General features: G+C 42.5%; 49 protein-coding genes (1 of these 49 running past the window's edge). 26 read left to right on the forward strand and 23 right to left on the reverse strand.

Annotated elements, in window-relative coordinates; all coding sequences use genetic code 11:
• The 3 genes from HXN26_RS01950 to rbr all read right to left on the reverse strand — a co-directional run.
• Nucleotides 1-349 (reverse strand): imm11 family protein (locus HXN26_RS01950; RefSeq protein WP_337954472.1); only part of this gene is annotated, 349 nt, incomplete at its 3' end.
• A gap of 78 nt (nucleotides 350-427) precedes the next feature.
• The gene (locus HXN26_RS01955; RefSeq protein WP_273158368.1) at nucleotides 428-769 is read right to left on the reverse strand and encodes a hypothetical protein; all 342 of its coding nucleotides are present in this window, start codon (nucleotides 767-769) and stop codon (nucleotides 428-430) included.
• Between the two features lie 343 nt (nucleotides 770-1,112).
• Entirely contained in the window at nucleotides 1,113-1,766 is a 654-nt protein-coding gene (gene rbr, locus HXN26_RS01960) for a rubrerythrin (RefSeq protein WP_273158369.1), read from the reverse strand.
• Nucleotides 1,767-2,247: 481 nt separating this feature from the next.
• Here rbr and HXN26_RS01965 point away from each other — a divergent pair, with 481 nt between their 5' ends.
• On the forward strand, nucleotides 2,248-2,712 hold the full coding sequence (locus HXN26_RS01965; RefSeq protein WP_273158370.1) for a MaoC family dehydratase: 465 nt from the start codon (nucleotides 2,248-2,250) through the stop codon (nucleotides 2,710-2,712).
• Nucleotides 2,713-3,071: 359 nt separating this feature from the next.
• On the opposite strand, the gene HXN26_RS01970 is transcribed toward HXN26_RS01965, so the two are convergent.
• The 10 genes from HXN26_RS01970 to HXN26_RS02015 all read right to left on the reverse strand — a co-directional run bounded on the left by HXN26_RS01970 (nucleotide 3,072) and on the right by HXN26_RS02015 (nucleotide 18,111).
• Nucleotides 3,072-3,506: a hypothetical protein gene (locus HXN26_RS01970; RefSeq protein WP_273158371.1), complete on the reverse strand. Its 435-nt coding sequence runs from the start codon at nucleotides 3,504-3,506 to the stop codon at nucleotides 3,072-3,074.
• Nucleotides 3,507-3,586: 80 nt separating this feature from the next.
• Nucleotides 3,587-3,871: a hypothetical protein gene (locus HXN26_RS01975; protein WP_273158372.1), complete on the reverse strand. Its 285-nt coding sequence runs from the start codon at nucleotides 3,869-3,871 to the stop codon at nucleotides 3,587-3,589.
• A 119-nt stretch (nucleotides 3,872-3,990) separates the two neighbouring features.
• On the reverse strand, nucleotides 3,991-4,302 hold the full coding sequence (locus HXN26_RS01980; protein WP_273158373.1) for a hypothetical protein: 312 nt from the start codon (nucleotides 4,300-4,302) through the stop codon (nucleotides 3,991-3,993).
• A 245-nt stretch (nucleotides 4,303-4,547) separates the two neighbouring features.
• Nucleotides 4,548-5,339: a pyruvate formate-lyase-activating protein gene (gene pflA, locus HXN26_RS01985; RefSeq protein WP_273158374.1), complete on the reverse strand. Its 792-nt coding sequence runs from the start codon at nucleotides 5,337-5,339 to the stop codon at nucleotides 4,548-4,550.
• 235 nt (nucleotides 5,340-5,574) lie between these two features.
• Nucleotides 5,575-7,821: a formate C-acetyltransferase gene (pflB, locus tag HXN26_RS01990; protein ID WP_273158375.1), complete on the reverse strand. Its 2,247-nt coding sequence runs from the start codon at nucleotides 7,819-7,821 to the stop codon at nucleotides 5,575-5,577.
• A gap of 589 nt (nucleotides 7,822-8,410) precedes the next feature.
• Nucleotides 8,411-9,346 (reverse strand): HipA domain-containing protein, encoded by a 936-nt coding sequence (locus HXN26_RS01995; protein ID WP_273158376.1) that lies wholly within the window; start codon nucleotides 9,344-9,346, stop codon nucleotides 8,411-8,413.
• The gene (locus HXN26_RS02000; RefSeq protein ID WP_273158377.1) at nucleotides 9,339-9,680 is read right to left on the reverse strand and encodes a HipA N-terminal domain-containing protein; all 342 of its coding nucleotides are present in this window, start codon (nucleotides 9,678-9,680) and stop codon (nucleotides 9,339-9,341) included. The genes HXN26_RS01995 and HXN26_RS02000 overlap by 8 nt, the downstream gene beginning before the upstream one ends.
• The gene (locus tag HXN26_RS02005) at nucleotides 9,677-9,880 is read right to left on the reverse strand and encodes a helix-turn-helix transcriptional regulator (RefSeq protein WP_025000684.1); all 204 of its coding nucleotides are present in this window, start codon (nucleotides 9,878-9,880) and stop codon (nucleotides 9,677-9,679) included. The genes HXN26_RS02000 and HXN26_RS02005 overlap by 4 nt, the downstream gene beginning before the upstream one ends.
• A 694-nt stretch (nucleotides 9,881-10,574) precedes the next feature.
• Nucleotides 10,575-13,013 carry a translocation and assembly module lipoprotein TamL gene (tamL, locus tag HXN26_RS02010; protein ID WP_273158378.1) on the reverse strand — a complete coding sequence of 813 codons (2,439 nt, stop codon included), beginning with the start codon at nucleotides 13,011-13,013 and terminating at the stop codon, nucleotides 10,575-10,577.
• A complete protein-coding gene (locus HXN26_RS02015; protein ID WP_273158379.1) occupies nucleotides 12,997-18,111 on the reverse strand; it encodes a translocation/assembly module TamB domain-containing protein in 5,115 nt (1,704 codons plus the stop codon). The genes tamL and HXN26_RS02015 overlap by 17 nt, the downstream gene beginning before the upstream one ends.
• A 569-nt stretch (nucleotides 18,112-18,680) precedes the next feature.
• Here HXN26_RS02015 and HXN26_RS02020 point away from each other — a divergent pair.
• The 6 genes from HXN26_RS02020 to HXN26_RS02045 all read left to right on the forward strand — a co-directional run bounded on the left by HXN26_RS02020 (nucleotide 18,681) and on the right by HXN26_RS02045 (nucleotide 24,405).
• Nucleotides 18,681-19,190: an RNA polymerase sigma factor gene (locus HXN26_RS02020; protein ID WP_273158380.1), complete on the forward strand. Its 510-nt coding sequence runs from the start codon at nucleotides 18,681-18,683 to the stop codon at nucleotides 19,188-19,190.
• On the forward strand, nucleotides 19,181-19,648 hold the full coding sequence (locus HXN26_RS02025) for a hypothetical protein (protein WP_273158381.1): 468 nt from the start codon (nucleotides 19,181-19,183) through the stop codon (nucleotides 19,646-19,648). The genes HXN26_RS02020 and HXN26_RS02025 overlap by 10 nt, the downstream gene beginning before the upstream one ends.
• Nucleotides 19,638-20,075, forward strand: a complete 438-nt coding sequence (locus HXN26_RS02030; RefSeq protein ID WP_273158382.1) for a DUF6108 family protein — start codon at nucleotides 19,638-19,640, stop codon at nucleotides 20,073-20,075. The genes HXN26_RS02025 and HXN26_RS02030 overlap by 11 nt, the downstream gene beginning before the upstream one ends.
• 47 nt (nucleotides 20,076-20,122) lie before the next feature.
• Complete coding sequence (locus HXN26_RS02035) at nucleotides 20,123-20,959, forward strand: hypothetical protein (RefSeq protein WP_273158383.1); 837 nt, start codon at nucleotides 20,123-20,125, stop codon at nucleotides 20,957-20,959.
• A 183-nt stretch (nucleotides 20,960-21,142) separates the two neighbouring features.
• On the forward strand, nucleotides 21,143-22,252 hold the full coding sequence (locus HXN26_RS02040; protein WP_273158384.1) for a Fic family protein: 1,110 nt from the start codon (nucleotides 21,143-21,145) through the stop codon (nucleotides 22,250-22,252).
• Between the two features lie 719 nt (nucleotides 22,253-22,971).
• On the forward strand, nucleotides 22,972-24,405 hold the full coding sequence (locus HXN26_RS02045) for a carbohydrate-binding domain-containing protein (protein ID WP_273158385.1): 1,434 nt from the start codon (nucleotides 22,972-22,974) through the stop codon (nucleotides 24,403-24,405).
• Nucleotides 24,406-24,607: 202 nt separating this feature from the next.
• Here HXN26_RS02045 and HXN26_RS02050 read toward each other — a convergent pair whose 3' ends face one another.
• The 7 genes from HXN26_RS02050 to HXN26_RS02080 all read right to left on the reverse strand — a co-directional run bounded on the left by HXN26_RS02050 (nucleotide 24,608) and on the right by HXN26_RS02080 (nucleotide 34,694).
• Nucleotides 24,608-24,943, reverse strand: a complete 336-nt coding sequence (locus tag HXN26_RS02050; protein WP_025000690.1) for a DUF2149 domain-containing protein — start codon at nucleotides 24,941-24,943, stop codon at nucleotides 24,608-24,610.
• A gap of 3 nt (nucleotides 24,944-24,946) precedes the next feature.
• On the reverse strand, nucleotides 24,947-25,543 hold the full coding sequence (locus HXN26_RS02055) for a MotA/TolQ/ExbB proton channel family protein (RefSeq protein WP_273158386.1): 597 nt from the start codon (nucleotides 25,541-25,543) through the stop codon (nucleotides 24,947-24,949).
• A 248-nt stretch (nucleotides 25,544-25,791) separates the two neighbouring features.
• Entirely contained in the window at nucleotides 25,792-26,490 is a 699-nt protein-coding gene (locus HXN26_RS02060; protein ID WP_025000692.1) for a hypothetical protein, read from the reverse strand.
• A gap of 7 nt (nucleotides 26,491-26,497) precedes the next feature.
• The gene (locus HXN26_RS02065) at nucleotides 26,498-31,042 is read right to left on the reverse strand and encodes a cobaltochelatase subunit CobN (protein WP_273158387.1); all 4,545 of its coding nucleotides are present in this window, start codon (nucleotides 31,040-31,042) and stop codon (nucleotides 26,498-26,500) included.
• A 206-nt stretch (nucleotides 31,043-31,248) separates the two neighbouring features.
• Nucleotides 31,249-33,471, reverse strand: coding sequence for a TonB-dependent receptor (locus tag HXN26_RS02070; protein ID WP_273158388.1), 2,223 nt, complete (start codon nucleotides 33,469-33,471; stop codon nucleotides 31,249-31,251).
• Nucleotides 33,472-33,682: 211 nt separating this feature from the next.
• Nucleotides 33,683-34,357 carry an HmuY family protein gene (locus HXN26_RS02075; RefSeq protein WP_273158389.1) on the reverse strand — a complete coding sequence of 225 codons (675 nt, stop codon included), beginning with the start codon at nucleotides 34,355-34,357 and terminating at the stop codon, nucleotides 33,683-33,685.
• 205 nt (nucleotides 34,358-34,562) lie between these two features.
• Entirely contained in the window at nucleotides 34,563-34,694 is a 132-nt protein-coding gene (locus tag HXN26_RS02080) for a hypothetical protein (RefSeq protein ID WP_273158390.1), read from the reverse strand.
• Nucleotides 34,695-34,807: 113 nt separating this feature from the next.
• Here HXN26_RS02080 and HXN26_RS02085 point away from each other — a divergent pair, with 113 nt between their 5' ends.
• From HXN26_RS02085 to HXN26_RS02095, 3 genes are all read left to right on the forward strand, one after another.
• Nucleotides 34,808-35,431: a hypothetical protein gene (locus tag HXN26_RS02085; RefSeq protein WP_273158391.1), complete on the forward strand. Its 624-nt coding sequence runs from the start codon at nucleotides 34,808-34,810 to the stop codon at nucleotides 35,429-35,431.
• A gap of 197 nt (nucleotides 35,432-35,628) precedes the next feature.
• Complete coding sequence (locus HXN26_RS02090) at nucleotides 35,629-36,282, forward strand: hypothetical protein (protein ID WP_273158392.1); 654 nt, start codon at nucleotides 35,629-35,631, stop codon at nucleotides 36,280-36,282.
• A gap of 108 nt (nucleotides 36,283-36,390) precedes the next feature.
• On the forward strand, nucleotides 36,391-37,068 hold the full coding sequence (locus HXN26_RS02095; RefSeq protein ID WP_273158393.1) for a hypothetical protein: 678 nt from the start codon (nucleotides 36,391-36,393) through the stop codon (nucleotides 37,066-37,068).
• 117 nt (nucleotides 37,069-37,185) lie between these two features.
• On the opposite strand, the gene HXN26_RS02100 is transcribed toward HXN26_RS02095, so the two are convergent.
• Nucleotides 37,186-37,701, reverse strand: a complete 516-nt coding sequence (locus tag HXN26_RS02100; RefSeq protein WP_273158394.1) for a HutD family protein — start codon at nucleotides 37,699-37,701, stop codon at nucleotides 37,186-37,188.
• A 208-nt stretch (nucleotides 37,702-37,909) separates the two neighbouring features.
• Here HXN26_RS02100 and HXN26_RS02105 point away from each other — a divergent pair, with 208 nt between their 5' ends.
• Both HXN26_RS02105 and HXN26_RS02110 read left to right on the forward strand, forming a co-directional pair.
• Nucleotides 37,910-38,269, forward strand: a complete 360-nt coding sequence (locus HXN26_RS02105; protein ID WP_273158395.1) for a hypothetical protein — start codon at nucleotides 37,910-37,912, stop codon at nucleotides 38,267-38,269.
• 451 nt (nucleotides 38,270-38,720) lie between these two features.
• On the forward strand, nucleotides 38,721-39,545 hold the full coding sequence (locus tag HXN26_RS02110) for a type 2 periplasmic-binding domain-containing protein (RefSeq protein ID WP_273158396.1): 825 nt from the start codon (nucleotides 38,721-38,723) through the stop codon (nucleotides 39,543-39,545).
• A gap of 539 nt (nucleotides 39,546-40,084) precedes the next feature.
• Here HXN26_RS02110 and HXN26_RS02115 read toward each other — a convergent pair.
• On the reverse strand, nucleotides 40,085-40,210 hold the full coding sequence (locus HXN26_RS02115) for a hypothetical protein (RefSeq protein ID WP_273158397.1): 126 nt from the start codon (nucleotides 40,208-40,210) through the stop codon (nucleotides 40,085-40,087).
• Nucleotides 40,211-40,634: 424 nt separating this feature from the next.
• On the opposite strand from HXN26_RS02115, the gene HXN26_RS02120 reads away from it, so the two are divergent.
• The 14 genes from HXN26_RS02120 (at nucleotide 40,635) to HXN26_RS02185 (ending at nucleotide 56,725) form a co-directional block, all read left to right on the forward strand.
• Complete coding sequence (locus HXN26_RS02120; protein WP_273158398.1) at nucleotides 40,635-41,381, forward strand: hypothetical protein; 747 nt, start codon at nucleotides 40,635-40,637, stop codon at nucleotides 41,379-41,381.
• 407 nt (nucleotides 41,382-41,788) lie between these two features.
• A complete protein-coding gene (locus tag HXN26_RS02125; RefSeq protein WP_273158399.1) occupies nucleotides 41,789-42,139 on the forward strand; it encodes an NADH-quinone oxidoreductase subunit A in 351 nt (116 codons plus the stop codon).
• Nucleotides 42,130-43,005, forward strand: a complete 876-nt coding sequence (locus HXN26_RS02130; protein ID WP_273158400.1) for an NADH-quinone oxidoreductase subunit B — start codon at nucleotides 42,130-42,132, stop codon at nucleotides 43,003-43,005. Before HXN26_RS02125 ends, HXN26_RS02130 begins: the two co-directional genes overlap by 10 nt.
• Before the next feature lie 15 nt (nucleotides 43,006-43,020).
• Entirely contained in the window at nucleotides 43,021-44,595 is a 1,575-nt protein-coding gene (locus HXN26_RS02135) for an NADH-quinone oxidoreductase subunit D-related protein (protein ID WP_025000702.1), read from the forward strand.
• A 52-nt stretch (nucleotides 44,596-44,647) separates the two neighbouring features.
• Nucleotides 44,648-45,742 (forward strand): NADH-quinone oxidoreductase subunit NuoH, encoded by a 1,095-nt coding sequence (gene nuoH, locus HXN26_RS02140; protein WP_273158401.1) that lies wholly within the window; start codon nucleotides 44,648-44,650, stop codon nucleotides 45,740-45,742.
• Nucleotides 45,743-45,779: 37 nt separating this feature from the next.
• The gene (locus HXN26_RS02145) at nucleotides 45,780-46,313 is read left to right on the forward strand and encodes a NuoI/complex I 23 kDa subunit family protein (RefSeq protein ID WP_025000704.1); all 534 of its coding nucleotides are present in this window, start codon (nucleotides 45,780-45,782) and stop codon (nucleotides 46,311-46,313) included.
• Nucleotides 46,314-46,329: 16 nt separating this feature from the next.
• Nucleotides 46,330-46,869 carry an NADH-quinone oxidoreductase subunit J family protein gene (locus HXN26_RS02150; RefSeq protein ID WP_025000705.1) on the forward strand — a complete coding sequence of 180 codons (540 nt, stop codon included), beginning with the start codon at nucleotides 46,330-46,332 and terminating at the stop codon, nucleotides 46,867-46,869.
• Nucleotides 46,866-47,174, forward strand: coding sequence for an NADH-quinone oxidoreductase subunit NuoK (nuoK, locus tag HXN26_RS02155; RefSeq protein ID WP_025000706.1), 309 nt, complete (start codon nucleotides 46,866-46,868; stop codon nucleotides 47,172-47,174). Before HXN26_RS02150 ends, nuoK begins: the two co-directional genes overlap by 4 nt.
• Before the next feature lie 9 nt (nucleotides 47,175-47,183).
• A complete protein-coding gene (locus HXN26_RS02160) occupies nucleotides 47,184-49,208 on the forward strand; it encodes an NADH-quinone oxidoreductase subunit 5 family protein (protein WP_273158402.1) in 2,025 nt (674 codons plus the stop codon).
• 4 nt (nucleotides 49,209-49,212) lie between these two features.
• Nucleotides 49,213-50,724 carry a complex I subunit 4 family protein gene (locus tag HXN26_RS02165; RefSeq protein ID WP_273158403.1) on the forward strand — a complete coding sequence of 504 codons (1,512 nt, stop codon included), beginning with the start codon at nucleotides 49,213-49,215 and terminating at the stop codon, nucleotides 50,722-50,724.
• 15 nt (nucleotides 50,725-50,739) lie between these two features.
• Nucleotides 50,740-52,179 (forward strand): NADH-quinone oxidoreductase subunit N, encoded by a 1,440-nt coding sequence (locus HXN26_RS02170; protein WP_273158404.1) that lies wholly within the window; start codon nucleotides 50,740-50,742, stop codon nucleotides 52,177-52,179.
• Between the two features lie 182 nt (nucleotides 52,180-52,361).
• Nucleotides 52,362-52,949: a hypothetical protein gene (locus tag HXN26_RS02175; protein WP_273158405.1), complete on the forward strand. Its 588-nt coding sequence runs from the start codon at nucleotides 52,362-52,364 to the stop codon at nucleotides 52,947-52,949.
• Nucleotides 52,950-53,720: 771 nt separating this feature from the next.
• The gene (locus tag HXN26_RS02180; protein ID WP_273158406.1) at nucleotides 53,721-53,879 is read left to right on the forward strand and encodes a hypothetical protein; all 159 of its coding nucleotides are present in this window, start codon (nucleotides 53,721-53,723) and stop codon (nucleotides 53,877-53,879) included.
• A gap of 62 nt (nucleotides 53,880-53,941) precedes the next feature.
• A complete protein-coding gene (locus HXN26_RS02185; RefSeq protein ID WP_273158407.1) occupies nucleotides 53,942-56,725 on the forward strand; it encodes a fimbrillin family protein in 2,784 nt (927 codons plus the stop codon).
• A 521-nt stretch (nucleotides 56,726-57,246) separates the two neighbouring features.
• On the opposite strand, the gene HXN26_RS02190 is transcribed toward HXN26_RS02185, so the two are convergent.
• Nucleotides 57,247-57,671, reverse strand: the 3' portion of a protein-coding gene (locus HXN26_RS02190; protein ID WP_273158408.1) for a peptidase. It continues 403 nt past the right edge of the window; only the last 425 of its 828 coding nucleotides appear in the window; its start codon lies off the right edge, out of view; it ends in the stop codon at nucleotides 57,247-57,249.

Raw genomic sequence — 57,671 nt, forward strand, 5'->3', positions numbered from 1 at the left:
TTTCCAAATCAACACATTTCATGCGGTGTGGCAAATTCATAGCGTAAAATCCTTCAACCTTTTCTTTGCCACAGAATAAGTCCACATCAAAAAACTGTATGTCTTCCGTTAATGTTTCTAACACTTCTTTTAATCGTTGGCTTACTAATTCGGGACCTGCTGATTCTAATAAAACTGCCGACTTTATTTTTTTTAGGTTCGAACTTTTAGGGATATCGTAAAACAAAGGTAGTTCTTCGTTGGGTAGCAACTCTCCTTTGAAAAATTCTTTGTAATCTAAAGAAATATCATTTTCGTAAACCACCCACCCAATCGTATTCGTTGTTGGTGTTAAGATATAGCCATTCATAATTTTTATATTATCTACTTTTTCAGAAAATAGTCCTCTTTCAAAGAACTTTGAATTAAAGGCATCATTAGCATTTATCTACAAAATAGATTTCAGCCAATCGTACACCTTTCTTGCAAATTTTGAGGTTTCAATGTCTTTTGGAAGTACCAAAGTTATTCGATTGGAATCTGACGAATTGTTACTATTGAATATAAGTAAAAAAGGACCTTCGCCAGAATCTCTATAGGTATAAAATCCCTTTTCATCTATAAGTTCAAACATCATTTTATTTTTAGCTACGTATATATCCGTTGTCTCGTCTTCATTGTCAACAACAATATAAGGTTTATCCCATAATGAAAAAGATTTCTTTATCTCTTGGATAAACTCCTCTTGCTTTTTCTGTGTATATAAAACGTAGTCAATACCTGTAATCATAACTCATTTTTTATATGGGTATTCTTTCAGATGAAAGAAATATCTGGTTCAGATATATATCCAAAAGTTGTTCTACATATTCTCTAATTTTTCTTTAGGTTTTATATTATACGCCAATTCTGCTGGCATAATTTAAACTACAAATATATTACTTATTTTTCAAACAAATGTTTTTATCTTGTTCTTTTTGTATTGTGATATTTCAAATGTATATTTTTGGCGCAACAAAAAAAGCGAAACGCTATGCGCGGCGTTTCGCTTATTTAATTTTTTGGCTACAATTTTACATTTCAACAATTATTTGTCTATGCAGTTGTTTTGTAGCTTTTTTCGTATCAGACAATTAGTAGTTCTCTGCCTTTACTTGGAAGAAACTCTGTGGATGAGCACAAACTGGGCATACTTCAGGAGCTTGTTTGCCTACAACGATATGGCCACACTGACGGCATTGCCAAATAGCTGAACCATCTTTAGAGAAAACTACCTTATCTTCGATGTTCTTTAACAACTTGCGATAGCGCTCTTCGTGCTTCTTTTCGATAGCGCCAACTGTACGGAACTTAACAGCCAACTCTGGGAAACCTTCTTCCATCGCATCTTTTGCCATTGCATCGTACATATCTGTCCATTCGTAGTTTTCGCCATCAGCAGCATCTTTCAAGTTTTCTTCTGTACTTGGAATACCTGCATTGTGCAATAACTTGAACCATATCTTAGCGTGCATGCGTTCGTTAATAGCAGTTTCTTCAAAAAGAGCAGCAATTTGCTCGTAACCATCCTTACGTGCCTGACCAGCATAATAGTCATACTTCATGCGTGCTTGACTTTCTCCTGCAAATGCTGTTTGCAAGTTTTTCTCGGTTTTGGTACCTTTGAGAGCTGCTCCATTGAATTCTTTAAACTTATCAGCCTTAACATGGCAAACTGGGCACTCAGCTGGTGCTTCTGTTCCTTCGTGCATGTATCCACATACAGTGCAAATAAATGTCTTCTTCATAATGTTCTTGTTTTTATATTAAATGTTTCTTTGTTCGCTGGGCAACGTGGTTGATCCTAAATATCTTTGTTGCGCTTTCTAATGTTTCCATTTCTCGGAAAGATTGAAAAAAAGACGCGTTTTGTTGATTTTTTGCCCTTATCCAATTTTTATTTTCTATATTGGAATATATCCAATAGTTTCTTGTTCGTATTGCAAAATTACAAAATATATATTGTAACAGGTAACAATTTACCATTCTTTTTCGTCAAACTGCTATGTTTAGACAGTGGCTAAATAAGATATAAACAGGAACTTATACTCTGCGGTAATTTATTAAACAGAATAAAAGATGTATTATGATGGAGGGATTAGGAAGTATAGAATTGCACACTTAACACATTATTTGTGCAATTTTAAGAGGAAAGAGTGGTGCAAAGGCGACGACGTTAGGAAGTTTTTTAGTAACTTTGTCGGCAAGAAACTAAGATAAGAAAAAACAATGGAGAAACTAATAGTAAACAACTACGAAGAGTTGGCAAGTTATTTGGGCAAGAAACTCGGTGAAAGCGAATGGTTGGAAGTTAATCAAGAGCGCATTAACCTTTTTGCCGATGCTACTTTGGACCATCAGTGGATTCACGTTGATGCAGAAAGAGCAGCTAAAGAAAGTGCTTATAAAACCACTATTGCACACGGATATCTTACTCTTTCTCTGCTGCCACACATGTGGAATGAGATTATTGAGGTGAATAATCTAAAGATGATGGTGAACTATGGCATGGATAAAATGCGCTTCGGACAACCTGTTCTTGTTGGTTCACGCATTCGTTTGGTAGCTGCGTTGGAAAGTATTGAAAACCTAAGAGGCATCTGCAAGGCTGGCATTAAGTTCCAAATTGAAATTGAAGGTCAGCGCAAACCTGCTTTGGAAGGTATTGCTACTTTCTTGTATTACTTTGTATAACTTGGGAACTTCGTTCCGAAGAAAGTATCTTCTCATACATAATAAAGTTCAAACTTACTGAAAAAAGTGGGCATTTGACTGAACGAATATATTTTCTTTTCGGTGGAAAGATAGTCTGCAAAGACGATAAACAAAAAACTTCGATGAACCAAATAATTGGTTTATCGAAGTTTTTTCGTTAGTTTAGAATTGTGATTTTTACAGATTTAGCAAATCCTGACCAGTAAAAACATCGACCTTTACGCCAATCTTGCCTTCCAAATCTGTGGTATTGATGCCTGGAAAACATTTGGGTTTTCTTGGTCAAGACTTCAAAATGGTCATCAATTTGTAACGAATAAGTCTCTTCATCTGAAACACTAAAGAATTTCACCAAATTCTATTTCATTTTCAAATGATATATAAATAATCTTCTTAAAATCTTTAGATAGAAAATAATGATGTTGAGGTATTTCATCAATTATAAAGGGGATAACCTTTACTAAATCTTTTAAATAGAACTCATATCCTACCTCCGTCAAGCTATCTCCAATATAAATTATCTCATCTTCTTTAGAAAATATCTTCTCTTCGATTAACTTCTGAATAAAATTAACGACATCAAAAGACACATTCCCTTGGTCGGATTTTACTAATTTATTATTGTGTAAGCTACTAAAATCAATTCGTGATCTAATAAAAGGGAAGTGCTTACTCAGGTTTTCCATGTAGTAAGAAAGGTTTGAAATAACCGTATAATTGATGTTCTGCTCTTCTACATTTTTTATTAAGAGATTATCATAAAAGTTATTCATGAATCAAAGAATTTATTATTTACACATATACCTGGTATCAAACGTGTCCGTAGAAGGCGGCGAAATCAGTATCCTATAGCTCAGCCTTGTTTTGACCACACTCTAAAATCAGGACGACAATACCCTTCTATTAGGTCCATTATCTCATTTAAGAATTCGCTACAATCTTGATTGTCTTCTGATATTTTGCTGAAAAATGATACAACCTCCTTCTTGCTCATTCCTGTTTCTTTATAAGAAGACAATATTTTCTTATATTTCAAATAAAAATCTAATGGTAGATTTTCGACATTTTCATATTTAGCTTGCCAATCTTTAATGTCTGATATAATTAAAAGAGCATCTTTTTCATCAATCTTGAACATACGGGAATGAATTAACTTTGTGAATCATTAATGCTTTTTGGTTATCTCTACCAGTGTCTTTTGCCTTGCAGAATCTAAAACTTATCTCTGAATGATGACAATACAAGAATAGTGAAAGACTACTCCTTAAACTTTAATAGCAATTCCTCTTTTGAGCAATCATAGGGCGGTTTCCATATCTTTACATCTTGCTCTATGATTTCATCATACGCTTCATTAGACAATTGCTTTTCCATTTCTATCTGAAGAATGTATCTTATCCGAGCTAATTGGTCTAAAGTCTTATTCTCTCTAAAACCTAATAACAGAGCTAAAGCCGTCTCTTCTTTCTCATAGAAGCCAGATGCAATCTTATCAATATAACCTATTGTGGAATTAAGAATATTAAATATCTCTTTATATTCTTGCTGACTTAATACTAAGTTACTCATTGCTTATAACGTTATACAAACTTCGTTGTTTCAGGATCTAATTCAAAGTTATCTTTAACTTTATTATTGCTGTTCCGTAAACTTCAAATCGATGCGATTGATTTATGTACGTTGTCCATCAATAGACAACACGAATTGCATTTTTGAGAAGTAAGTCCAGCCTTTCAGACTATCAGTTTTCGGCAATTTGAACACAATATTTGCGATATCAAAACTTTTACCGAACAGCAATAAATCCGTTAATATTACGCCTTCCCCTCTAATATTTGCTGTGCAAGTTGCACTTGTTCGGGAGTAGGTTCGGGTATTCCCTTCAATGGATAAGGCATGTTAAGGTTTTCCCATTTGTAGATTCCAAGCGTATGATAAGGTAGTACTTCTATCTTCTCAACGTTGTTTAATGAAGCAATAAACTCGCGTAAACGCAGCAAATACGCTTCTTTATCTGTAATGGTAGGCACAAGGACGTGTCTTATCCAGATGGGTTTTCCAATTTCAGATAGATAGCGAACGCAGTCAAGAATATTTTCGTTGGGCCAACCTGTAAGTTTTTTATGTTCGTCAGAATCTATGTGCTTAATATCGAAAAGGAGTAAGTCGGTGTACTTCATCAGTTCTTCGAACTTCTCAAAGAACACTCCCGTACGATGGAAAGGTTGTGCCGACGTATCGAGACAGGTATTGATGCCCTGCTCTTTTGCTTTGCGGAAGAACTCAATGAGGAAGTCTATTTGCAATAAAGCTTCTCCCCCACTCACGGTAATACCACCTTTTGCACCCCAATAACTTTTAAAACGGATTGCCTTTGCCAGTAGTTCGTCGGCAGTTACCAATTCTTCGGAATGGGTATCCCACGTGTCTGGGTTATGACAATACTGGCAACGCATAGCGCAACCTTTAAGGAAAACGATGAAACGAATACCTGGTCCGTCTACCGAACCGAACGATTCGATAGAATGTACCCTTGCGAGTTTCTTGCCATCGGCACGTTCTGTATTCTCTGTATTGTATTCAATTGTGGGTATTTGTTCTTCCATAATGTTCTTTTTACGTTCTTCTAAAACTGCGTTATCCTCGCAATGTCAATGCCAACATAAGTTATACATTGCTCATTTGACTTACAGAAACGCTCTTTCAATTACACGTTTCGTACTTCGTATCAATTATTCCTCACGAAGTCGAGACAACTTTTATGTAAAAAAATAATTGGGCCAAACCTGTCAGCCCAATTATTTTTTCGGTCATATATATTATATATATAATGTGTATCGCTTACATCTTGCCGTGTGCCTGACGTGCAATAACGTCTTCTTGCTGCTCGCGAGTAAGGTCAATGAACTTAACTGCGTAACCGCTGACACGGATAGTGAAGTTTGCATATTCCTCTTTTTCTGGGTGTTCCATAGCATCGAGGAGCTTTTCAACACCGAATACGTTTACGTTCAAGTGGTGTGCGCCACGGCTGAAGTAACCGTCCATTACACCAACGAGCGTATTTGTACGTTCTTCTTCGTCCTTGCCCAATGTGCTTGGAGCAATAGTTTGTGTATTTGAAATACCGTCGAGTGCGTATTCGTAAGGAAGTTTTGCAACTGAGTTCAACGAAGCCAACAATCCGTTCTGCTCTGCACCGTAAGATGGATTAGCACCTGGAGCCAATGGAGCACCTGAAGGACGACCATCTGGCATAGCTGGTGTATACTTACCATATACTACGTTTGAAGTAATGGTCAAGATACTTGTTGTTGGTTCAGAGTTACGATATGTGTGGTGCTTTCTAATCATTGTCATGAAGGTCTTGAGCAACCAAACAGCTATTTCGTCTGCTCTTTCATCGTCGTTACCGTAGCGTGGGAATTCACCTTCAGTCTCGAAATCAAGTGGGAAGCCTGTTTCGTCGCGAACAATCTTAACCTTTGCGTACTTAATAGCACAGATAGAGTCTACCACGTGGCTGAATCCTGCAATACCAGTAGCAAATGTACGACGTACATCGGTATCGATAAGAGCAAGTTCTGCTGCCTCATAGAAATACTTATCGTGCATGTAGTGGATAAGGTTCAAGGTGTTTACGTAGATGCCTGCAAGCCATTCCATCATATCCATAAACTTAGGCATGAACTCTTCATAGGTAACTATGTCGCCTTCGATAGGACGAAGTGCAGGGCCACATTGCTCACGAGTCTTGTGGTCAATACCACCGCTGATAGCGTAAGTCAAGCACTTTGCAAGGTTAGCACGAGCACCGAAGAACTGCATTTCCTTACCTGTTTGAGTAGCAGATACGCAGCAGCAGATTGAATAATCGTCCCCCCAAACTGGACGCATAACCTCGTCGTTCTCGTATTGGATAGAGCTTGTCTTAACAGAAATCTTTGCAGCGTACTTCTTAAAGCCCTCTGGAAGAGCTGGAGAATAAAGTACTGTAAGGTTAGGCTCTGGAGATGGGCCCATGTTTTCCAATGTATGGAGGAAACGGAAGTCGTTCTTTGTTACCATGTGGCGGCCGTCCATGCCAAGACCAGCTACTTCAAGAGTTGCCCAAACAGGGTCTCCAGAGAAGAGTTGGTTGTATGATGGGATACGAGCGAACTTCACCATGCGGAACTTCATAACGATATGGTCGATCAATTCCTGTGCTTCAGCTTCGGTCAATGTACCTTCTTCGAAGTCACGATTGATATAAATATCGAGGAAAGTAGATATACGTCCAACTGACATAGCAGCTCCGTTCTGTGTCTTAATAGCTGAAAGGTAGCCAAAGTAGAGCCACTGTACAGCCTCACGAGCGTTCTTTGCTGGGTTAGAAATGTCGTAACCATAAATCTTCGCCATTTCTTTCATCTCGTACAATGCCTTGATTTGCATTGAAATTTCCTCGCGTAGACGGATAATATCGTCTACCATAACACCGTCGCCACAGTTTCTTAGGTCCTTTTGCTTCTCTTCTATCAAGAAGTCAACACCATAAAGAGCCACACGACGATAGTCGCCTACGATACGACCACGGCCGTATGTATCAGGAAGACCAGTCAAAATGTGGTTATGACGTACGATTTTCATCTCGTCAGTATATGCGTCGAATACACCTTCGTTGTGTGTCTTGCAATATTTTGTGAAGATTTCGTGGAGCTTTTCAGAAGGTTGGTAACCGTAAGTAGTACAAGCCTGCTCTGCCATCTTAATACCACCGTAAGGCATGAAGGCACGTTTTAGAGGCTTATCGGTCTGCAAACCTACTACCTTTTCAAGGTTTTTCAAGCTTTCATCGATATATCCTGGGCCGTAAGCAGTAGCGCTTGACACGATTTCGGTCTCCATATCAAGAACACCACCCTTTGCGCGTTCTTCCTTTTGGAGTTCTTTCAGTCTACCCCATAGCTTGTTTGTTGCTTCTGTTGGCTCTGCAAGGAATTCCTCGTCGCCATCGTAGCCTTTGTAATTAGCCTGGATAAACTCGCGCATATTAACTTCGTCAAGCCACTTAGTGCCTGAGAAACCTCTCCATTCTTCTCTCATAATAGTATTGTAATTTAGTAAATTATCGAACCAAAATGCCTCGAAAGGCTCTTCAATTCATTATCAATTCTCTATTTTTGTGGTGCAAAGGTAGGTTTTTTCCATATTTATTACAATACTTACAAATCGGTATTTTGCGATGCACATGTTTTGCGAGATGTGCAAAAATGGGCATTTTGGGGTATTTACATACCTACTTTTAGGTATTAAAGCGTTATTTTGCCACTCTATTTGCTATCTTTAGATGGCAAAATAGAGGTTTTATTGCAAGACCGATGCCCATTTATAGGTATCTAATCGGATTGTTTCTTTATTCCTTTTTTCTACTGTTTAAGGCGGAATATTGCAACATTTGCCTCGCATAAGTTACGGTTTGAAAGTACTGTTTTAATGCTTTCGCACATCTATTTCCTTTCGTCTTATATATATAATAAGGTGTAACCCCACCCTATTGTGCCTCAAAAATGTGTTATAATGAGTTGTTTTGTTACACGATGTGCTACTGACTTGCAATTTATTTTCACACTATCGTATCACAAAAAAGTTTGGTTTATAGGTTTAAAACTCTTGATTTGCAAACTAAGAACATCTATTTCTGCAAGCGTTTCAACCTACTTTCAATTGTATTTTCGTACTCCTGCTTTAGTTCTTCAGTAAGAAACGAAGTTTGTATCAGCGTTTTCCATTTCGGAAGAGCCTTATTCATATTTGCTATTAGGCGCAATACCACCTTCTCTTTCAAACCTATTGTTGCTGCAAACTTTATGAAATCGACTAACTTTAGTTTTGTCTTCCGCCCGGAAAGTGTAAGTGCCAATTCCTCTTTATCCTTCGGATTAACGATTGCAACGTTCAAAAGGTCGTATGCTGGAGCCAGTTGATAACTATCGAAAGGTCTATATAAAGAAAAGTTTTTAAGGTGCATATCGTTGTTTCCTGTAACAAAACAGAAGAGCAACAACTGCATATAGTTTACAATAGCAAGCTTTGGCGTGTCGCAAAACTGCCCAATTGTTTTAGCTATCTGTTCGTACGAACTCTTATATTTATACTCCGTAGGGTGCAAAGTCAGCTGACACATATCTTCCATGTCTATCTTTTGCCCTTCGTTAGTACGATCTATACGTTTCGTTATGTATCCAAGCTCACCATCAGCTAGCCGTATAAGACTATGAGGAACTACGTTTATCTTTGCTACTTCGGCAAGCCGCATGGTTAAATCTTCGTTTTCGGGCAGTTGCGGATAGTCGTTTGTCTGCGGTTTAAAAATGTAGTCGCCCCACAATCCTACTATTGTTAGACGGTTAGTATCGTCGTGTTTATTAAGATTTAACGATAGTTTGGGTTGTACTCCCGTCAATGAAGTCTGCGCACGTACCACCTTTTCAGCCAGCATATCAAGGTCTTCGTGTTGATATTCAAGCACTGGCGCATCTTGTACACCAAAGAATTTCTTGGCACACTGCGGGTGAAAATCTTTCTGTTCGGCGGCTAACGGCTGATAACAATACAAGCATTTACACATGATTATTGTCCTCCTCCGAAGTTATTGCTACTACACTAACTGCTCCTATGCACTCTTTGCAGCAGAGCAACAGCAACGACATACGGTCTAAAACGCTGATGTCTGTGTTGCGAAGTACTACATCGAGCAGCCAACCTTCGGGTATTAGACCGTCGAAGAACGGAAATAGCACAGGACTAACGTAGGGTTCGACTTGCAAAGGAAGCGTCAGACTTATCGGTTGTGCCTCTTTCTTGGCAAGATACGTGCTGTCGTAGCAGAAACGATATTCGCCTCCGTCTTCGGTCAGTATGCCTGCAAGCACATCTTTTCGGTATATTTGCGCCTGTCTCATAACTTCTTGGTTGCGGTTAATTCGTAATTAAACAAGTCGAGAAGCTGGTTTACCTTGTCCATTCTTAGCGATGTCTTGCCCTGTTCTAAGCTGCGCACAAAGCACAAACCTACTCCCGACTTCATCGCCAGGTCCTCTTGTGTGAGTCCGTAGTCCTTCCGTAGCGCCTTAACTATAAGCGATAACTTGGTTTTCTCCATAACTAACATTATATCATATCGCATACAAAGTTATAAAGAAAAATCTGTTTTATATTGTTTCGCATATAAAATATACAAACATTTAACATTTTATATTCGTTCTAATGTAGTTTGATTGTTCGGCTATAGGTTTTCGTTGGCTGTATTAGGGTTGCAAGAAGACAATGTGGAAGTATTGGTTGGCGTGTTTATTTTGGTGTGTTCGACTCTTTTTAAACCATGCCTTTACATTGCTTTAACGGCATATTCTTACATCGTAAATTACTTTGAAATATCTTTACAGATATTGTTTCGATTTATATTTCGTAATTGACTGATAATCAACAACTACGATTTTGCATTGTAAACGAGGCTGTTTTGCATTGCAATATAGGCTCTTTTACGCGGTAAAATAGGCACTTTTGCAACGCAAAACAGGCGCTTTTGGAAAAAGGTTTTGGCGGTGTGATTTTCTGTAAAGATATTACATGTATTTCAAAGCAATGGAAGGTAAGTTTCGCAACTGTATCGTTCGGTTTGGGGAAGTAGTTTTTTCGGGACTCGAAGTGGTTGGTAATGTACGTGAGAAAGGGGGCTTGAGGAAATAAAAAAAAAGTGATTTTGCGCAATCGGGTTGCAACAAAAGCACTTGTTTTGGCTGTGTCTTGTGTGTTGATAGGTACTCGAAAAGTGAGCCTCAACGCTGTCGTACGTTTTAGAAAGGTAGTCCGATGGCAAGGTGGAAGGCCTGTGCATCTCGGAAATTGCGTATGTTGTATAGCTTGTTACGCCCTGTTTCGTATGGCACGTGTAAGCCTACGCCCCAGTCTAAGCGAAGCATAAAGAAACCTATATCGTAACGAACACCGAGTCCGGTACCGAACGCTAACTCTTTTAAAAAGTTGCCGAAGCGGAACTGAGAGCCTGGTCTGCTGGCGTCGTTGCGTAGCGTCCACACGTTACCAGCGTCGAGAAAGAGCGCTCCATAGAGGTTTCCTACAAGGTGAGGGCGGTATTCGAGGTTGGCTTGTACCTTTACTTCGCCCGTTTGTTCAATGTAAGAGCGTCCTTGAGAGGTAGACCGATAGGTTCCTGGACCTATCTCTCTGATGTTAAAAGCACGTATGCTGTTGGCGCCGCCGACAAAGAATTGTTCCGAATAAGGGGCTGTGGTACTGTTTCCGAAGGCCCATATTACACCTGCATTGGCGTGCGCTGCGATGGACGACTTGGTAGAAACGGTCCATATTTTGGTAAAGTTTGTTTCGAGTTTTACGAACTGTGCGAATGGATTTTTAAACATTGTCTTGCTGCGTTCGTTCCACTTTTTACCTGCAACCATGTAGCCTAAGGCGAGCAAGTTAGATGCTTCGCTCACGGTAGACCACCATCGTATGGGGTTAAGATAGCCTTTCGGACTTTGGTAAGTGTACTGGAATAGGGCCTTAGGTATGAACTGGTCGGCCATGGAAACCTCGAGATAAGGCACGCTATCAACAAGTGCTTTAAAGCGATCGGTTACCGAATGCATGTACTCATATGTGAGGGAGAGCGGTTTAAATACGAAAGCGCTGCGGTCGGTGGGTGCCCAACTGTAAGTGAGTTCGCCTGCCACAACGTGTCGTTTGAAGTATTGCGCTCGCTTAATGATGTTCACCGATGCACTCAAAGTGGTCATTGGTGTTTCAAAATAAACCTTATGCGGTTTCAGCGTAAGGGGTTTTCCTTCTGCAATTGCTGCCGCCTCAAGTCGTCGCAAGCGTTCGAGCAAAATGCGAGGAGGTGTTTTAAAAGGGTTAAGAAAGCGTGGGAACTGAAGGCTTGCTTCGGCTCCGTAGTTGTAATCGTTGATGCGTCCGGTTGTGGTGGTGGCGTCGCTGCGTTCTGTTGCCCATTCGTATGCGCCATGTAAACGCACGTTGAGCAGTTCGGCACCATGGAAAACGTTGCGCTTTGTCAAGCCGACAATAAGTTCGGGACCATATCTTCCTGTTGTTTTTCCACGTCCATAAGCCTCCACATAGAAGTCGTAGGGACGGTCGAAAGTAAGGTCGAACGTTACATCAAGCGTACTACAGGTATCTGTTTCATCGTGTGGCTTGTAGTTAAGACTGGACGATGAGAACAGACCAGTGGCGTTCAGGCGTTCCAAAGTCTCGGTGTGCTTGTTGTATTGGTATAGGTCGCCTGGTCTGAATTGCATATCGTTGGCGATTACTCTCGCACGCAATGGTGGTTTGCTATGGTTGAAGTTGAGCGTGAAACCGCGTTCTTCTCTTGTGTTTTCTAAATCCTCGAGGAAGTTTTTCTGAAGGTTTACGGTAATTTTACCAATGCGCCACCTGCGCAAAGCTGCATCTCCTACCGAGTCGGCAAGCTGCAAACGTGTCATCACCTTACCTCTAACGATGGTTGTATCGGCCAGATAGCTGGCGTCGTTGTTCTTGTAATAGAAGTAGCCATTGTTGCGAAAAAGGCTCGTTATGCGCTGACGCTCTTGCTCAAGAGTGGCTACGTCGAAGGGAACACCGCTCTTTACAATGGCATTAGAGCGTGCTGCCTCTATCAAACTATCTGCTTCAGGTGGGAAATTGACGTATTTCACGCTATCAATGGTCCACAAATGTCCCATGTTTACGGTGTACTTGAGCTTTATTTTCTTCTTATTCGACTGTGGAACAAGCTCGTGTGTTATCTTACCGTTGAAGTATCCACGTTTGCTTAATAGACTTTTGCCCACCGTTGCATGTAGTTCGGGCGACACAATAGATAAGGTAATGGGACGCGAACCAAAGGTTTTTGTTATCCATTTGCTAAACTTTGATGTATCGGGCGAGAAGGCATTCCATATCCATAAGCCCACTGGGAAAGGCGATTTAAACGACGGACTGCCAAAGAGAGAGCCATTTGGCTTTGTTGCCAGTACCACATCAAGCTCTTCTTGCACATTGTTGAAGTGCGTACTTTTCTTATAATTGGTGTATTCGGTAGACGTCATTCCCGTGTAAAGTTGCTCGCCATCGGGCAGCGCACTGGTGGTACTGCACGACGATACCATTGCCGTGAGCATCAGCAGCAAGGCAATGGCGGTGCAAAGCAGACTGCCTTGTTGGGCAGAACTGGCGCGGTGGGTATGCTTATTGTTTCTTTTCATTTACAAAATTAATTAAAGTATCGCGCTGTGGAGCCGGTTCTTTACTGCTCTTGAAGCGGAATATGTCTTTAAAATGCTGCAGCTTGCGGCGCCAAATAAAACCAACGCCAAACTCTCCTTGGTTTCCTTCGAGCCAATCGTAGGCCTCTCGCTCGTAGTAAAACTTCAAATACTTCGTCTCTTGCTTATTCAAACGATACTCTAACGAGAAGTTATCGAAGAACGCACCATTCTGTTCTGACATCTGAGAGCCTGTTGATACGCGTCCACCCATAATGATTCGGAGGCGATTATCCCATAAACGCTTCGAGAATTTAAAGGTATAATCGGTGTGAAGACTACCCGATACATCGGCAGTACTCTCCATATTGGCGCTTATATCTACGCCCATAGAGTTCAAAGCACGGCCCGTTATAGAGTTAACTTGGTTCTGTAAGAAGCCCATCAAAGCGTTATTCATGGCTCCATTGGCTGTAGCTGTAGTGGTACCGTCAAAGTACATGCCCGAAGCAAGCATTGTTACGGCAAGCTTCGACCGCTCTTCTACGCTCTTCGTGTTAAGTTTTCCCTGCATCTCTTGGTCTTCTGGAGCCTTTATTATAAACTCTACGCCAGGGTTAGGGAATCGTTTCGACAGACGCACTCCAGCCTCGAACTCTACCATTCTACCATTGCCCGAACCATCAGAAACGTTGGTTCGCACTGTCTCAGTAGCTGTAATGCTGAGCGTTGGTTCGGTAGGATTACCCGAAAACTCTACATAACTGCCTTCATGTATTTGGAAAGTGCGAAGCGGAATAATCGGTAACGAGTACTTCATCTTACCGTCACTTATGGTGTAACGACCTCTGAGGCGAGTTCCATTGGTGGGGTCGAAGTTCATATTGAGGCTACCTCCACCGACAATATCTACATAATTAGAGCGGTCTGGGCTCAGTGCGCAGAGCACATGGGCTTGGTTATCGACATCAATACGTAGCTTCATGTTCAGTCCTTGTATATCTGGACGCTTCACAACGATATCGGTTGTGTCATTCAGATTGGTGAAAGTAACGAGGTTTTCAAGTTCGTTATCGCTGACAAGCTGGGCATCGCGCATCACGTAAGTAACGTCGGTGCTACCTAAAATGTCTACTTTTCCTGTTAAGAGGAGCGACGACAGCGGTCCTTTCATCTCTCCATCGAAGTTTACAAACGCCTTTCCATAAAGTTCAGAACGTGAGTTTTCCTTCGCACTTACCACTTGGAAGTTGCGTGTTCGCATACGTATATCGGTGGTCATGCGGTCGAAATTGGAGAAGTCTAAGTAGCCTGCGATGTTTAAAGGAACGTTGTTGCTGGCGAAAACCTCAAAGTTTTCGAATTGCACTCGGCTATTTTGAATGAGCACAGGGTCGTTGGCAAAGCGCATTTCAATACCATAAGGCTCACTGAAAACATACGATGAGTCGAGGTAAATCTCACCATTTATGTCGAGATTCTTGAGTGGTCCTTTCATCGTTAGTGTGCCTTCGCCAGTGCCTCGCAAGCCTACAATGCGGTCAGGAACAAAGCCATTGACGTAGCTTAATGGGAATTTCTCCATCGTAAACTCGGCATCCAGCGCCCCCGTACCCTTGCTATCATAGATTCCTTCAAGCCTTCCTATCTCTACATCGTTCCTCATTATCACAGCATCAACGTAGTGTGTGCCGTCATCTTTAGGCGCATATACAAACTCTGCACCCACATCTCCCATGCTATTCAGCTCGTATACCATGTTCTTAATACCCATATCGCTGGATACGGTTATAGCTGAAGGAGTCTGAACGACGTGGAAGTCGCCGTCCAACTGACCTGAAATTCTTGGCGCAAACGGCAGTATCTTGAGCAATTGGTTCAGTTCGAACTTGTTCACAGATACTGTAAAGTTCTGCAAAGAGGTCTCGTCGGTATTGTCACTGTATAGGTGTATACCTGTTCCATCGTCTGCAAGCAACATCATTTCGGCCTTCATGCGCTTGTTACGACCTATATATATATAGTTATCTTCGTTCACTGTGAAGTCCTTATACCCTAATATTGCCTTTGCAGAAGTAAGCGAAAGGTTAATTCCTTGATCCTGCATTGCAGCCTGTGCAGATAGCGCAAGGGCTACCTTATCGTCCTTATCCATAACTGCGAGCGACGCATTCAGACCTCTATCGAATAGCGAACCCGACAAATAACCCTTATAAGGATAACTGTTATCAGGTCCATTCAGCACCTGAACATCGTAGCTTAGTCCAACGTCGTTGGTGGTAAGGTCTACTAAAAGCGAATCGACATGCACATCATCGTAGACGAGTGAATCGACAATAACATTTCCATTGAGTCCCTTTTCAGGCGAAGACGTAAGGTCGATGTTGGCTGTTTTGAAGACATAACCCTGCTGTTCGAGTAGCTTACTAAACAGATTTCCTTCGCCACTAACAAGCTTCAATCTTCCTGTAGGCAGCAATTTCTGCAACGCCATCTGGTCTATGCGCTTGTTTTCGATTTGCTTATTCAAGTTGTTAGCAATTCTTTGCCCTGCTTTTAGTACCTGTTGATAACTGCCATGCCAGTTCGTATTCAGTGTAAAATCGCCTCCTTCAATTACAGCACGGGTTGTATCAGCACGACTTAGTACGTCTATTCTAACATCACCAGGCGTGTATCGTTTGTTATCAGCCTTCACTTGCAAGTTACCAAGCATACCACGGACCATCAATTTGTCCGCCATGTCGGTGTCAAACTCTATGTTTAGCGCGCAGTTAGAGCTGAATGGCTTGTCGACAAGGCCTAATTGGTAAAGGTCGGCTTGCCGTATTAGACCGTTAGCACTACCGTTTACGCGTTTACCAGCCATGTTTGCGTGAATGTTTAAGTCGCCATCGAAGAGCGGAACCTCCTGTCCTCCTCTATCTTCGGTAAGCATTAGGTTGCCAAGATAGCCTTCTATATTATAATGGTTGGTCCGTTCTGAACGGAAAGCAAGATTGACTTGCGTTCCTAAAATATAGTTCTTGTCCATCATGCCCAACCCTTTTAAGTTGGCATAGGTAAGATCTCCCTTCACATGAGCGGCTGTTTTACCTCCACTAACGCTTGCCGTAATGTCCACATCACCCGATGCAAGACGCTGGACTCCATGTTTTCCTTCACTCGTAAGTATTAGATGGCGCAATGGTCCGCTCACATAATGACTGTTCTTCATATTCGAACGCACGTCGATATCTACCCATGTAGACACCACATAAGGGTCTTTCATCACGCCAATTTGCTTCAAATCAACACGGCGGAACCATCCTCGCAAGTGTCCATCTACCATTTTATCGCTTAGTTTGCCCTTGTAAGTGAAGTCGCCACCCAACATTCGGTTTGTACTTATAACGTGTATGTTGGCTGCTCCGCCCATCATTGCGATGTCGCCACTAATGCCATCGAGTACATAAGAGCCGAAACGGAACTGTCCGATATTGGCTTTCAAACGCAAAGACGACTTCGGATTAAGCACATCGGTGCCCTTTCCGTATGCTGATATGCTTCCAGTGAAGGGGTGAAGTCCGCTTTTCGGCATGAAATGCTGTAGCTGTAGGTTGGTAGCACGGGCTGTTACGTTGTATATTTCGCTGTTGGCGTTGTAGCTTCCCTTTACTACGACGTTGCCTCCGCCCTCATATAGCAGTGCATCGGCATCGTATTGCGCCCCTCGCATCTTAACTTTCGCGTCGAAACCAATGCCTGTTGGAATACTAATCGTTTGGGCTGTGCTCTTCGGCAGTAGCTGTTTTACAAAGCGAACATCTTGTAAATTGCCGTTGAAAGCGAGGTTTGCCGACATATTCTTCGTACTTTGCAAGTTGCTTACCCTACCATTTACATTCACAAAGAAGTGCTGTGGCATGCCAACGTGCAGCTTTTTCATGGTCAAAGCCTTCATATTGCCTTGCAATGTTCCGCTAACGTCTATCCGTTTGGTCGGTATTGCACGCAGAACATTCGATGGAACAGCACCAACCAAGAAGGGTTGCAGGTCGTCTTTACGCACAAAGCCATTCAAAGACACCGCCAACCTACCAGGGTTGATAGGCGCAAAGGCGTTCATATTCATGAAAATGCTACCTTTTATCTCGCTTGACGGCATGCGTAAATAGAGCGGTTGCAAGTACAAACTCGTACTATCAAGGCGGAAACGTGTGCGTATATCGTTAACAACCAGTCCGCTACGCTCTGTAAAATTACCTGTTCTGACGTTAGCAACAATGCCCGTGGAGTCGTAAGCAAACGAATCGACACCCATATAGAGCTTGCTTAGCGCTATGTGAGCAGCGTCGAAACCTTGTCGTGCCTTCGGTTCGTAAGTCTTATCGTAACTGAGCGAGCCTCCCTGCCAAGCAATTTGGCGCACTTTATATTCGTTTTTAAACAAGTCGATTGACGTCCCTAAGATAGCAGCCTTCACCATTTCGGCTCCCACAACCATAGTATCGCCAGGCATGTGGAGTCGAAGTGCCGTTCTTTGAAGGTCGAGTTTGTCGATATTTATCTTCCAGATTGTTTTCTCTTTCGTGGTATCTTTCGGCATGGTATCGTTGAGAGCGATATCGAGAAAGCCCCCTTGTACTTCAGCTTGATTAAGTAATGCTGTTGAATTTTTAAGGTTTACGCCATGTGCAACAACGTGTAATCGTTCTAAATTACCCTTTATTTGCAAATCGCCAATATAGTTCATGGTATTTGCTTTCAGTCCTTTGAAGGTGAGATAGTCTACTTCTACCTCTTTCATCAGCAGTGGAAGGAGTTGCACATTCACCATTAGTTCCTTCACTTCTGCTACCGTATCGCGCCTTTGCGGGAGGCTATCGTTGGGTCGCAACATCATAACCTGCTCGAGTTTGAGGTCGAGCGGGAAGCTGAGCGAGACGTGGTCGATGCTGATTTCCAGTCCTGTTTTCTCAGAAGCGTAGCTTGCTATCTTCTTTACAATCCAATTTTGAACAGGTGGCAAGTATAGAAGAGCGAGCAAGAATATAAATAATGAAATGGGCGCTAACACTATGGCAGCTAACCATTTCTTCCTTTTCTTAATGCGCATAAGCTATTCCCAGCGTGTGGGATAATACATTTTATTATGCAAAAGTACTAAAAAAAAGGGGGCTAACATAACAGTTTACTGAAAAAATATCATTTAAAGGTTTTTATTTTTTGCGACTTACGGAGTTAATTGGAGTATTTTCAAATACACCATCTAACCGAAATGTAGGTATCAGCTCCATGTTATTCAATGTTCGAACCTATTTTTTCGCACTTCTCTTACATTTCCGCTCAGGCAAAAAAGTGCTAAAATGGCAAACTCAAAAGCACTACAATAATCTTCATTTATTGCTTTCTTTACAAATTAAATATTGGGTATAGAGTGGTTATTCAAAGTATTTTGTATTTTTGCAGGGCAGTAATGATAGTATCAAATAACTAAGAACCAAGTTTTAAACAATTAGAAAGAAAAAATTATATAGTCTACAATACAACAGCAAACAACTGATTTTTAGTCGGTTAATGCTATCTTTAAAGCTATGAAAGGACAATAAACCAACGACGATGGGAATATTTTTTACGTCCGAATGTCACAAAACGACACCTCGTTCGTTTACCTATTGAAAAGCGATGGAAATAGAAACATTTAACAAAATGGTTGTAAGCCTACGCAGCCGACTGCTCCGTGTAGCAGCAACGCTGGAGGGTGGAGATGTTGAAGCCGAAGATTTCGTGCAGGAAACATTCCTCCGTATGTGGGCTATGCGCCATAAATTAGACCATCACCCTAACGTCGAGGCTTTGGCATTGAAGATAATTAAGGGCATAGCCATCGACCATTGGCGACACAGAAAGCTCGAAAGCGCAGAGGGAGAACACCCGAAGGAACTCGCAACTGAGCCAGGAAGCATGGCCACAAAGGACGATATGGAACTGATAAAGATGATTGTTGACCACCTGCCACCGCTTCAACAGCAAATCTTCCGCCTCAAAGATATTGACGGATACGAGAACGAAGAGATTGCAAAAATATGTGGTTGCTCGGCCGAAGCAGTCCGTCAGAACTTGTCAAGGGCACGGCGACGCATTCAGAAAGAGTTTATAAGACTGACTAATATAGAAGAAAAGATATGCAAATAGACGATATAAACAAACTGGTACAGAAGTACTTCGACGGCGAAACAACGGCGAACGAGGAACAACAGCTACGTTGTTTCTTTGCACAAGACCCGCTTTTGGTGCCGAACGAACTGAAACCGCTGTGCGCTCTCTTCCGTTGGGAGAGTCAGGAACGCGGTAAGGACGACACGATACTGTCTGAACCTACCCTCGAAACCACAACCATCAAACAACGTAAGCGACTTCCCAACTGGTTTGTTGCAGCCGTTTCGGCAGCTGCAGCAGTGGTGATTACCATGCTTGTAATGCAACAAAAAGGCAGTCAGACAAGCGATTATGCTTTCGTAAATGGCGAGCGTATCACTAATAAAGAGGTGGTTCAACGCGAAGCAGAGGCTGCTCTCAACATGGTTTCGACCAACGGAGACGAAGATTTCAACGCACTTTCATTGATAGGAGGAACAACCGATGAAGAATAAAACAATAAGAACCTTTCTCACAATGTGCCTGCTGATGGTACTCATACCTGCATCGGCACAGAGCGATTTGCAGATTAGCGTCGCCTTTGAACGCTTCGGTAAGGCTAAAAACTGCAAGATGGTGGTACTCAACGACGCCACTTTGAGGGGCTATAAGCTCAAGGTTTACAAGTCGTTGACGTATAAGAAGATTGGAGCAAGCATTGCGCCATACATCGATGCCGACAGAAAGAAAGCACGAAAGATACGCGAAATCGTTGATAACGGCAAGGTTACAAGCGGCTATTACATACTTCCGCAGCTGCCTTCTGGCCTCAACCGCTACATACTTTTTAGCAATGGACCCAACGATAGCGGTGCCGTCATCTACATAGAGGGTACGCTCGGTCCTGACGACATTATGAATGTATGCTACAAAAAACGCTGATAAACAACATCAAACATTCTAAAAATAAAAACAAAACATATACGATTATGAAACAACTGTTATTAACCTTAGCATTTGTCGCAGCTGTTCCGGTAATGGCTGCCGAAGTAAACGACACCACAATCCACTACGCCAACAAGCAGATAGTGTTGAGCAAGGACAGCGTATCGCTCAATGTGGCTGTGTATAACAAAGACGGCAACATGCTCGCAAAGACCAAAGAAACAAGCTATATAGATGGTCAGGAGGTGGAACGCTTCTTTATTTCGTCGCCATTCGTACCTATTCGAAGAAAGGGCAGACACAATTTCTATAGTCATATTCCCGACTTTTATGTTGGTGCAAACCTTCTCAATGGTGGCAAGGACATGCATAGTAAAGACGTAAAGTCGCTCGAATGGGGTATCAATTTCTTCGACGTGAGTCTTAGTCTCAACGCTTCTAACACCTTAGGCCTTGTGTCTGCCTTCCAAATAGGCTTTATACACAACCACTTCCACCCCAATTATATGTTGGACGACACCGACGGAACGCCTGTCATAGTAAGGAATTCGGCAGAGAAAGTAAAGACAAGTTTCATTAAATACAGCTACTGTAAGATTCCCGTAATGATTGAATGGCAGAACAAATTTGCGGGTAAACCATTGTATTTTGGCTTAGGTTGCTCGCTCGATTTCAAGGGAGAAATAAAGAGTAAGTACCGCATTGGCAAAGAGCGTTTCACTGTAAGCCGCAACTTAGACACCAATCCTGTAGGACTAAACCTTGAAGCTTACTTCGGCATTAAGTATGTTTCTATCTACGCCCACTACAGTCTTACAAAGCTAATGAATAGCGGTCCTGCCTGCCACCCATTTGGAATAGGTATCGGTTTCGACATGTAAACGAAACGAAAGAAAGGCGAGAAGGGTGTAAAAGCACTGCCCCCACACCCTAAAAACAGCGTTTGCGGAGAATAGAAGGCTTATTCTCCGCAAATTTGCATAGAATAAACGCTGTTTTATCCGCAAAGTTTTGCAACTATGACAAGAATGTATTAAGTTTGCAAACAAATGGGTTTAGATTATATGAATAATAAAAACATCTGGCAAGATGCCGACTTGCGCAACATGACATGGCAAGATAGCACCTTTAGCAGTATTCTTTCCGAAGTGCATTTCCTTCGTGGAAAACTGTTGGGAACCTTGTCTTTGTTTGGTTTTAAAGAGCAAAACGACTTCTTATTAGAGGCTTTAACCGAAGAAACAGTACACTCTTCTGCGATAGAAGGCGAAAGACTTAACAGGGATAGCGTGCGGTCTTCGGTTGCGAAACACTTGGGTTTAGAATACGAAGGATTGCCTCCAACCGACCATTATATAGAGGGTGTCGTGCAGATAATGATTGATGCAACCAGCCATTTCGGCGAACCCATTAACGAAAAAAGACTATTTGCTTGGCATGCTGCCCTATTTCCAACGGGTCAAAGCGGTATTTATAAAATCGGAGTTGGCCGTTGGAGAGTGGGAGAAGAGCCTATGCAGGTGGTTTCAGGGGCGATGGGACGACAGAAAGTTCACTATGAAGCACCTCCAAGTAGCGATGTTCCGCGCATGATGCAGCACTTATTTGAATGGATAGAGAACGAAACTGCAGTAATAGACCCTGTGGTAAAGGCAGCTGTTGCCCATCTATGGTTTCTCACCATTCACCCTTTCGACGATGGCAATGGTCGTTTATGTCGTACCATAACAGAGGTGTTGCTATCGAGAGCCGACAAAACTGCACAACGATATTATAGTCTTTCGTCTGAAATACTGAAACATCGGAAGGATTATTATGCGCAATTAGAAAAGGCACAGCATGGGAATACGGACATAACAGAATGGATTTTGTGGTTTCTTAGAACGCTACATGGTGCTTTGAAAGTGGCGCTTGAAAAGACTGAAAACACCATTCGGAAGGTGCACTTTTGGGACAAACACAAAGATTTAGTACTGAACGAGCGACAAAGAAAGGTACTGAATATGCTCCTCGATGGCTTCGATGGCAAACTGAACTCTTCGAAATGGTACAAGATAAACCATTGTTCGCAAGACACTGCCATACGAGATTTGAACGACCTTGTTGCCAAAAAGATACTCCAAAAGAGCGAAAAGGGCGGCCGCAGCACAAACTACGAACTAACTATCGAATAGTTGGCAACCTCTCATCACTATTTTAACAAACACCCTACAAGCTGTATTAGTGTGATTGTATACAGATACTGAAATAACAGCATAATTATTCTGAAATTGCAAGAAAACTTCTTTTAGAAATCAATACCCACGCTTTCGTTTTCCAATAGTGCCTATATTGCAACGCAAAACAGCCGCTTTTGCCGTGCAATATAGGCGCTTTTGCATTGCAAAACAACCCCTATTGTAACACGCTGGTGGAGAGATGGTTACACAACCGAAACGCTATTAGTGGGTATTTGTATAAATATGTATGTATATTCATATCGGCAATGTAGCACGAGTGCTTGCAAATGGGGTTGTAAGACAGGGACGGCTTTCGTTATTTTTTAAACACTTTAATATATTTTTCTTATACGGAGATACTACTATCTCTGCCTTTTTCGTATCTTTGTCAGCGACTATAACGAGTTTTTATAACTGATGAATTCCGAGAATATAAATCGCTTTTTCTGTTAAGAAACGGCCTTTGGCTGTACGGCTGTAGTGCTGTACGGTGGGAGGAGAGGTTGCTGCGGAGCATAAGAGAGTCGCTCCGACGCATCATTATGTGTGTTTTTGCACTGCCCAACCCGAAGAGTTAAACAGCGAGGATAAGGGGGTGAGGACGTTCTACCGATGTTTTAAAACTCTATGTCAGCAGATTATTACGAACAACAAATATTTTATTATAAAACAAAATGAAGAAAAAAGTTTTTGTGTTGTCCTTGTTGAGCGTGCTCGGAATTGGACTATTGACGTCTTGTTCGGGCGATGACGACGACAACAACGAGAAGGGTGGCACTGTTGAAACATCTGAAACGGCTACGCAAACCGTGAGTGATGCACCGTTAATGGACGAAACAAACGACAGTTTGAGCAACTATGAGTTTACGAAAATAGTTAGAATAGAACTGAACGGAACTTCTGCTACCGTAAAAAATAATGTATCTGGTGTGGCAGCAGTTATAGGGACAGGCATTGTGAACATTACTTCTACGGCTTCGAACGTAGAATATATTATCTCTGGAACCTACTCTGGTTCTGTTAATATCGAAGGAAAACCGATTGCAAAGGTTACCCTTAACGGAGCAAATATTACCAATGAGAAAGGTGTTGCGCTTAACCTTACAATACCAAAGGTATTTTTTCACACTGTAGGGGGAACTACTAATTCTTGCACGGCTACCCTTATGAAAGAGAACCATGCTGCCCTTTACTGCAATGGAAAATTGGTTTTCTACGGAAAAGGAACGCTAAACATAACTTCAAATAATGGTTCTGGTATCAGTGCTATGTATGGTATTACAGCGAAAGAGACTACCTTTAACATCAAATCGGGCTATGATGGAATAAGGTCGGCAGACCATCACATCTTCCTTAACAGCGGTACTTACAACGTAGAAGCTGCTAAGTGGGGAATCTGTACCCGCATTATTAAATCGGGAAGTGCATCGCGTAATACTGACCATTACATCGTTATGAACGGTGGAACATATAATATTACGACAACAGGACGCAATGGTTATGGCATCTGTGCATATTCACTACTGACCATTAACGGCGGTAATATTACGATTTCGGCTTATAATTCGGCTATCTATGGTGTTTCTGGACTTATCATTAATGGTGGTAATACCCATGCAAAAAGTACTGCTGGTAATAGTATAATGGCTTTCAACCTCTACGTAAAAGGCGGAACAACAACGGCAATAGCGCAACATGAAAAGATGGCTGCCATATTAAGCACGACAAAAACGTTTGTTATTACGGGCGGAACTCTTATTGGTATCAGCGCAAACGATAATGTGTCGTTGCCTACCGCAGAGTCTACGCAGCCGTCAGTGGTACTGGGTAAGAACGACGCATCGTACCGTTTCGGTGCTACTTTGATGAATATTCAAAGCTCAACGGGTGGTTCTGAGGTGATTACTTACCAGATTCCGCAATCCTACACTACCCTTTTCGTTTCGTCGCCAAAGCTATCGAAGGGTACAAGCTACAATATCTATACAGGTGGTAGCCACTCGGGAACTTCGACAAATGGCATCTACGCTGGTGGAACATATACGAAAGGAAAATCGAATGGTGGCTTTACTACTGCAACAGCAGCACCTTACGTATCTGAAAAATAAGGTCGGACAGGACCGCATCACATACAAAGCCCCGCAGCAAAGAGGTTTCTCGGCTGCGGGGCTTCGTGTGTTTTATATTTTGAAAGTAATGTTGCTGTGGGGTACTTTCTACTTGAAGCAAGCGTAAAAGGCTTCTTTTCGGACTGTCGCTCGGCAGGTTATGCCCCGTTCAGAAATTGCTTTTGTAGTGTGCTAAGTACGTTTATTCATCGGGAATGTAAATGATTTCGCCATTCTCCAGCTGATAAGCGGTACCCACTTTCTTGCCTTTGTTGCTCGATTTAGCGTCTTGATTCTTCGAAGGAGTATAGCGATCGATTTGCTTTCCCTTCTTTGAGATAATCTCCATGTTATCCTTTCCAGGGTTCTTTACTACGGTAAAGTCTTCCGTACTGAACATTTCGGTCATCTTATAGTGGGTTACCAGTGCTACCATCAGGGCGACGGCAAACACCATTGCGGCATCGAAGAGGTTGCTAACAACGCTCATTGGGTCGTCGTCCTCGTCGTGGCTGAGTCTAATCTGTCGTCTTCTCATAACTTATTTGCTGCGGTTTTCGTCCAACATATCGGCAATATAGTTCAGCGCACCCATATCTCTGCGGTACCAACGTTGGCGAACCGACTTAACAACGAAGCCTACGCCACCTGCAAAAAGACCGATAACGGTGGTTGCAAACGCCACTTGCATGTTGTAAGCCATAGACGCTATGTCGCCAGAAGAAAGGCCAACGAGCGCTGGACCCATCGGTATGAGGGTTCCCATCAAGCCCAACATTGGTCCCATCTTGGTAAACATCTTGGGTGTTTCAAGCTCGCGCTCTATCATACACTCGTACTCATCGAGCAGGAAATTGACCTTTGCAGGGCTGTTTCTATGCTCCATCATCTTCGAAATGCACTCCGCTACTGGCAATTTGCCCTTCGGTAAGCGGTCGGCAAGGGTTGAAAGGTTGTCTGCCGACAGCTCTTTTACCTCCTTATGCAGCAGGGTTCCGCTCTGACGCATGGTGAGATACTGACTGAAGAAGCCTCCTAATAGAAGCAGCGAACGTAGAAAAAAGAAAATGAGAATAAGGATAACGGGTACAAGAAGTCCCGATGATATCCAGTAAAGAATGTCTGTTATGTAATTCATAATTTAATGTATAGTTTTTAATGACGTTTGTTTTGGTCGATTTTAAAGCTACTTTTCAGGGACTCTGCAGGCGTTCCTACTCTTCTCCTAAGCTGCTTTTCGTTTGTGTTGTAATTGTTCTTGCTCGATGTTAAAGTTATGATTATTGGATAATCGTGTTGTGCTTATTGAGCAGGAAAACTATCATCGTTTGACATTGAAGCTTGTAACGTAGGGAGAAATCACTACTTTCAGCCGCTGACAAGTCTTTAATTCATTTGCTGAATCTGCTTTCTGATGTGCCTACGCTGCCACACCATACCCACAAAACCGAAGATTGCAACCAGCAAGAATGTACCTCCGAGCGCCTCAAGGTTGGTGTTGTCGGTTCCTACCACTGCTGTTTTGCCGTTCACGGTAGCCACTATGCCCATCAAAGCAATCAGTATATTGCAGAGAAAGAGTAGCTCTAAGCGCAAGAAAGTCTCTGGAAGAAGTCGTTTAACAAGGTATGTGAGCAACGGAATGGCTATGAAAAAGACTGCACCGAGCGACCAAGCGATGAGCGAAAAGTCCTCGCCAGGGAACGCAAAGATGGTTTCTACAAGTATGCCGAACATCATTGGCACGATCATAATGCCTGGGAAGAAACGCAAAAAGGCATAGAGCCAACGGGCTTTGCGCCCAATTCGACCCGCCACCTTCACATCGGCAGCCAACAAACAGAACGCCATTGCCAACAGAACATCTATGTTTAGCAACACCGAAATATCGCGAACTAAGTCTGTATTGGCCAGCCAAGCAGCGATTTCGGTAGACGATTGCAAGATGGCAACACGCCAAGCCAAACCTGTAAAGACCATTGCTGCAACGGCAGTAATAGCGATTTGCAGATTACGAACAAATGTCTGTTTCAGCAAAAAGCTGAAACAGACAAGTATAAATAGTAGAAGTACTATCGTTTCCATCGTATTCTTATTCCACAGGGGTATTGCGACGACGACGTACAACAAATACCAACAAGCCAATAAGAAGTACTACTGCACCTCCCATAAGGAGACCTTTGCTGAGCAATGGTGAGTGTTGTTCAACCTTTTGCGACATGTCTTCGCGCTTCATCACCGTACCCTTGTCGTTGTTTGCAACGGCATTGCGCACCTTTTCAACCTCTTGTTTGTACTCGTTGCCTTGCTTTTCTTCCACCTTAGAGGCGATAAAGTTACGCAATTTGGCGTTATCGGTAACGAAAGCAGAGCCCGATGGCTTGTATTTCTTTACCAATTCCACGTGCAACTTGGCTATATCAGCCACCTGTTGAGGCGTTGCTTTCCACATTCCCTTGCGTACTGTCTCGAGCATAACGGCTGTTATCTGCTGCAAAGCTGCTGGGTTCTTCTGCTCAAAGAAGTCTTTCGTGCCAAGATTGTACTTGTCTTTCACGTAGACTTGGTATATATCGTCCCACAATTCCTTATCTATGGCCTTCGGTTTCATTACGTTCCAGCCGTAAGTATTCTCTACTACCTCTGCAAAAGAGCCTGCTGCGCTTGCTCCACCCTTCATTTTCTCCTTAATATATACAGGGTTTAAAATGGTGGTACGACTTTCAACGCCTATCGCTTCCTTCACTTCTTGCATGCGAACGTTATGCGTATTGCGGTAATCGCTTAGGTAAGCATCAGGGTCTTTGCCCGTTACTTGACGCACAGCGAGGTTCAATCCGCCCATAAACTCATAGACATGGTCAAGACTTAGTGCGCCCCACGTGTTGCTTTGGCGTGGCTGTACCACAACATCAGTGCGTGTTAGGGCTGCCTCGAAAGCATACTTGTCGTACTGTTCCCAGTCTTTCTCACTGCCATAGAACGTTCCCATGTTGTTAATATAGGTGTTTGCGATGTCCTCTTGCTTCTCCCAGCGGTCGCCACTCATTACCATTTCCTGTATACCAGTGCCATAATTGCCGTTCATACCGCCGAAAATGCGTTGCGAAGCAAGCTTGCGCGCTTCCTTAGGAGATACTCCTTTCTCTGTAAGATGGCGTTCTGCCTCCTTAATACCGATTGCAACTTCGTTCTCAAAGGCCTCATCTTTAGCGTTAGCTGCCATCTCTACCGCTTTATTTATGAGGAAAAGACGCGACGCCGCAAGGTCTCTGAGCTGTCCAGAGGTCTGTACTACAACGTCAATACGCTTTCTTCCCAACTCTTTAGAGGGGATTAAGCGAAGGTCTGTAACGCGTCCGAACGAGTCACGGATAGGTTCTACGCCCAGCATATAGAGCACTTGGGCTATGGTAGCGCCTTCGGTCTCGATGAATTCGCCGCTCCAAAGCGTGTAACTTACCTTATGTGGCATCTCGCCATTGTGGCGACGCTTGTACATTTCAATGGTATTTTCCGCCAACTGCTTACCCTTTTCCCATGCTGCCTCGCTTGGAGTAGCTTCTGCATTGATACCAAATAGGTTTCTACCAGTAGGCAATGTGTTTGGATTAACGATTGGGTCGCCACCTGGCGATGGTGCTGTGTAGCCGCCATTCATTGCATTTATGATGCTCTCGAGTTCGTTTTTAGGACTCATGATAAGGTATCCTTTGTACTTACCGATACTCTTTAAGGTGCGTTCAAGTTCTCTAACAGCGAAAGCGAAAGCCTTATCTTCTTTGCTATACGACTTTTTCTTGTCTTTCATCATAGCAGCCATGTCTTTCATTTTTTTCGAAGACATGCCCGACATTCCCTTCGGTGGCATTCCCGACATGGCTTTTCCATGTGCCGCTTTAGCTTCGGCTGGCATGCCTTTGCCCATGTTTGCAGGTTTCTCACCCATTCCAGCAGGTTTCTTACCCATACCTTCTGGCATCTTACCGCCATGTGCTGATGGTGGCATACTACCGTGTGCGCCGTGCATTGCGTGGCCTTTTGGCATGTCTTTGCCCATACTTGGCGGCATCTTACCGCCGTGTCCAGCAGGCGGCATGCCTCCTTGCTTACCGTGCATCGCATGGTTTTTCGGCATTTCGTGGCCCATTCCAGCAGGCTTTTTGCCCATTCCAGCAGGCATATTACCCATACCTTTAGGCATTCCCATGCCCGCAGGCATACCGTTTCCGCCTTTGCCTTTCTTTCCCATTCTGCCCATTCCCATCATCATTTTCATCATATCCGATGGAGCGGTGAGGTCTTCGAATATCTTATGCGCACGTTCAAGGTCGGCTTGTGATAGGTTTCCTACCTTGCAAACGTAGGCATCTGTTACCTCCGAAGCGTTTCCGATGAGCGACTGAACGAGTGCTTTTGCAGGATAAAGGTAGCGGCTGTTGAACTCAGAGCGATGTTTCAGCAACGCTTCGGTAGCATTTCCACGTACCTTATCAAGTGTAAATAGCGAGTAAGCCACAGGGTCTGTGCACATTTCTACTATACTACTATTGATTCGTTCAGCCTCGTATGGCACGCCTAAGGTATATAATTGTCCTGTAATCTTCTCGTTTGAGAGTTCTTCGGCGAAGTTATCGATGCGTGTTATCTCCTCTTCTGTGTACGGACGAGACATGATGCTATCGAGACCGAGGTCGCGATGGTAGCCCAAACGCACTACAATAGCCTTTATGGCAAGCGATGTGCGTTGCAATAAGTTTTTGTCTTTGCCGATGTTTTGCATGTAAAGCTTCAGCTTTGAAGCCAGTTCGTTATGCGTTCCACGTACTCCGCTCTCCATGAAAGGCGGTGTAAGGTACGACTGTAGACCTGCATACGAGCGGCGTTTAGCTATGAGTCCTTCGCCCACATTGCCTATCGTATAAAGGTAGAAGTGCGGTATTGTACCCACTAAGCGGTCTGGCCAGTCGAGATTACTGAGTGCAACTTGCTTCTTCGGAGTAAATTCGAGGCTGCCGTGTGTACCGAAATGAATGAGCACATCAGCCTTAAAGCCATACTGTGTCCACAGATACGAAGCGATATAAGTATGTGGTGGTGCAGCATCGGTACCATGAACGATTTGAAAAGCATTATCCCCTTTGCCCGCAGCTATCTGCGGTAGCAACACAACATTACCGAACTGCACTCGCGCAACAGCCAGTTTTCCGTCTGGAGTTGCCATGAACTCGCCAGGGAACTCGCCGTTTGCCTTCACCACTTCTTGATATTTTTCTGGTCGGAGTGTCTTTTTCACCCAACTATCGTATTCGTTTTTGCTTACCAGTGCAGGGTTTCCGTTCTTCATAAAGTCGTCGAACGCACCCTTAGCGTATAGGTTGAACACCGAACCTTGCTTCTGAATGGCTTGCATAAGCGCCTCTGGCGAGTCTGGAAGCCCTGCTACATTGTAGCCTTCTTGCTTCAAACGTACCAAAAGATTATAGAGCGAAGGTCCTACTTCCATGCCTCCTGCCGTCATAGCGTTCTGTCCTGGTCCTTTATAATAGTAGATAGCGACACGCTTTTGGCTATTTGCTTTATGCTTTAAGGCTATGTAATTGTTTACGGTTTGCACGAAAGTGCCCAATCGTTCGGGCATTGGTGCAACGTATTCGAGGTCGTCTTTGCCTACATAATGGGCAAAAAGAGCGTACGGACGCACTGCTCCGTCAATCTCTGGAGTTACTACGCTTTGAGAAAGGAAGCCTCCGCTCATGCCCATCTTGTCGTTTTCCCACTTCTTTTCAAGCGTATTCACATTCAGCGGAGCGAACAATGGCACATTAACGCGCTTCAAATAGTCGACAAAAGCGTCTCCTAAGCGTCCGTGCGCCATGTTAATGATGGCCGAAACAGCCACGCTATCAGCGTGATTGTCCTCTACAAAGCGCTGAACAGAGTTCACTGGGTACACCACATTGCCTGTTTTCTCGAGTTCGGCAATCAGTTCTTTAGGCTCACCCATAGACCCTGTAACGATAATAGAGGGTGCATTGTCTTTCCAAAGTCCCTTTTCTTTGAGGAATTTTGTATATTCTGCGAGCGAATTGAACTGCTTATCCTCGTCGTCGGGGCGGCTTGGGTCGGCATGATATAGTAGTCCGAGCACGCGTTCTACCACCTTTCCTGGTTCGGGAGCATAGATAATCTTCTTGTCTATGTTCTTTCGCACGTAGCTAAGCAGGTTGTGATAGTTCTCGCGACCGCCGTTGTCGATGTATGCTTTCAGTTCTTTTGCATCGGTAGTATCAATCGAACAGAAGTCGTTGTCGGGGTTTGTAATCATCGTACTCACCACAGGCGTTCCGCCTTTCATGGCTTTTTCGAGTTCGGCACGTTGCTCTTCTGTGAGTCGTAGGCCCATTGCCTGAACGAAAACCATATCGTAGTCGTCCACCTTTGCCATGTCTTCAGCCGATAGATTCTCTATTTTAACAAGCGGATTGTCGTTAGAACGAGAGATCTGACCGAGGGTAATGGTTTGATAATTCACAAAGGCTATCCTGGTAGTGGATAGCCATTTACACCATACACCATAGCCAACGAGCAGCAATGCTACTACGGCAACGATGATAAGTAGTCTTTTTTTCTTCATTATGTAATTAAACTTATTTTCTTATATAGATTGTGTCGCTCAACGAAAGGCTTTTTATACCTTTTGTGCAAAGGCGTTGCAGCGGCGGTATTGTGGCTCGGCAGTAATGTTGCCGAAGCCTTGCAGCAAGCATGTTGTGGCGGAACAGCGAGGGTGCAGCCACCTTGCGCTGTGGTCGTACTATCGTTTTAGTTTCCCGTCGATGCTTATTTTCCGAACAAATCGGATAGGTTTACGCCTACAGTAAGTACGAAACTGATGCCGTTGAGTGGCAGTTGCACGTCTGAATCAGACGCTTTGTCGCGGTAATTGAACAGGTTGTCAATCATGAAACCTACGTTAATGCCTCGTGGAAGTTCTGAACGGAGGTTGAGCGAACATATTGTTCGGGGGTCGTAAACGTAGCGAATGTAAGCGTTTTCCTTTGAATCGAATGAGTAACGGGTTATGCGTGACATCCATTGACTACTGAAAGCGATGGACTCTGTAGTCTTTCCGAACTTGTGTTTGTACGTTGCGTTGAACTTAGCGGTGTGGGGACGAATCCACGATTGGTTAAATCCGTCGCGCACATTGTAGTCGTTAATGTAGGTGTAAGCACCCATTAAGCGAAGTCCGCATTGCATTCTGTAGTTCAAAGTTGCCTCCAATCCCGTTGTCCTAACGTTTTTGGAATTGACGTATCGCATATTTAAGTTCACTCCAGGCGATACATATTCGTAAGTAATTTTGTTTCGGAAGCGGTTGTGGTAAGCCGATAACGAGAGGTTGAAGCCCCCGTAGTCATATTCCATAGAAGCCGAAAGTTGACTTCCGTATTCTGGTTTCAGGTCCTTATTACCATATATTATTATCATGTTTGCCATGTTAAACTCTTGGTAAAGTTCCTTTAATGTAGGAATACGATAGCCCTGTGAGTAGCCCGCACGGAAGGTAAGATGTTCGAATGGGCGGTAAAGAGCCGAGATTTTCGGTGTGAGATGGAAGTTGAAACGCTGTCCTTTGTCGCCACGCAAGCCCACTACTACATTAAGCCTGTCGTTAATTCGCCAATCTTCCTGGGCGCAAAGCGAGAACTGCGATGTGCTTACCATGCCCGTATCCTTCATCATATAGTGTCTTAAACTTTCGTGTACACCTTCTACTCCTACATTGAATGTGTGACGACCGAAGGTTCCTGTATAGTAAATACGGGCGCTATGGTTGGTGTTGTTGTACACTTTTTCGACGAGTTTCACAAGGTCGTAGTCGTCTTTCTTGGCATAGTTGTCGAACGTGTACGAGAATGCGAGACCATTATTTGGGTTGATTTGCCAGTTTGTTTTACCACCAATAACGAGGTCTTCATATCGTTGATGATAGCGACGGCCAAAGTATGTGGGGCGAGTATTGGCATAGAAAGTTCCAAAAGCCTCCGCTGTGAGGTGGTCGTTGAAGCGATAACGGAAGCGCTGACCTACGTCGAATATCTTATATCCATATACTGGCAGGCTCTGGGGCTCTGCTTCTTCTTCAGTAATCTTGCCGTTTCTACCAATCTGTTTTATGGTTTTTCCTTCTTTATCCTTTACCCAATAGGTGTTGCGATGGCGGTATCCAACTGACGTTTGCGCACTGAAGCGGTTGCGGTTGATACCTACTTGCAACGAATAACTCTCTCCGTTGTTGCCCGCATAGCGTGAATTGAGCTGCACATTAAGCGGACGTGCGGTCTTTTTAGTAATGATATTGATGACGCCACCAATGGCGCGACTATCATAAAGGGTAGATGCTGCACCGCGAACTACCTCTACTCGTTCGATGTTATCGACGTTAATACGACTGAAATCGATATTATGGTCGGAGCCTTCGCCGCTAATTCGTTCACCATCAATGAGGAAAAGAACCGACTTACTGTCCATTCCTTGATAGTTAATGCTGGTGGTTTGGCTCATGTTATTGTAGTAAAACTGTATTCCTGGTAGCGTATATTCCAAGAGAGTATTAAGGTCTACGGGGTTCACCGTCTTTATTTCTTCCTGCGAAATAATGCGTGTAATAACGGGAACGTCTTTCAATGGTTTCTCACTTCTTGAGCCAGTAACCACTACTTCCTCCATGTTTGTGTTGCTGGGTATCATCTTTATCGTGAGCGAAGGGTGTCCTGTCGATGGTACGCGCAACGTTCTTGAAGTATAGCCCATGCACGATACATGGACCGTATAAATCTTATCGGCACCAAAAGGAATGGTAAACTCGCCCTTGCTGTTGGTTCCTATCACAATGTTTGTGCCTTCTACTTTAAGTAAAGCACCTGCCAACGGCTCTTCAGAATCTACGTCTATCACCTTTCCAGATAGCGGATAGCCTTTCTCAGGTGGGATATTGTCTCCGTAAACAGTAGCAAACGATACTGTCAGAAGAATGATAAAAATAAGTAGTTTCTTCATTTTAATGAAGCATTGATGTGACTAAGTTAAAGTTATTTGCTCTCCTTTGTATGGACAGGATACGACGTTAGTTCCTCGTTCGAACCTTTGCCGTCTTTCCCTTTAGCATTGTTTTGAGTATTATGTACAGATTAGCGATAAACACAGGGATTGGTTTTTTCCGCTGTATTTATCGCCGAGGGAGTTACATATTACTCATACTATGGTATTACTATGGCTTTTTTACAAACTTATAGTCGAAGCTTACTACCTTGTTTTTACCTGTTTTGTCTAAGTAATCCTTAAACAAGATGTAGGCTTGGTTACCGTTTTTGAACTTAACAGCAAACACTTTGTCGCTTATAATCTTTGGTTTGCCCATGCCAGTGCTCTTCGCCCACTTCGCCATTTCTTTATTTAGCATGGTCTTAGCTACGCCCATAAGACCTCCGGGCTTCATTGCTCCAAGCTCAACGAATATCTCTGCTGGTGTGTCGGCTACGTAGTTGCCTTCAGGAAGTGCAGTTATATTGCTCAAACTTGTTTGGTCTGTCATCAGCACTTCGCCGTTATTGGTGCGTACATCAGTAATGTGGAATGCCAAATCCCACTTCTTTGGTAGGTCGTTTTCTGTACCTTTGGCAGCTTCTGTACGTTCTACTGTGTAGTCGGTCATAGTCGAATACTTGCGATATTCGCGTGCTCCGAGTTCCTCTTGCTGCTCAAATTTACCCGATTCGAGGTCTACATAAATCCAAGAATCATAGCCTGGCATCGTTGTTTCGAAGTGCTTTATAGCTGTAGTACCTGGAGTTGGGGGTACGATAGGGTCATCGTTGTTTTCTTTTCCGCACGATGTAAAGAGGAGAGTAGCAAGACATGCTACTGCAAAAAACTTTGTTCTCATTGTTTTATAGATATTTATTGTTATTTATTTAAATATGTTGTTTGAACTCTTATTGCTTATTTATTTAGGCGATTGCAAAGATAGAAAGAAACAAAACTCTACACAATACTTACTTTTCGTGATTTTTTTATGATGCAAAATCAATTTTTTTACCCACAAGTAAGTAACATTTTAGGGGCTATTTGCTGAAATATGAGAACAATACCTAATTGTTATGACAATACAGGAGCGATACAATACCCACCTTCTTGTACTGACAATGGTGGGCAGGAGACACACGGAGAGCTGTTTTTACAACCTTTATTATGGTTTTACATCTGCTATTTGGCGATTTCATCTTTTTTGTGTAAGTTTGCAATGTAATATAACAAGGGGTGTAAGCGGACTCTTACGACCGTGCGCAACCACCTTATTTATAATATATAATCGTAAATATAAAAACTCCTTACCATGCATATTGAGTTTAGAACATTGGTGTTATTCCTCTTTTTTATAGTCTTTCTTAACAACCTTTTCTGCACTATAACGTTGCTACCAAGGGCAAAATTCCAAGATGGAAATGCACGAATACGTAGCCTTATAAAGGCTTCCCTCATTATTTTATCGCCTGTTTTCACGGTCATCTTATTTCAATATATAGACACCGACACTACTTTCGGAAAGTTCTTTGCTTGTGGTTTATACGTTATTATACCTATATGTGTGGCTATTCACTTCGTAAGTAGCTTGCTTCAGCTTAAGAAATGGAAACGAAAATATCCCGATTATGCTTGTATAAGCTTCCAAAACAAAGAGTCGTTCTTTAAAGGTCATCGCATCGTAGTGTTGTCGGTGAACGGCTATTCAGAAGGTAAGGGAATTGTACAATGGGTGGGAAATAACTGTTTAGTACCACCAGGCGACTGCAATATTCACATTAAGGTGGTGTCAGTTCCTGACTCTCGCTTTGAAGGCTCAAAGGATTTGTATGCTGATGCAATCATGGCAGAACTACAAAAGCGAGGCAACTACGTTATAGTAGATAACTATCAGGAGAAGAAAATAGAACTGATTGCCTTGCCTCCAAGGGCATAAAGGAAGGGTAAAGTTCGTTTTTTGCTTCTGGAAACAACACATTGGGCAATTCATTTATCTTTTTAACGCATCGCTTTTCAGATTCAATTATTTTGTATAAGTTTGTATCTTCTTACGGAAAATGTGGGGTTTATCGTTGTTTTACAACGTCCTTTGGTCTTCTTCCATTAGTATAACATCGTAAAAAAAATAGTAACATGGATTCATTTCTTCTATCGATTATCCTTGTAATATTAGGCTGTGCAGGAATCTGTTTGGTCTTTGCCATCTCGTTAAAACAGCTTCCTAAGAATCTGTCTCAGCACGAAAAGTACATGAAAAACAAGAAAAAGCTGATGAAATACAGCATCTTTATCTTCATTGTCATGGATATAACGATTTTCGTTGGTTGCTTTGAACTCCTGGGAAAGAACTTCATTTATCTTGCGCTCATCTTCTTTTTACTTGTCATCGTCTATGCTTTTCTGGCCTATCAGGCACGAATTGCACCTTGGATAAGGGTATTTAAGAGCAATGTTACCATCAGATTTGATAACATACTCAGTCCGCATAGTACGCACAAAATAGTGCTTTTGGCAGTTGATGGCGTACCAGAAGGTAGAGGTATAGTTACGATAGAAGAAGCCAACAAAGTAAATATTACGGCAGGTTTCCACCACTTTCAATTCATGGTAGTAGAGGAAAGCGATGGCCGAAGCAATGAAGATGCAACGGCTTTGTTCCACGACGAGATAAAAATAGAACTACAACGAAACGAGCTTTACATAATGGAAGAAGACTTTGAGCATAAGAAACTGGCCATGACTCCTATGTCTAAGCTCATTCAAAAAAACACTTTGAACAATTCATAATCACGCTAACAAATTCTTTGCACACTCGTTTGAGCCCTTCGACAAGAAGAGAATGCTCTGTTACAGAGTTGAAAAGGAAATAAGATAAGTACTAAACAAATATAAGATATGGATTCTATGCAAGCACAAATATTGATTTTTTTGATCATTTTTCTTGGCATTTTCGGGACCTTCATAGCGGGTGTTAAGATGTTACCACAGAACGCTCACCAAGAAACAGACTCGAAAGAACGACTCATGTTGATAGTTTCTTACAATGCTTTCATCATCATTGGCATGCTGTCTATATTTCTTGAAACGTTCGATAACATCGTTTGTCAGGTGTTATGCATTGCCTTACCCATTGCAACCTTACTTGTTGCATGCTTCGTTTTCGGTAAATTCTTTCTGAGAATTAGGGAGTGGAAGCGTGCAAACCCAGAGTTTGCGACGTTGTTTTTCAAAGAAGAAACAGGCCATTTCCTTAAGCATGACATCATCATCATATCGGTAGATGGCGCTCCTAAAGGCACAGGTGTACTGTATTGGCAGAATTATAAGTGCATGATAGCACCAGGAAAGCACCACATTAGACTTAAAAGCAGGGAGATAATAAGAAGAAGAACAGGAGAAGAGATGGTCTTTTTTGTACAAGATATAAACATCGAGCTGCTGAAAAACGAGGAAGTTCTTATCTCCGAAGACTCACAAAACAGTTGCTTACACATTCGTTCTCTGAATAAAGAGTGCCACCAAGGTAGTGCCGAAAATATACGAAACTTCTATTGGACCGATATAACGGTGTAGGCATGGGGGCTGCAATGCGTTGCAACTGCTGTTGTTTTAGGGTTTAAAAGGGATTGACAGGAACCTTAGGAGCAATAGATCCACCACGAAAGCAACCTACTTTTTCGCAGCTATCCCCTACTCTGCAAAGCGTGCAATGGCTGCTTTTCCCTTTAGTGCGAAAGGCTTTTCGAGGGTAGCAGTGTCGTATTTGTTAATCTGTTTGCCGTCTATGGTAATGTCTTCGAGTGCAAATACCACCGTTTTACGGCTATCGCTGAAGCTCGCATCGTTCACAATGGCCACCTCAACAGATACTCCATGTCGCACAATAATATTGAAATCGATAGCGCCCTTGCTATTTTCAGAGCCCACCTTCTCCTCTCCTTCAAAGCAAAAGAGTTCGTTATGCGATAGCGGAATGCGTGTTCCGTCCTTCAAAAGTGTTATTTCGCCCTCCAAAGGAAGTATGTAACGGGTGAAACCAGAGAAGTCTGAGAAATCGCTTTCGGTTAAATCGATGATTGCAGACGATATTCTAAGGTCGAAACGGCGTGCCGATAAGTCGCCATCGGCAGGACTAATGAATATCTGTCGTGTGGTTCCGCCCTTCCACGTAGTAGTCTTATATTGTGCTTGCGTTGTTATTTCCATGTTTTCCGAAGCCTTTATTTATTTGTATTTCTTAGTTGTTTTAACGCTGCAAATATATGAATTTAATTCCGAAATTCCTTCCTTTTCGTTGTGATAATTGCTGTGTGGGCATGGCGAAACTGCACAATGGATTTGGAGGTATTAACGAAAAGTGGTATATTTGCAGTGGAAACGCAAATGCCAATAAGTATTTTTTAAACAGCAACTGATGGGAAGAAACAAGTTTTCGGAAGGCGAAATAAAGGAAATAGCAAAACTCTTGCGACTTAAAAATGCTGGGAACAGACACCAGCAGAAACTCGTGCGCCACGACTTAAGGGTGGATTACGAGTTTAATATCTCCGATTTCAACCAACCGGGAAAGGCGTTCGGCGAAGAAGATCTGAACGATGCAATACGCCGTGGAGCCATTGTTATTCTCGACGACAAGACCATTGCTGACATGAAAGCCAAACGCGCACGCGACAAAGAACGCGACATGGCACAACAAGAGGCCAACGCTATTGCCAGCGGAGAGGCTACAGACTGGAAAGAAGCCCTAAGAGAATGGGAGGAACTAAACCAATAATGCGCTCGCAAACAAAGCTCATGGCAACACGCTAACCTGCTGTTGGCATCGCAACACTATAACAAAGCCACTTTTAAGGTGGCTTTTTTTATGCTCCTGAACTTCGTCATGATGCCTATTTATATAAGGTGTAACGCTGCCATACTTACCCTAACGCTGCATCAACCACGTTGGTAAACCGCTTGATACAAACCCTTTCTCAACATTATTTCACTAAAAAAACAAGCTGAAATATTTGGAACTAAGCCGTAAACACACTATTTTTGCGAATGTAATATGGCAGTTTTCTATCAACTACCTTGTAGGATAGCTACCTCGCATAAAGGTTTTCAGAATACGCTATACTCATTAGCTTTATATTAAACAAATCTGTTTCATCACTTAAATGCCCGCGTCTCCGATACGGCATGGCTCCTAAAAGCGAGTTACAACAGGGAGGCAAGACCTAAAAATGAGAAAAAATCTACTTAAAAACACTTACGTTACCATTGCAATTCTTCTTGTTTCGTTGTTCGCAATGCCCACTACGACAAAGGCACAGATGGCATTCGACCTCGCAATAGCGGGTAGAAAGGTTACTCCAAGTAACTGTAACGACCTCACAGTGCTTGATGGTGTGGCAGGAAAGGTAAGTTTCGACCCCAACGAAAACGTACTTACACTGGAAGACGCTACCATAGAAACAGAGGGAAACGTTAACGCTATCTATTCGAAAATTGAGGGATTGACCATTAAAGTAATCGGTACCAACAAACTAACATCGGACAAAGCCGTACTTACTGCCATGAAACCGCTCACCATTACAGGCGGTGGAACACTGAATGTGGAGAGCCAAAAGGACTGCGCTTTGTTTGTTTACCTTACCGAACTTACCATTGACGATTGCACAGTGAACGCCAGAAGCAAGGCCTACGGCATTGCTGGAGGCGATGGTTCAGCCGAAAAACTCATCATACGCAATGCCAATGTTACTGCCGAAGGCACCGAAAGCGGTTCTATTCGCGACCTTGCCGAACTGGTTTTGATAGGCTCTAAAATAGAGAAACCAGTAGGAGCGGCTTTCGATGCAGCCGAACACTGCGTGGCACTCAACGGAGAAATGGTGAAAGCAGAGGTGATTATAAAGAAAGACCCCACTGCCATCAGCACGCCAAAGACCGACAAGAAGGTGGCAAAAGGTACACATACGCTCAGCGGCGTGCGTGTTTCGGACAATCTGAACAGCCTTTCGAAAGGCGTGTACATCGTGAATGGCAAGAAGGTTGTAAAGCAATAAGTAGCCACAGACGCATATTCTGCAGGGCGTAGGAGCCAATTCATCGCGGCTTTTTTACCTAAGCTGTTTCTTTCTAAAGGTTTTTCCAAGGCGTTCTATGGTTCAGAAGGATTATAGAATTCTTGGATAGGGCCGCGATAATTTGGCTTCTACACCTTGCAAAAAGTATGTGGAAAGCAGGCGGAAACGCTACAGCTACATTGTAGGAACTAAACGAAAGCGAGTTGTTTCATAGACTGAAACAACTCGCTTTATGTTTTATTGCAACGCAATACATGGTGCAAAATCTTGTTATAAAAGTGTAAAGATTTTGCAGGAAGCACCATACCGCATAACCATTTCATTATCAACGCCTTGCAATACCCATTGTTTTGCATTGTGAAAGGGCCTGTTTTGCGCAGCAAAAGAGCCTATATTGCAGTTCAAAACAGGCACTTTTGCAACGCAAAACAAACTTCCTCGTTTTTCGCATGTACTTTCTTTACAAAATCGGGGCAGTTTTATCGCTTTCCGATAGAACTTTTTTGTGATTTTATCAACTATGGTTTGATGATTACCTTTCCACTCTTTTGTCCTGCAGCCACCTCTTGCAGGGCCTCTGTTGCTTGCTCAAGCGAATAGACATTGCCTACTTTTGGAATATTAATCTGGCTATGAAGACACATGATTGATGATATATGCGAGTGCCATTTTGGCAGTAATAAAAAACTGTTTGGCACGCAATTTGTGTTTAAACCGATGAAGATATAAAGTAAAAAACTGCTGATAACAATATGGCAGACGCATTCAGGATAAGTAAAAACAATGTTGTCTGTTAGAAAGCGGACAACAAATAAAGACAGCACTCAACCAAAACACATTAAAAAAGAAAACAAAACGAGCACTTAACCGCAAGAAAACACAACAGAAAGATAGTAGTTCTACAACCTCGTAAATATTCTGTAATCGACTTGCTTGGGCAAGCCAATTACGTCAAAATTACGAGGTTATGCAACTGAAAGTGTTAAATGTTTGTATAATTTTCATAAAAAAGCATACGGATTTGTATTATTTTTTATATCTTTGCAACTAATATAACAATATATAGGTATGACAAAGGCTTTTATTTCAATATTCTTCCTTTTCGCAATAACTACTGTCGGTTATGCACAAAATACTGTTACCAGTCGCATGAAAGTGAAGGGTTATTTCGATAATGACGACCATAAAGATAAGCTAACTTACAAGTATAAGACTGTTGTTTCCGAAGATGAGAGCGGCGATTTAGACGATTTGACAAAGTCTGCAGAGGTAGATGGCAAGATAAAACTGAGCAGAGGAGCGACTCTAAACTTCACTGATTCAGTTGAATTCGAGGGCGGAAGAGTAAACGCACTGACATATTCGTCGCCTCAACCAGGTATTATCATTCGCTCGGTATTAGAGAATAGCGGCAGCCACGTTACTGAAGAGTGCAAGTATTATGTGTATGACAGCAAGTTTAACAACTGGTTCCTATATAAGAAAGGTGTATATAAGCAAGAGCCAGGAGATAATATTTCTGTCAATTTGACTTATTATAAAAAGCTACAAGATGGGTTTATTGGACCTGGAAAGCGCGTGATTAACGAACCATTCACTGACCCTATGTTGGAAACTAACACGCTTGAAAGTCTCTGTAAATACTATTCTCGCAAGAAAGCGACCCTCGAATACGAAGGATTTGTGCGCTGTATTGATGTATTAAACAATATTGATAAAAAGGCAAACAAAGAAGGAATTCGCCAGCTTGCTAATCTTTTAAAGAAACATTATCCAGGCTGGGCCAAATGCGTAGAGGCTGGATACTTGAAATAAACACTTGTTTTAAATAAACGATAGGGCTAATATGCCCTCGAAAAAAATAAAAAAAGCAACCCAAAAAGTTGCTTTTTTCTTTTTTAATCCCCCCATTATCTGCCCTCGTTTCCCTAACTTTTTTCAGACTTCCTAGTAACTCTAGTACAACTAGAATCCCTAAAACCACACACCTCCTAGTAACTCTAGTTCCACTAGGATCCCTATCTTCTTAATCTTATAAGCCCTCCCCGCTCCCCATTCCACCCAAAATCAAACAATAATTTGCAAAGTTGGGGTTACAAAAAGGCTACTTTTTTTATCTTTTCCTTGCACCATTAATAATTAATTTTGTATCTTTGCAATCGTTTAAGATATCTTATGCATTAACATTTCAGATGTAATATTATTATAGCTATATAAAATTTATGCAGTTTACACTTTTAATCACCGTCTTCGTAACGGCCGCCTTCTTGGTTCTTGCAGCCTATATTACTGCAAAACTCTTAGGCCCCCGTTCTTACAATCCGACGAAAGGTGAACCTTACGAGTGTGGTATTCCAACCTATGGCACATCTTGGTTGCCAATGCACGTGGGCTACTACTTGTTCGCAATCCTTTTCTTGATGTTCGACGTTGAGACTGTTTTCCTCTATCCATGGGCGGTAGTGGTGAACACTTACGGCGTTCTTGCATTGGCAACTATTGGATTCTTTATGTTGGTGTTGGTTTTTGGCCTCGCTTATGCTTGGCGGAAAGGAGCGCTTGAATGGAAATAAGAAAACCGAAAATAAAGGCTATGCCTTACGATGAGTGGAAGGATAATGACACTCTCGAGAAGATGGCAAACGACCTGAACGACGGAGGAACAAACTTAGTATTGGGAAATCTCGACCAGCTTATTAACTGGGGACGAAGCAACTCGCTATGGTCTTTAACCTTTGCAACATCTTGTTGCGGTATCGAATTCATGGCGGTGGGTTGTGCTCGCTACGATTTCTCTCGCTTTGGATTCGAGGTTACACGTAACTCTCCTCGTCAGGCTGACCTTATTATGTGCGCTGGCACCATCACAAACAAAATGGCTCCTGCACTAAAACGTCTGTACGACCAGATGGCAGAGCCTAAATACGTGATCGCTGTAGGCGGTTGCGCTATCTCTGGTGGTCCTTTTAAAGATAGCTACCACGTTATGCGCGGTATCGACGAGATTATTCCAGTAGACGTTTATATCCCTGGCTGCCCTCCACGCCCCGAAGCTATCATATACGGAATGATGCAATTGCAACGTAAAGTAAAGATAGAGAAATTCTTTGGAGGCGCTAACCACAAGCAAACAGCTGAAGAAAGCTTGCTCGGAAAGAGCAACGAGGCGCTCATCTTCGAACAAAAGCTCGGCATTGTGGCTGAAGAAATAAAGGAAAAACGCGAGGCTGAGTTTGCAGAAAGCCTAAAACCTGCACCAAAACCAGCTCGACCAGCTGCTAAACCTGCAGCTGAAGCAGCACCTAAAAAGGATACTATCGTTGTAGATAAACCTGTAACGAAAGAAGATGTAGAAAAGTTAGGAAAGGAATTGGATAAGCTAAACGAAACAGAAGCGAAACAAGAACCTACCGACAACAATACAGCAGCTAACCAATAAATAAGGTACGGAAAAATGAAATTAGAAAACAAAGAGTTTGGTTTTGAGCGTTTTGCCGACGAAATGGCAAGACTGAAAAAGGAACAGCATTTCGACTACCTTGTAACAATAGTTGGAGAAGACTTCGGAACTGAAGAAGGTCTTGGCTGTATCTATATTCTTGAAAATACGAAAACCCACGAACGCTGCTCTGTAAAGCAACTTGCAAAGCAGGTAGATCAAGAGTTTGTCATACCATCGGTATTCAATCTATGGGCTGACGCTGACTTGTTGGAACGTGAGGTTTATGATTTCTTTGGCATAAAGTTCCTCGGTCACCCCGATATGCGTCGCCTTTTCCTAAGAAACGACTTCGTGGGCTACCCACTTCGCAAGGACTATGACATGGACCCAGCGAAGAATATGTACACCACAGAAGACGACATCGAACTGGATACTACCAGTGAATGGAATCTAAATGCTGACGGCAGACTGACGGAAACAACTCATAAGTTGTTCACTAACGATGAATTTGTGGTGAACATCGGTCCTCAGCACCCATCAACACACGGTGTATTGCGTTTGCAAACAGTGCTTGACGGTGAACACGTTAAGCGTATCTATCCACACCTCGGCTACATTCACCGCGGTATTGAGAAGATGTGCGAATCGTATACATACCCTCAAACACTCGCATTGACTGACCGTATGAACTATCTCTCGGCTATGATGCACCGTCACGCACTCGTTGGTGTCATCGAAGAGGCTATGGGAATAGAACTCTCGGAACGTATTCAATACATTCGTACCATCATGGACGAGTTGCAGCGTATAGACAACCACTTACTCTATACATCATGCTGTGCACAGGACTTGGGCGCTCTCACAGGTATGCTCTATGGTATGCGCGACCGCGAACACGTGCTGAACGTGATGGAAGAAACTACTGGCGGACGACTGATTCAGAACTATTATAGAATAGGTGGACTACAAGACGACATTGATCCGAACTTTGTTGAAAACACCAAGAAGCTTTGCAAGTATCTCAGACCGATGATACAAGAATACCTTGATGTGTTTGGCGACAATATCATAACACACCAACGTTTCGTAGGAATCGGTACTATGAACGAAACAGACTGCATCAGCTACGGTGTAACTGGACCTGCAGGACGTGCAAGCGGCTGGAGTAACGACGTACGTAAGCACCACCCATATGCTGCATACGACAAGGTAAACTTTGATGAAGTGGTAATGAATGGTGGCGATTCTATGGACCGTTACTACTGCCACATAAAGGAAATGTATCAGAGTCTCGATATTATCGAACAGCTCATCGACAACATTCCAGAAGGCGAATTCTACATTAAGCAGAAGCCTATTATCAAGGTTCCAGAAGGACAATGGTACTTCTCTGTTGAAGGAGCAAGTGGCGAATTTGGCGCATACCTCGATTCAAGAGGAGACAAGAGCGCATATCGCTTGAAGTTCCGACCAATGGGATTAACCTTGGTAGGCGCTATGGATAAGATGCTGAAGGGTCAAAAGATTGCCGACCTCGTAACAACAGGTGCTGCACTCGACTTTGTCATTCCCGACATCGACCGCTAAAGCTAAGAGAGAAACAATATAAAAGTAATGAATTAAGAAATAAATCATATACATGTTCGATTTTAGTATAGTAACAAGATGGTTCGACGAGCTACTAAGGAATACTTTGGGGCTTGGCGATTTCGGTGCCATTCTTATCGAGTGTGTGGTAGTAGGACTCGCCATCATCATTGGTTATGCCGTGCTTGCTATCATTCTAATTTTCATGGAACGTAAGGTTTGTGCTTACTTCCAATGTCGTATCGGCCCTGTTCGTGTTGGTTGGTGGGGTACACTTCAAGTGTTTGCCGACGTATTGAAAATGCTTATCAAGGAAATCTTCACTGTAGATAAAGCTGATAAACTGCTTTACTATCTTGCTCCTTTCCTGGTAATTGCAGCGTCTATAGGTACATTCTCGTTCCTACCATGGAACAAAGGTGCTGCCGTACTTGACTTCAACGTTGGTATCTTCCTTGTAACTGCCATCAGCTCTATCGGAGTACTCGGCATATTCATCGCTGGATGGGCAAGTAACAACAAGTATTCTGTGCTCTCAGCTATGCGTGCAGCCGTTCAGATGATATCTTACGAACTCTCTTTGGGTATCTGTCTTATCTCTGCCGTAATACTTACTGGCACAATGCAAATATCTGGAATCGTAGAAGCTCAGACGGGTCCATGGCAATGGCTTATATTCCAAGGTCATGTACCAGCACTATTAGGCTTCCTCGTTTTCTGCATTGCAGGTAACGCAGAGGCTAACCGCGGTCCGTTCGACTTAGCTGAAGCAGAAAGCGAACTTACTGCCGGCTATCATACAGAGTATAGCGGTATGGGCTTCGGATTCTACTATTTGGCAGAATACCTTAACCTTTTCGTGATTTCAGGACTTGCCACAACCATCTTCCTCGGAGGTTGGGCACCTATCAATATTGGTATAGAAGGCTTCGATGGCCTTATGAATAACATTCCAGGCATCGTTTGGTTCCTCGGAAAGACCTTTGTTGTAGTATTCCTTCTTATGTGGATACGCTGGACATTCCCACGTCTTCGTGTAGACCAAATACTTAAACTGGAGTGGAAATATCTTATGCCACTCAGTCTTATCATCTTGGTACTCATGACTGTATGTGTGGCATTCGGTTGGACATTCAAAGTCGCATAAGAAAACGTAAAGTAGAAATTAAGAATTCAAAATTCTAATGGAAAATAAAGAATCATATTTCGGTGAAATAGGAAATGCTTTTAAAACATTGGCTACTGGTTTGAAAACAACCATGAAAGAATACTTCACGCCAAAGTCTACTGAGCAGTATCCTGAAAACCGTAAGACAACACTCCATGTGGCAAAACGCCACCGCGGACGTTTGGTCTTTAAGCGTGATGAAAGCGAGAACTACAAGTGCGTATCTTGTCTTATGTGCGAGAAAGCATGCCCAAACGGCACTATTCGTATAGCAAGCGAAATGCGTGAAGACCCCGAAACTGGTAAGAAAAAGCGCGTATTGCTGGACTATCAGTACGATCTCGGCGACTGTATGTTCTGCCAATTATGTGTAAACGCTTGTAACTTTGATGCTATTGAGTTTACAAACGACTTCGAAAATGCTGTTTTCGATCGTTCTCAACTCGTTCTACATCTGAACGAAGAGGTTTACAAAGGCGGCTCATTACCTAATCTTATAGAGGGTGGTGCAGAATGGAAAGTTGGAACATTTAACACTAAAACCAAATAAAAGAAGGAGATAAAGTATGGCTAAATTAATTGTGTTTGCGATTTTAGCAGTGGTAATACTTGCTTCAGCAGTATTCTGCGTGTCTACAAAGCGCATCATGAGAGCTGCAACAGCATTGCTGTTTGTACTCTTTGGAGTAGCAGGCCTTTATTTCCTGCTTGACTATACATTCCTCGGTGCTGCGCAAATCAGTATTTATGCTGGCGGTATCACTGTAATGTACGTATTTGCAATCCAGTTGGTAAGCAAGCGAACGCTTCAAGGTTTGTCTGAAAGATGGCTTGGAAAGCGCACTCTTCTTGCTGGTCTCATCTCGTTGGTGGGCGTTGGAACCGTTTTAGGAGTATTCTTGAAGAACAAAATCTTCAGCGAATTAGTTTCAACAAATGCACCAAGTAGTGAAGTCTCAATGGAAGTTATCGGTAAGAATCTTATGAGTGCTGACAAGTATGGCTACGTATTGCCATTCGAGTTTATCTCTATTTTCTTGTTAGCTTGTATCATTGGTGGCTTGGTTATCTTGAATAAACAGAAAAAAGAGGAGGTAGAAGAATGATACCAGTAGAATATTTTTTCGTCCTTAGTGGACTATTGTTCTTTATTGGAGTCTTTGGCTTTGTAACTCGACGCAACCTTGTCGCAATGCTTATCTCCATCGAGTTAGTTCTCAATAGCGTTGACCTTAACTTTGCAGCATTCAATCGTTTGCTCTATCCAGAGGGGTTTGAAGGAATGTTCTTCACCATTTTCTCTATTGGAGTGAGTGCCGCTGAATCTGCAGTAGCGTTAGCTATAATTATTAATGTTTACCGACATCTGCACAGCGACCAGGTGAACAGTATTGAAAATATGAAATTATAAGAAAAAGTTATGTTTGATTACGCATTTTTGATACTTCTTCTACCTTTCTTAAGCGCAATCCTTTTGGGATTGGCAGGTATGAAGATGCCTAAGCCGGTGGCAGGTTTCATCGGTACATGCATGTTGGGCGTGCTTTTTGCCATGAGTCTCTACACGGCCTATCAGTATTTCTTTTACACAGGAGAATATACTGCAATGGGACAGACTTTCAACGTTGTAGATGGTCGTTTGGCAAGTGGCGTATACCCCACTGTAACTGTCTTTAACTTGACATGGTTGAAGTTCTCTGAGTTATTGACATTTAATATTGGTTTCCGTTTGACTCCTATCAGTGTAATGATGCTTGTCGTTATAACCACTGTTAGCTTTATGGTTCATATTTATTCGTTCGGTTATATGGCTGAGCGCGATAAGAACTATAAGTTCGAAGAGTATGAACATGGTTTCCAACGTTTCTATGCCTACTTGTCATTGTTTACAATGTCTATGTTAGGTTTGGTTGTAGCGACAAACGTTTTCCAGATGTATTTGTTCTGGGAGTTGGTGGGTGTCTGCTCTTATTTGCTTATTGGATTCTACTATCCAAAGCACACAGCAGTGCATGCAAGTAAGAAAGCCTTCATCGTTACACGCTTTGCCGACTTATTTTTCCTCATTGGTATTTTATTCTTCAGCTTCTATGTCAAGACCTTCAACTTCGATTTGTCGATAGATGCAAGTTTGGTAGAACAACTTAAGAGTGTATACAATAATCCAGAAACAGCTTGGGCAATTCCTACAGCATTGTTCCTTATGTTCATTGGTGGTGCTGGTAAGTCAGCCATGTTCCCACTCCACATTTGGTTGCCAGACGCTATGGAAGGTCCAACACCAGTATCTGCGCTTATTCACGCTGCTACCATGGTTGTTGCTGGTGTATTCCAAGTAGCAAGTTTATTCCCAATCTACATTCAGTTTGGTGCTATCGAGCAACTTCATTGGATTGCCTATATTGGAGCGTTCACCGCTTTCTATGCTGCAGCCGTAGCATGTTGTCAGCGCGATATAAAGCGTGGTTTAGCGTTCTCAACTATTTCTCAGATTGCCTACATGCTCGTTGCGCTTGGTGTTTGCTATGCGCTTGATAACGAAGAAGGCGGTTTAGGCTATATGGCTTCAATGTTCCACTTGTTCACACACGCTATGTTCAAGGCGTTATTGTTCCTCTGTTCTGGTGCCATTATCGTTATTATTGGCAGCAACTTCAAGGAATACATGGGCGGATTGCACAAGTATATGCCGATAACCAACGCTTGTTTCCTCATTGGTTGTATTGCAATCAGTGGTGTTTGGCCACTTGCAGGTTTCTTCTCTAAGGACGAAATCGTGAGTGCTTGCTTCCAATTCTCTCCCGCTTTGGGTTGGTTTATGACCTTAGTATCAGGTATGACGGCATTCTATATGTTCCGTTTGTACTACGTTATCTTCTGGGGCAAATCATATTACGAGGAAGATCCAGAGAACAGACGCCGTCCACAGGAAGTTCCTTTCGTTATGTGGGGACCGTTAGTATTCCTTGCTATCATTTCAATCTTTGCAGGTTGGATTCCTTTCGGTCATTTTGTTACAGCGACAGGTCAAAGTGCTGACATTCACTTACAGCACTTCCACTTCACGAGTGTAGCTTGGTTCAGTCTGTTGGCAGCAGCCATCGGTATTTCACTTGCTACATGGATGTACATGCCTAAGAACAATCCTGTAGCCGACAAGCTTGCTAAAAGCATGCCAGGACTCCACAAGGCAGCTCTCAACAGATTTTATATTGATAACGCTTGGCAGTTCTTTACTCACAAGATAGTTTTCCGTTGCTTCTCTATTCCTATCGCTTGGTTCGATCGTCAAGTAATTGATGGTACGTTCAACTTCCTTGCTTGGGGAACCCAAGAGGCAGGCGAGAGCATTCGTCCTTGGCAGAGTGGCGACGTTCGCCATTATGCAATATGGTTCATTACCGGAACTGTGGCTTTAACATTAGTAATACTTTGCTTGATATAAAGAGATGAGTTGGATTTTAACAATATTCGTAATAATCCCCGTACTGATGCTTTTTGGCCTTTGGGTCGCTAAGAACGACAATCAGGTACGCGGTGTGATGGTAGCAGGAGCCTCTGCTTTGCTCATTGGTGCTATATGGCTTACCGTCTATTTTGTTCAACAGCGCGAAGCCGGAAACACCGATACGATGTTATTGGCAAACTCTGTAATGTGGTTTAAACCCTTGAACATCGCCTTCGCAGTGGGTGTTGATGGCATATCAGTCGTTATGATTTTACTGTCGGCAATCATTGTTTTCACTGGAACATTTGCCAGTTGGCAACTTGAGCCAATGAAAAAGGAATACTTCCTTTGGTTCGTTTTACTTTCATCAGGTGTATTCGGTTTCTTTATTTCAACCGATATGTTCACCATGTTCATGTTCTATGAAGTGGCGTTGATACCTATGTACCTCCTCATTGGTGTATGGGGAACAGGTGCAAAGGAGTATTCTGCCATGAAACTAACCCTTATGTTGATGGGTGGTTCAGGCTTACTCATCTTCGGTTTCCTTGGTATTTACTACTTCAGTGGTGGTTCTACGATGGACGTTATCGAGTTAGCGAAGATGCACGCAATGTCGAAAGAAGTTCAAAACATCTTCTTCCCATTCGTATTCATAGGCTTTGGTATTCTCGGAGCGTTATTCCCATTCCACACATGGTCGCCTGATGGTCACGCTTCAGCCCCTACTGCAGTGTCAATGCTCCACGCAGGTGTATTGATGAAGTTGGGAGGCTACGGCTGTTTGCGCATTGCAATGTTCATTATGCCTGATGCTCTTGAGATGTGGGCACCTGTTTTCCTCATTCTCACAACCGTTTCTGTTGTATATGGTGCGCTCTCTGCCTGTGTACAAACCGACTTGAAGTACATCAATGCCTACTCATCGGTTTCTCACTGTGGTATGGTACTCTTCGCATTGGTAATGACTACACAGACAGCCATTACAGGAGCAATCCTCCAAATGCTCTCTCACGGTTTGATGACAGCATTGTTCTTTGCCTGCATTGGTATGATTTACCATCGCGCAGGAACCCGCGACGTACGCTATCTTGGTGGTTTGATGAAGGTAATACCATTCCTTGCTGTTTCATACGTAGTAGCAGGTTTGGCTAACCTCGGTTTACCAGGCTTCTCAGGCTTCGTTGCCGAGATGACCATCTTCGTAGGTTCGTTCGAGAACGCAGGTACTTTCCACCGCATTTGTACACTCGTTGCGTGTACATCAATCGTTGTAACAGCAGTATATATCCTTCGTGTTGTGGGCAAGATATTGTTCCAGACCATTCCAAACCAGAAGTTCTACGAGCTTCACGATGCTACTTGGGACGAGCGTTTCTCTATTGCAGGCCTCATTTTCTGTGTAGCTGGTCTTGGACTTTTCCCTCTTTTCTTCGAGGATATGATTATTGATGCAGTGGCTCCTATCTTCGACCACATCATTGCATACGTTCCACAATTAGGTAATCTTTAATAAAGTAGCAGAAAAATGAATTATAATGATTTCTTTAAGATGATTCCAGAGGCAAGTCTTGTTGCCGTTCTGATAATCCTTTTCATTGCTGACTTTATTTCAGCAAAGACCGAAGAGCGCAAGTGGTTCAACCCTCTTGCTTCTGTACTCTTGCTTGCAAACACAGTTGTTTGCATGCTCCAGCTGCAGCCCGAGGAAGCTTTCGGCGGCATGTACACCACTTCGGCTTCTGTAAATGTAATGAAAGCAATCCTCGCTTTCGGTACTTTCATTGTGGTATTGCAAAGCCGCGTTTGGGCTGCCAAGAGCGGAAAGGAAGGCGAATTCTACATGCTCATCGTTTCAACCCTATTGGGTATGAACGTCATGATGAGCTCTGGCAACTTCCTTATGTTCTTCCTTGGCTTGGAAATGGCATCAGTTCCTATGGCGTGCGTGGTTGCTTTCGACGCTTATCGTAACAATTCTGCTGAAGCAGCAGCCAAGTTTATACTCACAGCCACCTTCTCAAGCGGTGTCATGTTGTATGGTATCAGCTTTATTTATGGCGCTTACGGCACCATGTACTTTAGCGATATTGCTACAAAAATGCAAGCAACACCTCTCACTGTAATGGGTTTGGTGTTCTTCTTCAGTGGTCTTGGCTTTAAGATTTCGCTTGTTCCATTCCATTTCTGGACTGCCGACACCTATCAAGGTGCGCCTACTACAGTTACGGGATACCTCAGTGTTATCTCAAAAGGTGCTGCAGCGTTCACACTGTTAAGCATTTTATTCCACGTTTTCGGTAGCATGATTGCTTACTGGCAGGTGCTTATGATGATTGTTGTTGCACTTTCTATCACCATTGCCAACCTCTTTGCAATCCGCCAAGGCGAATTGAAGCGCTTTATGGCCTTCAGTTCTATCTCTCAAGCTGGTTACATCATGTTGGCAGCCTTGGGCAATAGCTGGGAAACATCAGTAGCAGGACTCAGCTACTACGTACTTATCTATGTGGTAGCCAATATGGCTGTGTTCACCATCGTCTCTGTTGTTGAACAGAATAATGGTGGCAAGACTGACATTTCAGACTACAATGGTTTCTACAAAACCAATCCACGTCTGAGTTTCCTCATGACGATTGCGATGTTCTCATTGGGTGGTATCCCTCCGTTTGCGGGTATGTTCTCTAAGTTCTTCGTCTTTATGTCAGGCGTAAAGGGTGCAGATATCACCACAACCGAAGGTGAATGGATCTACGGAATACTCTTCGTTGCTCTCTTAAACACCGTGGTTTCGCTTTACTACTACTTGAAGATAGTAAAAGCAATGTATATTAACCACAGCGATTCACCTATGCCAGAGTTCAAGAGCGACTGCAATACTAAGTTCACACTTGCTATTTGCACAACTGGTATCGTTGTCTTCGGTGTATGCAGCTGCGTTTACGAATGGATTGCAGCAGCTATCTAAGCAAACAAAGATTGTTTGAAAATATAAAGAAAGCGTCTAAAGGAAGATATCCTTTGGGCGCTTTTTTTATTTTGTTGTTGTAGAATTTCTTCATAATCCTAAATCAATTGTTTGGGTAAAGAACCTAAACCACCAATCGCTTTCTATTATAATATTCCACAAAAAACAACGTTATCTTCTATATGAAGCAACTTCTACTCTTTGTATTCCTACTGTTTTGCGCCCACATAGAGGCACAAGAGTCGGCAACTACACATAACCAACATCTTAACTTCAGCGGTATCTCTCTCAATAACACCGTTGCAGACTTTACTGATGCGCTGGTTGCGAAAGGTTTTACCCCCGAGAATGCCCCACTCCTTCTGCCCATCAGCAAAGCCAACACTACCTTTCGTGGACGCTTCGAAAACATTCCATGCATCGTAGAGGTAGGACAAAACCCAACTGAAAAGGTAGATACGGTACACGTTTACTTCCTAAACGTAAATAATCCGTTGCGAAGTTACCAAATACTCACCAATATTTATCGCTCCCGTTACGGCACTCCCATCTTCGAAAACTATTACGACACACACCTTTTACCCAACGAAGCGCAACAGCAACTGGCTTCCGACCCTTTCGTTACAACCTTTTCTGTAAACGGAGGCACTGCCCAATTCTCCCTGCAATACGATGTCCGGTTCTATAACTACATTTATAAGTTACTGCTTATCAATACGGATAACGCTCAACCTGTACTCCCAAACAGCAACGATATTATAGAATGGTAGGTGCCAAAACCATGTAATTGTGTAGCAACATTTTTAGGATTCATAGATATTTTAGGTAGCATAGCATTTATAGATAATCTATAAAAACCACCATAAAGCACCACTGCAGACACTCAACACAACAAAATCTCCACCTCACAAAAATGTAAATATTTTGCAAAAGCACGACATTCGTGTAACCATCTGACCAGCAACGTTTTGCAATACCCCTTGTTTTGCATTGCAAAAGCGCCTATATTGCACGGTAAAAGTGCCTATATTGCATCGCAAAACAGGCACTTTTGAAACACAAAACAAATTCTTTCGTATTTTACATGTGTTTTCTTTACAATATCAGAGGCATTTTAATGTGCAATCAATACGCCGAAAAGAGAAAATTAAAACACTATAATCGAAAAAACAAACCAAAATTTTTGCATCATAAACATAACTGTATTTATTATAGAAATAAGAGAAAATGACTAATTTTCCTACCATAAATAACAGATTAAGAACAAGAAATGAGCATATTAGAAAGATTTTTTGCAAAAACCTTTGGAGTTCATTCTAATTTATTTACCTTTGCAAAATAAAATTAAAAAGATTTGTTTTCTAGGTATAGATCAACAGGTTTTTGGGCAACTAAAGACTATTTTGTAGAAAGAAGTGATTGTACTAAGGATTTCCTCTTGTATCGATTACAAGGGTAAAGAATAAATAAAACCAACACCTTTCAATGAAAATACTTAGCTGAAATAGAGATATAACAAAAATTAAACATAACAAACACGTATGAAAAGTAATGAAATGAAGAAGGCTTATGCAGAGCCACAAACCTTAGTGTATGCACTTTATGGTGAAAGTCTATTATTGGGAGCTAGCCCAAATGTTAGTACACAACCAGAGATAGTAGAGCCAGACGAAGAGACAGAAGATTTAGTTGGAGAATAAAAGTAAATAGCATACGCACTTTTAATATTTAGAATAACAACCACAATACACATTTTATGAAAATGAATAAATTCAAAAAGCGCTGTTATAGCAAAACAACTGCTACAGCATTCATGTTCGCATGCCTTGGTGGATTGACAGCATGCTCTGACAACGACCTCGATTTGACAGGTAACAACGAGAATGGTACTGCTGTAAACTTCACAGTATCAATGGCTGATAAAGATGCACAGGCAGCTGCTAAGGCTAATCCTGCATATGCAGCAACACGCGCAGGCTTTGCAGAACAACTCAGTTTACAGGGTCTTACCCCAGAAGACTTGGTTACAAGAAAGATTGAGATACCAGGAAACAGCGACTATTGCCTTATCGAAACTACTGTTGCAAATGGCGACAACGATGTTTTCGAGTCAGAAGACCAAGTTACACGTGCTAATATAACAGAAACAATAAGTCAAAAGTTCTCTGTTATAGGTTATCGTGGAGCCACAGCAACAAGCATTAGTACCTCTCCTTGGTTCTATAATGCAGAAGTTAATGCTGACGGAACACTACAAACAACTCAGTATTGGGCTATGGCTGAACCGTTTGCAAAGTTCTATGGTATCTACCCACAGGTTAAGTCATCTTACAATAAGCTTACTTTGTCACCTCAAAGCGAGGCTTCACCTTACGTAAACATTGAAGTAGAGCCTACTGTTACCAATCAGAAGGACTTGCTTACTGCTTGTGCAGGTGGTGTAACGCCTATTCAATATACTATACAAGGCACAGCTCCTACTGTACATTTGAGATTCCAACACGCTATGACTGCTGTTCGTTTCAAAGTAGGAAATAACCTTTCAGAAGATCATGAAATTACTAAGATAGAGATTATCGGTGCTAAGAACAAAGGTAAATTTACGCTTCCATCAGAGGTTCTTCCTACAAATGGAAACGATTTAAACAATTCTTGGAGTGATTTAAGCGGTACACAAACATTCACACTCGATGGTATCGCAGCAAGCACAAAGGGAAATATAAATACACTTATCACTGGAAAGAACAACGATAACTACACCTTCTACATGATTCCTCAATCTTTAGATGGTGTAAGAATCAATATCTACTTTGATCATAATACTACTCCTGCTATTTCAGCAAAGCCTCAAGGCAAATGGAAAGCAGGTACAATAAAGACTTATGCAATCTCTCAGAGTGCTACAAGTCTTGAGTATGTGATTACAGCTGCCTCTCCAGCTGCTGCAGAAAGTAATGAAACATCAACTGATGACTACACTATCCAGTCTTACATGGTTGAAAATGGCGTTCAAAAACCTGTTAAATGGAAAGTCATTGGATACGATATTAACGGCGATGGTATCCATGGTATGGATGAGCAACCAACTTGGTTAACAAACCTTAGTAGAACTTCTGGCGATGGTAGCACATCTGGCGAAACTGGAAATGCTACTATTACTTCAAACGATAAGAACCTCTTAGCTGAACGTAACAAGAGTTTGCAGGAAGCAAAGGCTGTTTCTGACTACAACCTTTCTAACTCAACTGGTGCTGCAACTATAGAAAATACAGCCAACTGCTACGTTATTTCTGCGCCTGGAACCTATCGTATTCCATTGGTATATGGTAACGCTATTAAGAACCAAGCAGCCAATACTTCGGCTTATATCAACTCTAATCCAACTATAAAACTGAAAGCTGATTATCCGGAGGACCTCTTGTTGCACAGGTTTGTAGACCATTTGGACAAACCAATTAACTCTCCTTACATCAACATACAGAATAATACAAATCCTGCTACAAAGGCAAAACTTGTTTGGTCTGATGTATCTGGCATTGTATCTAACGAGAAAGTAGTTAGAAATACTGGTTCCGACGACTACCTCGAGTTCACTGTTAAGAAAGAAAACATGGCAAATGGTAATGCTGTAGTAGCTGTTAAAGATAAAGATGGTGTAACTATGTGGTCATGGCACTTGTGGTTTGCGCCTAAATCGGCACTCAAACCTATCGAATTTACCAACTCTAATAGAGTTTACGGATTTGCAAATGAGCCTCTTGGATGGCGATATACAAAATGGACTGGCTCTAACGAACCTCGCAAGGTTACGGTTTATGTTCAACAACTATCGCCTGCTGGCACAAAGAAAATAGCTAATTTCACTATCCAGCAAAAAGCTTCTGTTAAAGACCAAGAGGGTAATGCAGCACTATTCCAGTGGGGTCGTAAGGACGCATTACCTGGTGTAGCCACAGTTGCAGAGGGCTCTTACTCTTTTGAGAATTCATATACAAGACTTCCAGATAACGTGCCATTAACTCCTGCTCAAAAGCAAAAAATGGAGTCACGAACTATTGGTCATGCTATCCAACACCCTGAATACTTGCTTCCTACTGTGGGAGGCGGTAAGTTGAGCTGGCAGTATCAGCAGTTCATCAACCTATGGTCTGCAAACGAAAATAACCTGCAACCAGCAACACGCGATGTTGTAAAGAGTATCTACGACCCATCTCCAGTAGGCTATCAGATGCCAGATCCACATGCATTTACAGACTTTGAAAGCACTGGTCTTACTTGGAATAAGGGTTATACCTTTACCAATAGTGCTGGTCAGAACTTATTCTTCCCTGCAGGTGGTGCCCTTGATAGCAATAGTGGTGCCTTAGTAGCCCATGGAATTAGAGGTTTTTATTGGACTTCTGGAACCAGCGTACAAGGTGGTCAGCTGGGATATGGTCAATGTTTCAAGGTGCAGTCAGGTTCTATCAATAGACCTCAAAAGGAAAGTGATTCCTATTCTTCGTACCAATACGGACTTAGTGTACGCCCAGTACAAACAAGATAATCTATTTGGATTGATATAATTAGAGGCTGTATCAGAATGGCAAACATTTTGATACAGCCTCTTTTCTTTTGTGGAACTGCCTTGTTGCGGGCACCTTCCAACTTGTTTCTTAAAGTCTACAGATGCCTATCACGTTGAAAAATAGTATGTGGCAAAGAACGTAAAAAGTTCGGCTACAGCCATGAAGAGGACATAATAGAATATGAAAAAACAAGGAATGGCATTTCAATTCATACACCATCATTTTCTGTATAAACTTACTTTATTCGCCAACTTTGATACCCTTAGAAAACCATACCTACGCTATGGCTTTTCAAAAGAGCCTATATTGCACGGCAAAAGAGCCTATATTGCAACGCAAAACAGGCACTTTTACAATGCAAAACAAGTACTATTACAACACGTTGATAACGAGATACTTACACGATATTATTTCTTTCGCAAAACATTTATATAATTATACGTATATTTGAAAATATATGCAAGTATGCGAAAGCATAACATATCGATGTTTGATGCGCCTATTTCTTCACTACTTTTTGTCCGTTTACGATGTAAACACCCTTTGGTAAATCTTTCAAATCTGCTGATATGCGCTGTCCATTAAGCGCATATATTCCTTGCGCTGCTATGGTTTCTGCAGTTGGAATGGCAATTGCGGTTGGGTCGTTTGATATTACCACCTTATCCTTCACCACCTTATCGTCCAGAATTACAGCACATAACATTGGGTCGAACTCTGCTCCTGTGGGCTGAACAATGCTACAACCGATGAGCGTAAGTCCTGATATATCGCGGATAGAGCCATTGCCTTTACCATCGGCAGTAACTGTGGCGTTCTTGATAACTACCTTATCGTTCTGTCCGCCCAACCCGTTGATGCCGTATTTAGTACCTTTTGTATGTACAGTACAATCTTCGATGGTGAGCGATGTGCTGAGTAGGA

Source organism: Prevotella aurantiaca (assembly GCF_015262605.1).
GTDB classification, from domain to species: Bacteria; Bacteroidota; Bacteroidia; order Bacteroidales; family Bacteroidaceae; genus Prevotella; species Prevotella aurantiaca.

Excerpts from the sequence above, each read along its gene's own strand:
- HXN26_RS01955 (WP_273158368.1), bottom strand. The coding sequence starts at position 769 with ATGATTACAGGTATTGACTACGTTTTATATACACAGAAAAAGCAAGAG.
- rbr (WP_273158369.1), bottom strand. The coding sequence starts at position 1,766 with ATGAAGAAGACATTTATTTGCACTGTATGTGGATACATGCACGAAGGA.
- HXN26_RS01965 (WP_273158370.1), top strand. The coding sequence starts at position 2,248 with ATGGAGAAACTAATAGTAAACAACTACGAAGAGTTGGCAAGTTATTTG.
- HXN26_RS01970 (WP_273158371.1), bottom strand. The coding sequence starts at position 3,506 with ATGAATAACTTTTATGATAATCTCTTAATAAAAAATGTAGAAGAGCAG.
- HXN26_RS01975 (WP_273158372.1), bottom strand. The coding sequence starts at position 3,871 with ATGTTCAAGATTGATGAAAAAGATGCTCTTTTAATTATATCAGACATT.
- HXN26_RS01980 (WP_273158373.1), bottom strand. The coding sequence starts at position 4,302 with ATGAGTAACTTAGTATTAAGTCAGCAAGAATATAAAGAGATATTTAAT.
- pflA (WP_273158374.1), bottom strand. The coding sequence starts at position 5,339 with ATGGAAGAACAAATACCCACAATTGAATACAATACAGAGAATACAGAA.
- pflB (WP_273158375.1), bottom strand. The coding sequence starts at position 7,821 with ATGAGAGAAGAATGGAGAGGTTTCTCAGGCACTAAGTGGCTTGACGAA.
- HXN26_RS01995 (WP_273158376.1), bottom strand. The coding sequence starts at position 9,346 with ATGTGTAAATGCTTGTATTGTTATCAGCCGTTAGCCGCCGAACAGAAA.
- HXN26_RS02000 (WP_273158377.1), bottom strand. The coding sequence starts at position 9,680 with ATGAGACAGGCGCAAATATACCGAAAAGATGTGCTTGCAGGCATACTG.
- HXN26_RS02005 (WP_025000684.1), bottom strand. The coding sequence starts at position 9,880 with ATGGAGAAAACCAAGTTATCGCTTATAGTTAAGGCGCTACGGAAGGAC.
- tamL (WP_273158378.1), bottom strand. The coding sequence starts at position 13,013 with ATGAAAAGAAACAATAAGCATACCCACCGCGCCAGTTCTGCCCAACAA.
- HXN26_RS02015 (WP_273158379.1), bottom strand. The coding sequence starts at position 18,111 with ATGCGCATTAAGAAAAGGAAGAAATGGTTAGCTGCCATAGTGTTAGCG.
- HXN26_RS02020 (WP_273158380.1), top strand. The coding sequence starts at position 18,681 with ATGGAAATAGAAACATTTAACAAAATGGTTGTAAGCCTACGCAGCCGA.
- HXN26_RS02025 (WP_273158381.1), top strand. The coding sequence starts at position 19,181 with ATGCAAATAGACGATATAAACAAACTGGTACAGAAGTACTTCGACGGC.
- HXN26_RS02030 (WP_273158382.1), top strand. The coding sequence starts at position 19,638 with ATGAAGAATAAAACAATAAGAACCTTTCTCACAATGTGCCTGCTGATG.
- HXN26_RS02035 (WP_273158383.1), top strand. The coding sequence starts at position 20,123 with ATGAAACAACTGTTATTAACCTTAGCATTTGTCGCAGCTGTTCCGGTA.
- HXN26_RS02040 (WP_273158384.1), top strand. The coding sequence starts at position 21,143 with ATGAATAATAAAAACATCTGGCAAGATGCCGACTTGCGCAACATGACA.
- HXN26_RS02045 (WP_273158385.1), top strand. The coding sequence starts at position 22,972 with ATGAAGAAAAAAGTTTTTGTGTTGTCCTTGTTGAGCGTGCTCGGAATT.
- HXN26_RS02050 (WP_025000690.1), bottom strand. The coding sequence starts at position 24,943 with ATGAGAAGACGACAGATTAGACTCAGCCACGACGAGGACGACGACCCA.
- HXN26_RS02055 (WP_273158386.1), bottom strand. The coding sequence starts at position 25,543 with ATGAATTACATAACAGACATTCTTTACTGGATATCATCGGGACTTCTT.
- HXN26_RS02060 (WP_025000692.1), bottom strand. The coding sequence starts at position 26,490 with ATGGAAACGATAGTACTTCTACTATTTATACTTGTCTGTTTCAGCTTT.
- HXN26_RS02065 (WP_273158387.1), bottom strand. The coding sequence starts at position 31,042 with ATGAAGAAAAAAAGACTACTTATCATCGTTGCCGTAGTAGCATTGCTG.
- HXN26_RS02070 (WP_273158388.1), bottom strand. The coding sequence starts at position 33,471 with ATGAAGAAACTACTTATTTTTATCATTCTTCTGACAGTATCGTTTGCT.
- HXN26_RS02075 (WP_273158389.1), bottom strand. The coding sequence starts at position 34,357 with ATGAGAACAAAGTTTTTTGCAGTAGCATGTCTTGCTACTCTCCTCTTT.
- HXN26_RS02080 (WP_273158390.1), bottom strand. The coding sequence starts at position 34,694 with ATGAAATCGCCAAATAGCAGATGTAAAACCATAATAAAGGTTGTAAAA.
- HXN26_RS02085 (WP_273158391.1), top strand. The coding sequence starts at position 34,808 with ATGCATATTGAGTTTAGAACATTGGTGTTATTCCTCTTTTTTATAGTC.
- HXN26_RS02090 (WP_273158392.1), top strand. The coding sequence starts at position 35,629 with ATGGATTCATTTCTTCTATCGATTATCCTTGTAATATTAGGCTGTGCA.
- HXN26_RS02095 (WP_273158393.1), top strand. The coding sequence starts at position 36,391 with ATGGATTCTATGCAAGCACAAATATTGATTTTTTTGATCATTTTTCTT.
- HXN26_RS02100 (WP_273158394.1), bottom strand. The coding sequence starts at position 37,701 with ATGGAAATAACAACGCAAGCACAATATAAGACTACTACGTGGAAGGGC.
- HXN26_RS02105 (WP_273158395.1), top strand. The coding sequence starts at position 37,910 with ATGGGAAGAAACAAGTTTTCGGAAGGCGAAATAAAGGAAATAGCAAAA.
- HXN26_RS02110 (WP_273158396.1), top strand. The coding sequence starts at position 38,721 with ATGAGAAAAAATCTACTTAAAAACACTTACGTTACCATTGCAATTCTT.
- HXN26_RS02115 (WP_273158397.1), bottom strand. The coding sequence starts at position 40,210 with ATGTGTCTTCATAGCCAGATTAATATTCCAAAAGTAGGCAATGTCTAT.
- HXN26_RS02120 (WP_273158398.1), top strand. The coding sequence starts at position 40,635 with ATGACAAAGGCTTTTATTTCAATATTCTTCCTTTTCGCAATAACTACT.
- HXN26_RS02125 (WP_273158399.1), top strand. The coding sequence starts at position 41,789 with ATGCAGTTTACACTTTTAATCACCGTCTTCGTAACGGCCGCCTTCTTG.
- HXN26_RS02130 (WP_273158400.1), top strand. The coding sequence starts at position 42,130 with ATGGAAATAAGAAAACCGAAAATAAAGGCTATGCCTTACGATGAGTGG.
- HXN26_RS02135 (WP_025000702.1), top strand. The coding sequence starts at position 43,021 with ATGAAATTAGAAAACAAAGAGTTTGGTTTTGAGCGTTTTGCCGACGAA.
- nuoH (WP_273158401.1), top strand. The coding sequence starts at position 44,648 with ATGTTCGATTTTAGTATAGTAACAAGATGGTTCGACGAGCTACTAAGG.
- HXN26_RS02145 (WP_025000704.1), top strand. The coding sequence starts at position 45,780 with ATGGAAAATAAAGAATCATATTTCGGTGAAATAGGAAATGCTTTTAAA.
- HXN26_RS02150 (WP_025000705.1), top strand. The coding sequence starts at position 46,330 with ATGGCTAAATTAATTGTGTTTGCGATTTTAGCAGTGGTAATACTTGCT.
- nuoK (WP_025000706.1), top strand. The coding sequence starts at position 46,866 with ATGATACCAGTAGAATATTTTTTCGTCCTTAGTGGACTATTGTTCTTT.
- HXN26_RS02160 (WP_273158402.1), top strand. The coding sequence starts at position 47,184 with ATGTTTGATTACGCATTTTTGATACTTCTTCTACCTTTCTTAAGCGCA.
- HXN26_RS02165 (WP_273158403.1), top strand. The coding sequence starts at position 49,213 with ATGAGTTGGATTTTAACAATATTCGTAATAATCCCCGTACTGATGCTT.
- HXN26_RS02170 (WP_273158404.1), top strand. The coding sequence starts at position 50,740 with ATGAATTATAATGATTTCTTTAAGATGATTCCAGAGGCAAGTCTTGTT.
- HXN26_RS02175 (WP_273158405.1), top strand. The coding sequence starts at position 52,362 with ATGAAGCAACTTCTACTCTTTGTATTCCTACTGTTTTGCGCCCACATA.
- HXN26_RS02180 (WP_273158406.1), top strand. The coding sequence starts at position 53,721 with ATGAAAAGTAATGAAATGAAGAAGGCTTATGCAGAGCCACAAACCTTA.
- HXN26_RS02185 (WP_273158407.1), top strand. The coding sequence starts at position 53,942 with ATGAATAAATTCAAAAAGCGCTGTTATAGCAAAACAACTGCTACAGCA.